Source organism: Dyella humi (assembly GCF_044904605.1).
In the GTDB taxonomy this organism is placed as follows: domain Bacteria; phylum Pseudomonadota; class Gammaproteobacteria; order Xanthomonadales; family Rhodanobacteraceae; genus Dyella_B; species Dyella_B humi.
Genome location: NZ_JADIKI010000023.1, coordinates 282919 through 339071, shown reverse-complemented (window position 1 = coordinate 339071; position 56153 = coordinate 282919). Strand labels below are relative to the sequence as shown.

Annotated in this window: 57 protein-coding genes and 1 tRNA gene (1 of these 58 running past the window's edge); 40 read left to right on the top strand and 18 right to left on the bottom strand. The window is 58.3% G+C overall.

Features of this window, described 5'->3' with window-relative positions; all coding sequences use genetic code 11:
* The 8 genes from ISP18_RS12790 to ISP18_RS12755 all read left to right on the top strand — a co-directional run.
* Window positions 1-759: the 3' portion of a DUF2066 domain-containing protein gene (locus ISP18_RS12790; RefSeq protein WP_380012334.1), read on the top strand. 234 nt of this gene lie to the left of the window's left edge; the window shows 759 of its 993 coding nt (coding positions 235-993); the start codon falls outside the window, past its left edge; it ends in the stop codon at window positions 757-759.
* A 16-nt stretch (window positions 760-775) separates the two neighbouring features.
* The gene (locus ISP18_RS12785; RefSeq protein ID WP_380012331.1) at window positions 776-1372 is read left to right on the top strand and encodes a CDP-alcohol phosphatidyltransferase family protein; all 597 of its coding nucleotides are present in this window, start codon (window positions 776-778) and stop codon (window positions 1370-1372) included.
* Between the two features lie 92 nt (window positions 1373-1464).
* On the top strand, window positions 1465-2619 hold the full coding sequence (locus ISP18_RS12780) for an AI-2E family transporter (RefSeq protein WP_380012328.1): 1155 nt from the start codon (window positions 1465-1467) through the stop codon (window positions 2617-2619).
* Window positions 2616-3311: a DnaA regulatory inactivator Hda gene (gene hda / locus ISP18_RS12775; protein ID WP_380012326.1), complete on the top strand. Its 696-nt coding sequence runs from the start codon at window positions 2616-2618 to the stop codon at window positions 3309-3311. Before ISP18_RS12780 ends, hda begins: the two co-directional genes overlap by 4 nt.
* Before the next feature lie 36 nt (window positions 3312-3347).
* Window positions 3348-3608: a DUF2164 domain-containing protein gene (locus ISP18_RS12770; RefSeq protein WP_380012323.1), complete on the top strand. Its 261-nt coding sequence runs from the start codon at window positions 3348-3350 to the stop codon at window positions 3606-3608.
* Window positions 3609-3620: 12 nt separating this feature from the next.
* Window positions 3621-4040 carry a GFA family protein gene (locus ISP18_RS12765; RefSeq protein WP_380012320.1) on the top strand — a complete coding sequence of 140 codons (420 nt, stop codon included), beginning with the start codon at window positions 3621-3623 and terminating at the stop codon, window positions 4038-4040.
* Window positions 4040-4438: a VOC family protein gene (locus ISP18_RS12760; RefSeq protein WP_380012317.1), complete on the top strand. Its 399-nt coding sequence runs from the start codon at window positions 4040-4042 to the stop codon at window positions 4436-4438. Before ISP18_RS12765 ends, ISP18_RS12760 begins: the two co-directional genes overlap by 1 nt.
* A gap of 22 nt (window positions 4439-4460) precedes the next feature.
* A complete protein-coding gene (locus tag ISP18_RS12755; RefSeq protein ID WP_380012314.1) occupies window positions 4461-4847 on the top strand; it encodes a VOC family protein in 387 nt (128 codons plus the stop codon).
* Window positions 4848-4894: 47 nt separating this feature from the next.
* Here ISP18_RS12755 and ISP18_RS12750 read toward each other — a convergent pair whose 3' ends face one another.
* Window positions 4895-5698, bottom strand: coding sequence for an inositol monophosphatase family protein (locus ISP18_RS12750; RefSeq protein ID WP_380012311.1), 804 nt, complete (start codon window positions 5696-5698; stop codon window positions 4895-4897).
* Between the two features lie 145 nt (window positions 5699-5843).
* Between ISP18_RS12750 and ISP18_RS12745 the strand changes: the two genes are divergently transcribed.
* Window positions 5844-6602 carry an RNA methyltransferase gene (locus ISP18_RS12745; protein ID WP_380012308.1) on the top strand — a complete coding sequence of 253 codons (759 nt, stop codon included), beginning with the start codon at window positions 5844-5846 and terminating at the stop codon, window positions 6600-6602.
* 112 nt (window positions 6603-6714) lie between these two features.
* Here the strand turns inward: ISP18_RS12745 and ISP18_RS12740 are convergent, their stop codons facing one another.
* Complete coding sequence (locus ISP18_RS12740; protein WP_380012305.1) at window positions 6715-8043, bottom strand: hemolysin family protein; 1329 nt, start codon at window positions 8041-8043, stop codon at window positions 6715-6717.
* A gap of 150 nt (window positions 8044-8193) precedes the next feature.
* On the opposite strand from ISP18_RS12740, the gene ISP18_RS12735 reads away from it, so the two are divergent.
* Together ISP18_RS12735 and ISP18_RS12730 are read left to right on the top strand one after the other, a co-directional pair.
* A complete protein-coding gene (locus ISP18_RS12735; RefSeq protein ID WP_380012302.1) occupies window positions 8194-8823 on the top strand; it encodes a DUF47 domain-containing protein in 630 nt (209 codons plus the stop codon).
* 18 nt (window positions 8824-8841) lie between these two features.
* On the top strand, window positions 8842-9966 hold the full coding sequence (locus tag ISP18_RS12730) for an inorganic phosphate transporter (RefSeq protein WP_380012299.1): 1125 nt from the start codon (window positions 8842-8844) through the stop codon (window positions 9964-9966).
* A gap of 70 nt (window positions 9967-10036) precedes the next feature.
* Here ISP18_RS12730 and ISP18_RS12725 read toward each other — a convergent pair whose 3' ends face one another.
* Window positions 10037-10441: a hypothetical protein gene (locus ISP18_RS12725; RefSeq protein ID WP_380012296.1), complete on the bottom strand. Its 405-nt coding sequence runs from the start codon at window positions 10439-10441 to the stop codon at window positions 10037-10039.
* A gap of 86 nt (window positions 10442-10527) precedes the next feature.
* Here ISP18_RS12725 and ISP18_RS12720 point away from each other — a divergent pair, with 86 nt between their 5' ends.
* Both ISP18_RS12720 and recQ read left to right on the top strand, forming a co-directional pair.
* On the top strand, window positions 10528-10863 hold the full coding sequence (locus ISP18_RS12720; protein WP_380012293.1) for an MGMT family protein: 336 nt from the start codon (window positions 10528-10530) through the stop codon (window positions 10861-10863).
* Between the two features lie 213 nt (window positions 10864-11076).
* A complete protein-coding gene (gene recQ / locus ISP18_RS12715) occupies window positions 11077-12891 on the top strand; it encodes a DNA helicase RecQ (protein ID WP_380012290.1) in 1815 nt (604 codons plus the stop codon).
* A gap of 54 nt (window positions 12892-12945) precedes the next feature.
* On the opposite strand, the gene ISP18_RS12710 is transcribed toward recQ, so the two are convergent.
* From ISP18_RS12710 to ISP18_RS12700, 3 genes are all read right to left on the bottom strand, one after another.
* Window positions 12946-13317, bottom strand: coding sequence for a hypothetical protein (locus ISP18_RS12710; protein ID WP_404559525.1), 372 nt, complete (start codon window positions 13315-13317; stop codon window positions 12946-12948).
* A 101-nt stretch (window positions 13318-13418) separates the two neighbouring features.
* Window positions 13419-13751, bottom strand: a complete 333-nt coding sequence (locus ISP18_RS12705) for an MliC family protein (protein WP_380012284.1) — start codon at window positions 13749-13751, stop codon at window positions 13419-13421.
* Between the two features lie 227 nt (window positions 13752-13978).
* Window positions 13979-14371 (bottom strand): thioredoxin family protein, encoded by a 393-nt coding sequence (locus ISP18_RS12700; RefSeq protein WP_380012281.1) that lies wholly within the window; start codon window positions 14369-14371, stop codon window positions 13979-13981.
* A gap of 159 nt (window positions 14372-14530) precedes the next feature.
* Here ISP18_RS12700 and ISP18_RS12695 point away from each other — a divergent pair, with 159 nt between their 5' ends.
* On the top strand, window positions 14531-15256 hold the full coding sequence (locus tag ISP18_RS12695; protein WP_380012278.1) for a cytochrome c biogenesis CcdA family protein: 726 nt from the start codon (window positions 14531-14533) through the stop codon (window positions 15254-15256).
* Window positions 15257-15376: 120 nt separating this feature from the next.
* Here the strand turns inward: ISP18_RS12695 and ISP18_RS12690 are convergent, their stop codons facing one another.
* The gene (locus ISP18_RS12690) at window positions 15377-15799 is read right to left on the bottom strand and encodes a PepSY domain-containing protein (protein ID WP_380012275.1); all 423 of its coding nucleotides are present in this window, start codon (window positions 15797-15799) and stop codon (window positions 15377-15379) included.
* A gap of 413 nt (window positions 15800-16212) precedes the next feature.
* Between ISP18_RS12690 and ISP18_RS12685 the strand changes: the two genes are divergently transcribed.
* Both ISP18_RS12685 and ISP18_RS12680 read left to right on the top strand, forming a co-directional pair.
* Window positions 16213-17340 (top strand): Cache 3/Cache 2 fusion domain-containing protein, encoded by a 1128-nt coding sequence (locus ISP18_RS12685; protein WP_380012272.1) that lies wholly within the window; start codon window positions 16213-16215, stop codon window positions 17338-17340.
* A gap of 46 nt (window positions 17341-17386) precedes the next feature.
* On the top strand, window positions 17387-17962 hold the full coding sequence (locus ISP18_RS12680; protein ID WP_380012269.1) for a hypothetical protein: 576 nt from the start codon (window positions 17387-17389) through the stop codon (window positions 17960-17962).
* Window positions 17963-18021: 59 nt separating this feature from the next.
* Here ISP18_RS12680 and ISP18_RS12675 read toward each other — a convergent pair.
* A tRNA-Phe gene (locus ISP18_RS12675) sits at window positions 18022-18097 on the bottom strand.
* 274 nt (window positions 18098-18371) lie between these two features.
* On the opposite strand from ISP18_RS12675, the gene ISP18_RS12670 reads away from it, so the two are divergent.
* From ISP18_RS12670 to ISP18_RS12605, 14 genes are all read left to right on the top strand, one after another.
* Window positions 18372-20027 carry a tyrosine-type recombinase/integrase gene (locus ISP18_RS12670; RefSeq protein WP_380012266.1) on the top strand — a complete coding sequence of 552 codons (1656 nt, stop codon included), beginning with the start codon at window positions 18372-18374 and terminating at the stop codon, window positions 20025-20027.
* A 131-nt stretch (window positions 20028-20158) separates the two neighbouring features.
* Complete coding sequence (locus ISP18_RS12665; RefSeq protein WP_380012263.1) at window positions 20159-21025, top strand: hypothetical protein; 867 nt, start codon at window positions 20159-20161, stop codon at window positions 21023-21025.
* Window positions 20976-21608, top strand: a complete 633-nt coding sequence (locus tag ISP18_RS12660; protein WP_380012260.1) for a hypothetical protein — start codon at window positions 20976-20978, stop codon at window positions 21606-21608. Before ISP18_RS12665 ends, ISP18_RS12660 begins: the two co-directional genes overlap by 50 nt.
* A gap of 9 nt (window positions 21609-21617) precedes the next feature.
* Complete coding sequence (locus ISP18_RS12655) at window positions 21618-21815, top strand: hypothetical protein (RefSeq protein ID WP_380012257.1); 198 nt, start codon at window positions 21618-21620, stop codon at window positions 21813-21815.
* Between the two features lie 40 nt (window positions 21816-21855).
* Window positions 21856-22341, top strand: coding sequence for a JAB domain-containing protein (locus ISP18_RS12650; protein WP_380012254.1), 486 nt, complete (start codon window positions 21856-21858; stop codon window positions 22339-22341).
* A gap of 818 nt (window positions 22342-23159) precedes the next feature.
* Window positions 23160-24722, top strand: a complete 1563-nt coding sequence (locus tag ISP18_RS12645) for a recombinase family protein (RefSeq protein ID WP_380012251.1) — start codon at window positions 23160-23162, stop codon at window positions 24720-24722.
* Complete coding sequence (locus tag ISP18_RS12640) at window positions 24719-25615, top strand: plasmid partitioning protein RepB C-terminal domain-containing protein (RefSeq protein ID WP_380012248.1); 897 nt, start codon at window positions 24719-24721, stop codon at window positions 25613-25615. Before ISP18_RS12645 ends, ISP18_RS12640 begins: the two co-directional genes overlap by 4 nt.
* 2 nt (window positions 25616-25617) lie before the next feature.
* On the top strand, window positions 25618-26535 hold the full coding sequence (locus tag ISP18_RS12635; protein WP_380015825.1) for a plasmid partitioning protein RepB C-terminal domain-containing protein: 918 nt from the start codon (window positions 25618-25620) through the stop codon (window positions 26533-26535).
* Window positions 26536-27375: 840 nt separating this feature from the next.
* On the top strand, window positions 27376-29814 hold the full coding sequence (locus tag ISP18_RS12630; RefSeq protein WP_380012245.1) for a sigma-70 family RNA polymerase sigma factor: 2439 nt from the start codon (window positions 27376-27378) through the stop codon (window positions 29812-29814).
* Between the two features lie 44 nt (window positions 29815-29858).
* The gene (locus ISP18_RS12625) at window positions 29859-31313 is read left to right on the top strand and encodes an ATP-binding protein (protein WP_380012242.1); all 1455 of its coding nucleotides are present in this window, start codon (window positions 29859-29861) and stop codon (window positions 31311-31313) included.
* Between the two features lie 30 nt (window positions 31314-31343).
* Entirely contained in the window at window positions 31344-34241 is a 2898-nt protein-coding gene (locus ISP18_RS12620; RefSeq protein WP_380012239.1) for a Z1 domain-containing protein, read from the top strand.
* On the top strand, window positions 34225-35226 hold the full coding sequence (locus tag ISP18_RS12615; protein ID WP_380012236.1) for a PD-(D/E)XK motif protein: 1002 nt from the start codon (window positions 34225-34227) through the stop codon (window positions 35224-35226). Before ISP18_RS12620 ends, ISP18_RS12615 begins: the two co-directional genes overlap by 17 nt.
* Before the next feature lie 2 nt (window positions 35227-35228).
* A complete protein-coding gene (locus tag ISP18_RS12610) occupies window positions 35229-36998 on the top strand; it encodes an AIPR family protein (protein ID WP_380012233.1) in 1770 nt (589 codons plus the stop codon).
* Window positions 36999-37007: 9 nt separating this feature from the next.
* Window positions 37008-37472, top strand: a complete 465-nt coding sequence (locus ISP18_RS12605) for a very short patch repair endonuclease (RefSeq protein WP_380012230.1) — start codon at window positions 37008-37010, stop codon at window positions 37470-37472.
* On the opposite strand, the gene ISP18_RS12600 is transcribed toward ISP18_RS12605, so the two are convergent.
* The 4 genes from ISP18_RS12600 to ISP18_RS12585 all read right to left on the bottom strand — a co-directional run bounded on the left by ISP18_RS12600 (window position 37441) and on the right by ISP18_RS12585 (window position 41928).
* Window positions 37441-39072, bottom strand: coding sequence for a DNA cytosine methyltransferase (locus ISP18_RS12600; RefSeq protein WP_380012227.1), 1632 nt, complete (start codon window positions 39070-39072; stop codon window positions 37441-37443). The genes ISP18_RS12605 and ISP18_RS12600 overlap by 32 nt on opposite strands.
* A 378-nt stretch (window positions 39073-39450) precedes the next feature.
* Complete coding sequence (locus tag ISP18_RS12595) at window positions 39451-40059, bottom strand: hypothetical protein (RefSeq protein ID WP_380012224.1); 609 nt, start codon at window positions 40057-40059, stop codon at window positions 39451-39453.
* A gap of 261 nt (window positions 40060-40320) precedes the next feature.
* Complete coding sequence (locus ISP18_RS12590) at window positions 40321-40665, bottom strand: helix-turn-helix domain-containing protein (protein ID WP_380012221.1); 345 nt, start codon at window positions 40663-40665, stop codon at window positions 40321-40323.
* A gap of 105 nt (window positions 40666-40770) precedes the next feature.
* Window positions 40771-41928 carry a helix-turn-helix transcriptional regulator gene (locus ISP18_RS12585; protein WP_380012218.1) on the bottom strand — a complete coding sequence of 386 codons (1158 nt, stop codon included), beginning with the start codon at window positions 41926-41928 and terminating at the stop codon, window positions 40771-40773.
* Window positions 41929-42200: 272 nt separating this feature from the next.
* On the opposite strand from ISP18_RS12585, the gene ISP18_RS12580 reads away from it, so the two are divergent.
* Together ISP18_RS12580 and ISP18_RS12575 are read left to right on the top strand one after the other, a co-directional pair.
* Window positions 42201-42611: a hypothetical protein gene (locus ISP18_RS12580; protein WP_380012215.1), complete on the top strand. Its 411-nt coding sequence runs from the start codon at window positions 42201-42203 to the stop codon at window positions 42609-42611.
* Between the two features lie 12 nt (window positions 42612-42623).
* Window positions 42624-43349, top strand: a complete 726-nt coding sequence (locus tag ISP18_RS12575) for a hypothetical protein (protein ID WP_380012212.1) — start codon at window positions 42624-42626, stop codon at window positions 43347-43349.
* Window positions 43350-43500: 151 nt separating this feature from the next.
* On the opposite strand, the gene ISP18_RS12570 is transcribed toward ISP18_RS12575, so the two are convergent.
* The 4 genes from ISP18_RS12570 to ISP18_RS12555 all read right to left on the bottom strand — a co-directional run bounded on the left by ISP18_RS12570 (window position 43501) and on the right by ISP18_RS12555 (window position 45984).
* Window positions 43501-44370 carry a hypothetical protein gene (locus ISP18_RS12570; RefSeq protein ID WP_380012209.1) on the bottom strand — a complete coding sequence of 290 codons (870 nt, stop codon included), beginning with the start codon at window positions 44368-44370 and terminating at the stop codon, window positions 43501-43503.
* Window positions 44371-44468: 98 nt separating this feature from the next.
* Entirely contained in the window at window positions 44469-44651 is a 183-nt protein-coding gene (locus ISP18_RS12565) for a hypothetical protein (RefSeq protein ID WP_380012206.1), read from the bottom strand.
* A 22-nt stretch (window positions 44652-44673) separates the two neighbouring features.
* On the bottom strand, window positions 44674-45060 hold the full coding sequence (locus ISP18_RS12560) for a hypothetical protein (RefSeq protein ID WP_380012203.1): 387 nt from the start codon (window positions 45058-45060) through the stop codon (window positions 44674-44676).
* 3 nt (window positions 45061-45063) lie between these two features.
* Window positions 45064-45984 carry an RHS repeat-associated core domain-containing protein gene (locus ISP18_RS12555; RefSeq protein ID WP_380012200.1) on the bottom strand — a complete coding sequence of 307 codons (921 nt, stop codon included), beginning with the start codon at window positions 45982-45984 and terminating at the stop codon, window positions 45064-45066.
* Between the two features lie 162 nt (window positions 45985-46146).
* Between ISP18_RS12555 and ISP18_RS12550 the strand changes: the two genes are divergently transcribed.
* From ISP18_RS12550 to ISP18_RS12515, 8 genes are all read left to right on the top strand, one after another.
* Window positions 46147-46392, top strand: a complete 246-nt coding sequence (locus tag ISP18_RS12550; RefSeq protein WP_380012197.1) for a hypothetical protein — start codon at window positions 46147-46149, stop codon at window positions 46390-46392.
* An 88-nt stretch (window positions 46393-46480) separates the two neighbouring features.
* Window positions 46481-47137, top strand: coding sequence for a hypothetical protein (locus ISP18_RS12545; RefSeq protein WP_380012194.1), 657 nt, complete (start codon window positions 46481-46483; stop codon window positions 47135-47137).
* A gap of 192 nt (window positions 47138-47329) precedes the next feature.
* A complete protein-coding gene (locus ISP18_RS12540; protein ID WP_380012191.1) occupies window positions 47330-47677 on the top strand; it encodes a GNAT family N-acetyltransferase in 348 nt (115 codons plus the stop codon).
* 52 nt (window positions 47678-47729) lie between these two features.
* Window positions 47730-48602, top strand: a complete 873-nt coding sequence (locus ISP18_RS12535; protein WP_380012188.1) for a HEPN domain-containing protein — start codon at window positions 47730-47732, stop codon at window positions 48600-48602.
* Window positions 48603-48623: 21 nt separating this feature from the next.
* Window positions 48624-49244 carry a hypothetical protein gene (locus ISP18_RS12530; RefSeq protein ID WP_380012185.1) on the top strand — a complete coding sequence of 207 codons (621 nt, stop codon included), beginning with the start codon at window positions 48624-48626 and terminating at the stop codon, window positions 49242-49244.
* 144 nt (window positions 49245-49388) lie between these two features.
* The gene (locus ISP18_RS12525; protein ID WP_380012182.1) at window positions 49389-50378 is read left to right on the top strand and encodes a hypothetical protein; all 990 of its coding nucleotides are present in this window, start codon (window positions 49389-49391) and stop codon (window positions 50376-50378) included.
* Between the two features lie 646 nt (window positions 50379-51024).
* Window positions 51025-51198, top strand: coding sequence for a hypothetical protein (locus ISP18_RS12520; RefSeq protein ID WP_380012179.1), 174 nt, complete (start codon window positions 51025-51027; stop codon window positions 51196-51198).
* Window positions 51199-51257: 59 nt separating this feature from the next.
* Window positions 51258-53360, top strand: coding sequence for a hypothetical protein (locus ISP18_RS12515; protein WP_380012176.1), 2103 nt, complete (start codon window positions 51258-51260; stop codon window positions 53358-53360).
* Between the two features lie 9 nt (window positions 53361-53369).
* On the opposite strand, the gene ISP18_RS12510 is transcribed toward ISP18_RS12515, so the two are convergent.
* The gene (locus ISP18_RS12510) at window positions 53370-54161 is read right to left on the bottom strand and encodes an ATP-binding protein (RefSeq protein WP_380012173.1); all 792 of its coding nucleotides are present in this window, start codon (window positions 54159-54161) and stop codon (window positions 53370-53372) included.
* Entirely contained in the window at window positions 54100-55752 is a 1653-nt protein-coding gene (gene istA / locus ISP18_RS12505) for an IS21 family transposase (protein WP_380012170.1), read from the bottom strand. Before istA ends, ISP18_RS12510 begins: the two co-directional genes overlap by 62 nt.
* Window positions 55753-56153: the final 401 nt, after the last annotated feature.

The window sequence follows — 56153 nt, the reverse complement described above, 5'->3', positions numbered from 1 at the left end:
GCAGCCGGCATCGTGAAGCAGTTCCAGTATCAGGCTGATGGCGGCAATCCGCCGACCTTCACGCTGGCGGTGAGTTTCGACCAGGGTGCGGTGCAGCGCCTGGTCACGCAGATGGGCGCCACCACAGCGGGCGTAAAGCCGCCGCTGCTGCTGATCGTGAAAGGCAGCGACGGTCAACTGCTCAACAAGAATGACTTGGGCGCGCTCAGCAGTGCGGTCAACAAGCGCGGCTATCAGGTGAGTTATGCCGATCCGGCCCAACTGCCCGATTTGGGCAAGCTGGCCGATGCCGATCCTGCCGCCTTGTCGGCGATCGGCCGGCTGTATCACACCGGCCTGGTGCTGATGGGTGATCTGCATGCAAACGCCGCCGACTGGACGCTGATCAGCGGTGGACAGGCCCAGCATTGGAACGCGCAAGGCGGCAACCAGGACAACCTGTTCGCCGATGCCGGCACCGCGGCTACCGGCCGCCTGGGGCAGGCGCTCAACGTGATTGCCACGGGTGACGTGAACGGCAAGCTGTGGGTCTCTGGCCTGCATTCGGCCATGGATTACGCCAACATGGTCGCCACGCTGCGCGCCGATCCTTCGGTGCGGAACATCTACACCGTGAGTGCCCAGGACGATGGCGTACTGCTGGCTGTGAAGGCCGGTATGCCGCTGGACAATCTGGTGACCAACCTCGCCGCCGGCGGACGCGTGATGGAAGGCAGTTCGCACGATGGCGCGGACGCGACCCTGCGCTGGCTACACTGAGAGCATGATCACTGCGATGCCATCCGCGTCGCATTCTCCTTGGCGGCATCTGCCCAACGCCATCTCCATGCTGCGAGTGTTGCTCGTGGCACCGATCGGCTGGCTGCTGTGGCATGAAAAGTGGCCTTCCGCGCTGGCGCTGGTCGCCATAGCCGGCGCATCGGACGGGTTGGACGGGTTTCTCGCGCGTCACTACGGCTGGCAGAGCCGGCTCGGCGGCATGCTCGATGCAATCGCCGATAAGCTGCTGTTGATCTGCTGTTTCGTGATCCTGGCCTGGCGGCAGGAAGCGCCGCTGTGGCTGGCGGTGATCGTATGCGGTCGGGATCTGGTGATCGCCGCAGGCGCGCTCGGCTGGCGCGTGCTGATTGGCCCGATCGAGCCGCAGCCAAGCTTGTTGTCGAAAGCGTGCACGCTGGCGCAAATCATTTATCTGCTCACGGTGCTGCTGGCGCTGGCGTGCTGGCCGGGGTTGCGTTCGTCTGCGCTGGCTTGGCTGGTGGCCGTGCTGTGCGTAGCGAGCGGCGTGGACTACGTGGTGCGGTGGTCGCGCCGCGCCTGGCGCGCGCTTCATGGCAACTCGCGCCTCCCGCCGGGGAAAGGGTTGGGGTGAAAGGCCCAGCCTGCGCAAGACATCAAGGCTTTGAACGGCCCTCCACATCAGCCACACTTGCTCCTCGTTCGTCCACGACCCACGAGCCCTTCGTGTCCATAAGCCAAGAGACATCCCGCCGCTGGCAGATGCTGGCGATCATCGTAGCCATCGGATTGCTGATCTGGCTGCTTGCGCCCGTGCTGATGCCGTTTGCGATCGCCGCCATGCTGGCTTATCTCAGCGATCCGCTGGCCGACCGGCTGGAGCGTTTGGGATTGGGGCGCACGCTGGCGGTGAGCATCGTCTTCGTGCTGCTGATCTTGCTGATCGTCGCGGCCCTCCTGTTGCTGGTACCGCTGATCGCGCGGCAGGTCGAGAACCTTGTGCAGAACTTTCCGCGCTACGTGGAATGGAGCAGGGACACGGCCGTGCCGTGGCTGCAGGCCAAGTTGCACTTGGATCCCAAGGCGTTCGACACCGATCGCCTGGTCGACCAGATCAAGGAACACATCGGTTCCATCGGCACCGTGATCGGCACGATCTCGCGCTCCGGCCTCGGCGTGGTGGCGTGGCTCACCAACGTGGTGCTGATTCCGGTGGTGTGGTTCTACCTGCTGCGCGATTGGGATCGCCTGGTGGCATGGATCGATCGCATGCTGCCACGCTCGGTCGAGCCCACCGTCGCGCATCTGGCGCGCGAATCCGATATGGTGCTCGGCGCCTTCGTGCGCGGACAGTTGCTGGTGATGCTGGCGCTGGCCATCTACTACGGCGTGGCGCTCACGCTGGTGGGCATTTCGGTGGGACCGCTGATCGGCATGGTTGCCGGCTTACTGAGCTTCGTACCGTACCTGGGTTTCATCACCGGTTTCGTCGCGGCGATCATCGCTTCGCTGGTACAGCACGGTGACTGGATGCATCTACTGATGGTGGTAGGTGTGTTCGTCATCGGGCAGTTGCTGGAAGGCTACGTGCTGGTGCCGCGATTGGTTGGTGAGAAGATCGGCCTTCATCCGGTGGCGGTAATCTTCGCCGTGCTGGCCGGTGGTTATCTGTTCGGCTTCCTCGGTGTCCTGCTTGCCCTGCCGGCGGCGTCGGTAATCCTAGTGCTGCTGCGTTATCTCGCGCAGCGCTACAAACAAAGCGATCTGTACACCGAGGGAGGCGAACCCGACAGTGTGATCGCCGAAATCGACGTAACGGTTCATGAGAACGAAGGCGGCGATGCATCGGCGCACGTGATCGGCAACAGCGATCCATCATGACCACGCAACTTCCGCTGGACCTGCGCTGGCCCCGTCGGCAGCGCTTTGAGCATTTCCATGCCGGCGCCAACGCCGCGGCCTTGGCCGCGGTGCAGGCGCTTGCTACGCAACCCGATGCGCCGTGGGTATATCTGAGCGGCGTTGCGGGTAGCGGCAAGAGCCACCTGCTGATGGCGGCCTGCCACGCGGCGCACGAAGCCGGGCGCACGGTGCAATACCTGCCATTGCGGAAATTGCACGAACATTTCATGGCGTTGCGCGGCGTTGCCGGCAGCCAGTTCATCGCGCTCGACGACATCGATGCGCTGGCCGGCGAACGCGAAGCCGAACATGCTTTGTTCGATCTCTACAACCGTGCCCGCGCCGAAGGCACCGCGCTCATCTTCGCGGCTGAGACGGTGCCCGCGCAGCTCGCGCTTACGCTGCCGGACCTGCGCTCGCGGCTGGGTGCTTGCACACAGTTCACGCTCAAGGCGCTGGACGATGGCGAACGTCGCGAAGTGCTAAAGCGCCAGGCCGCGCTGCGCGGCATCGAACTGGACGACACCGTGCTCGATTGGTTGTTCGCTCGTTACGCGCGCGATCTGGGCGCGTTGCTCGATTTGCTCGATCGGCTGGATCAGGCGTCGCTGGCGGCGCAGCGGCGTATTACCGTTCCATTCCTGCGTACGTTTCTGCGCGAAGCAGGTTAGTCGGCGAAAAACATTCTTCAATATGAGGATGGTGTGATGAGTACGACGGAAATCGCATTCTCGCCGGCCGAAAAGGACGTGATCGTTCGTAAGATCAAGCTCTATTTCTCTGAAGAGTTGCATCAACAGATTGGCAGTTTCGATGCGGAATTTCTCCTCGATTTCTTTGCGAAGGAGATCGGCGCGTACTTCTACAACCGCGGCCTGTACGATGCGCAGGCGCTGCTATCCAAAAAGATCGACGACGTGCAGGATGCGATTTATCAGCTTGAGCGGCCTACGGAATTTCAACGGTGACCGGAGGGTGACATGAGCGCCAGCGATAACCCATCCAGCCGTATGCTTTCGGGCGAATGCATGTGCGGCGCGATCCATTATCGCGTCGAGGACGGATTTCTCTACGCGCTGAACTGCCATTGCTCGCAATGCCGCAGGACGACCGGTTCCGCGTTCAAACCTTTCGCTGGCATCGAACGGAGCCGGCTGAGTGTCGTCAAAGGTGCCGAGGATCTTATGATTTTCGGCGACGAAAATGGACATGATGCACATTGCGGACAGTGTGGTTCGCTGCTGTATTCAGTTGTGCGCGAAGGGCAGTATGTGCATGTCACCTTAGGAACCTTGATCGATGATCCGTCCATACGTCCGACTGCACACATTTTCGTCGGTTCGAAGGCACCGTGGTTCACGATTACCGATGAGTTGCCGCAGCACGAGGAATTTGACTAATGCTAAAGACCATCACGCCATTTCTGATGTTCGAAGGCGCCGCAGAAGAAGCGATGAAGTTCTACGTTTCTCTGTTCGATGATTCGAAGATCGTTTCGGTGGAACGCTATGCTGCCGGAGAAGTAGGTGTCGAAGGCAGCATAAAAATCGCGTGCTTCGTGCTATGTGGCCGGACTTTTCGCTGCTCGGATAGTCCGATAAAACATGCTTTCACGTTCACACCATCGATTTCGCTTTTTGTCGACCTTGACGACGAATCGGAAATCACGCGGGTTTTCTCCACGCTTGCGAATGATGGCAAAGTGCTGATGCCGCTGGATAGTTATGGGTTCAGCAAAAAGTTCGGCTGGGTGAACGATCGCTTCGGTGTATCGTGGCAACTCAATTTGCCTGGGTAATTTCTTCATCAAGGAACGTGACGTGATCGACCACACCGGCATTTCCGTCAGCAATTTCGAGCAAAGCAAGGCGTTCTACACCAAGGCGCTTTCGGCCATCGGCTATGCGTTGCTGATGGAGTTTCCCGCGTCGGTTACCGGCAGCACGGACGTGGCAGGTTTCGGCGAACCGCCCAAGCCAGATTTTTGGATTAGCAAGGGCGTGCCCAACCAGCCGCGGATGCATGTGGCATTTCGCGTTAACAGTCGTGCGACGGTCGATGCGTTCTATAAGGCAGCTATGGCTGCCGGCGGACGCGACAACGGCACGCCCGGCATTCGTCCGCATTATCACCAGCATTATTACGGTGCTTTCGTGCTTGATCCGGACGGGCATAATGTTGAAGCGGTGTGTCATTCGCCGGAATAACGGCCAGACAAGATTGGACGCCGCTTAAATTGATTGCCTGATGGCGCTCACGCCCTCAACAACGTCGGCGTCGCCTGCGCACCAATCATCTCCACCATCGCCTTCGCCACGTGCAAGTTGCCGGCGACGATGTTGCCACTTTCCGGAATGCCGTCGCGGCCGGCGAAATCGCAGTACGTGCCGCCTGCTTCGCGCACCAACAGCACGCCTGCAGCCATGTCCCACGGCTTCAAGCCGATTTCGAAGAAGCCGTCGTAGCGGCCGGCGGCGGTGTACGCCAGGTCGAGTGCGGCGGAACCGGAGCGACGGATGTCTTCGGCTTGCGATAGCAAGGAGCGAGTCATCGCCAATTGCGTATCCAGGTGTGCACGCTGGCGATAGGGGAAGCCGGTTGCGATCATTGCCCCGGCCAAGCCTTCGCGCTTGCTGACGCGGATGCGGCGATCGTTGAGATAAGCGCCGTCGCCCTTGCTGGCTGTGAACAGTTCGTCGCGCAGCGGATCGAATACCACCGCGTACACCGGCTCGCCCTTGTCGAGCAGGGCGATGGAGACGCTGAAATGCGGAATGCCGCGCAGGTAGTTGTGCGTGCCGTCCAGCGGATCGATCACCCACACTTGCGGGCTCTTGCCGATGGCGCCGCCTTCCTCGGCGAGGATGGCGTGAGTGGGGTAAGCGCGGCGCAGTTCCTTGACGATCTCCGCCTCAGCCAGCCGGTCGACCTCGGACGCGAAGTCCATGCGTTGTTTCTCAACGACGTTGAGGCCGTCGATGCGGTTCATGTAACGCAGGATCACGTTTCCGGCGGAGCGCGCGGCGCGTACCGCGACGTTGACGGCGGGTCTGGTCATGGCTTTGGCTTGGCAAAAGAACGGGTTAGCGGCCGGGAATGGTAACAGAGCAGGCGCGCAGCGGCGAGCGACGTTCGGCCGGACCCGCCCCCGACTCGTGCTCCTCCACTATCCTTGCCAGCCCGAAAACGCTTGATCCTGTTGCATGACTGACGCCGACCTTCCCAGCCGCTTCCGTTTCGTCCTCGTTCGCACCTCGCACCCCGGCAATATCGGCAGCGCGGCACGGGCGATGCGCACCATGGGCTTCAGCCGCATGGAACTGGTCTCACCGCATCGCTTTCCGGATCGCGATGCATCGGCCATGGCGGCGGGCGCGGACGATGTGTTGGAAGGGGCGGGCATCCATGCGGGGTTGGTGGACGCATTGGCCGGTACCAGCCTGATCCTGGGGCTCTCGGCCCGGCGTCGTGAAGTAAATCTGCCGGAGCTGACACCGCGCGAAGCCGTTGCGCAGGCGCTTGCCGCAGCGGAACGCGGGGAACAGGTGGCACTAGTGTTCGGCAACGAGCGCACGGGTCTGGAGAACGACGAACTGGCGCGTTGCCACGCGATGGTGCGCATTCCCAGCGTGGACGATTTCAGCTCGCTCAACCTCGCCCAGGCGGTGCAGGTGGTGGCTTATGAGTTACGCGTAGCGCTGCTGGGCGAAAAGCTACCCGCGCCGCCGCCTGTGCACGATGAGCCGCCTGCGGATGCAGCGCAGTTGGAGCGTTTCTTCGAGCATTTGGCGCAAACGCTGGACGATATCGAATTCCATAAAGGCCGCTCGCCGAACATGATCATGCGGCGGTTGCGCAAGTTGTTTTTGCGCGCGCAGATGGATGAGCGCGAGTTGCGCGTGTTGCATGGGATTCTGGCGGATGCGCAGCGGATGGCACAGTTGGCGCGGGAGAGAAAGTAGCCGCCATTTCTGTGCTAGCGGTAACGTAGGCTGGCATGACAATCCCAGCTATTTCCACATCCGTTGCCGGGATTGGTATCCCAGCCTACCAACATTCAGCCTACACGCAGCATCACTGCTCGTCGTCCGCTAACTCAATCCGCGGCGCAGGCGTAACCAATAGCTTGTCGATGCGCGCGCCATCCAGATCCACCACTTCAAAACGTATCCCGCGCCACGCAAACACCTCGCCTGTTTGCGGAATGTGGCCGAGCGCGGTCATCACCATGCCGGCGGCGGTGCGGAAATCGTGTTCGTCTTCGCCTGGTAGGTGATCCAGATGTAGCAGTTCGCGCAAGTCGTCGGTGGAGAGCGCGCCGTCTACCAGCCAGCTGCCATCTTCGCGCTGCACGATCGGTGAGTTATCTTCCCCACCGCCGCCGTGGCCGAGCTGGCTGGCGCCGACCACTGCGGCAAGCAGATCGTTGAGGGTGACGATGCCGTCGATGTCGCCGTATTCGTCCACTACCAGCGCCATCGGCGTTTCGGCGTCGCGGAATTCTTCCAGAAGATCCAGCGCGCGTGCGGTGGCGGGCACGTACAGCGGCTTGGCCAGCGTGCGGAACAGATCCGGACGTCCGAGGGTGATACAGCCCAGGAGGCTCTTCACTTCCAGCACGCCGACCACATCGCTTTCGTCGTCGCGGTAGACCGGGTAGCGCGAATAAGAAGAGGTTTGCCGCAGCACTTCGAGGTTTTCTTCCAGCGGCGCGTTCATGTCTAGCCAGGCGATGCGCATGCGCGGTGTCATCACGCTGTCCACGGTGCGATCGCCCAGTCGCAGCACGCGATTGACCATCGCCTGCTCGTCAACGTCGAGCACGCCTTGCTCGGTGCTTTCGGCCACCAGCAGGCGGATTTCTTCTTCCGTGGCGGCACTATTGCCGCGATCTTTTACACGTAGCAGCTTAAGCAGCACGCCACTGGAGCGGTTGAGCATCCACACGAAAGGAGCGGTGGCTCGCGCGAGCACCAGCATCGGCATGCCGACGATACTCGACACCTCCTCCGGCGCCGACAGCGCCAAGCGCTTGGGCACCAATTCGCCGACCACGATCTGGATGAAGGAGATCACCACGAATCCCAGCACGATGCCAATGATTCGGGTGTAGGGCACCAGCCAGGCGATGCTGCCGTCGTGCAGTAACTTGGCGATTTCGGTGCCCATGGCATCACCGGCCACCGCGCCGGTAATCAACATCACCAGGGTGATGCCTACCTGCACGGTGGAAAGAAAGTGCTCCGGCGCCTCGGCATGCCTGAGGGCAACCTGGGCGCGGCGACTGGTACGGGCCATCTGCTTGAGCCGGCTCTTGCGCGAGGCGACCAGCGCCATTTCGGACAGCGCGAAAAAACCGTTGCAGAGGGCGAGAAGAAGGACGAGCGCGATTGTGGTCAGCATCGCGACAGGGCATCGGGTGCGGGCATATGGTGCAGTGTAAGGCACGCCGCCGGCCCTCGGGAGGGTCTGGGCAGGCCCAGGTGGTGCGGTGCGGCAGGGTGGTCCTGTAACATTCGTGAAATATTTGCCCCTTCCGGTCCTGCATCCCACATGTTTTCACTCCAGACGATCTTCGGCAAAGGCGACAAGTTTTACGGCCTGCTGGAACAGAGCGCCGAGGCTGCCCGCGAAAGCGCCAAGGCCCTGCATGAATTGGTCACTCGGAGCGACCACGCCCCGGTCATGGCCGCTTTCGCCTCCGCCCGTTCGCGCGAGAAGGCGCTGGCCGCAAAGATCAGCGAAGAACTGGTCAACACCTTCGTCACCGCGTTGGACCGCGAGGACATCGAGGCGCTCAACACCGCGCTGTACAAAATTCCCAAGAGCGTAGAGAAGTTCGCCGAACGCTACGAGATCGTCGCCGGCCGCCTGCACGGGGTGGACTTCGCCCAGCGCACTCTGGTGCTGACGCGCTCCACCGAAGTGGTGGTGGAGATGATCGGCGAACTGCGCCGCGGTCTGCGCATCGATCCGGTGAAGAAGCTGCAGGACCGCCTGCAGACGCTGGAATCGGAGGGCGACCGCATGCTGCTGGCGCCCTATCGCACGCTCTACCTCGAAAGCGACGACGCCATGCGCGCGATGCTGGCCAAGGATCTGTTCGAATTGATCGAGAAGGCCATCGACCGCTGCCGCGACGTGGGCAACATCGTCTATTCCATCGTGCTGAAGAACTCCTAAGGGATCGGGAGTGCATCCATGAGTCTTGGCCTCGTCGTCGCGGTCGTGCTGATCGCGCTTGTTTTCACCTACATCAACGGCTTTCACGACACCGCCAACTCGATCGCCACGGTCGTGGCCACCAAGGTGCTTTCGCCCGGGCAGGCGGTGTTGCTGGCGGCGGTCACCAACCTGATCGGCGCGATGTGGGGCACGGCGGTTGCCGCCACCATCGCGGCGGGCATCGTCAATACCGGCGTGGTGCACGCGGGGCCGGAACTGCTGATCTGCGCGCTGTTGGCGGCGATCGTGTGGAACTTGATTACCTGGTGGTTGGGCTTGCCGTCCAGTTCCAGTCATGCGCTGGTGGGGGCGCTAGTGGGTGCGGCGATCGCCGAAGCGGGCGGGCGCTTCGCCGCCGTGATCTGGGCGCAGGGCGGTGCGCACTGGTGGGAGGGCAAGGGCGTGTTGCCGAAGGTGGTGATGCCGATGGTGGTGTCGCCGGTGATGGGCTTCGTGCTGGGCTTTGTGCTGATGGGCGGTCTGTATGCCTTGCTGGCCTGGTTCGCTTCCCGCAAAGGTTTTCTGCGCCATCTGGGGCGCACGCCGTTCGTGAACAGTTTCTTCGGCAAGGTGCAGATTCTTTCCGCCAGCGCGATGGGCTTGGCGCACGGCATGAACGATGCGCAAAAGAGCATGGGCATCATCGCGTTGGCGCTGGCCAGCGCCACGGCGGCCGGACGCTTCGACCATCTGCCGGAATGGTTGTCCTTCCTGCGTATCCACGAATCCACGGTGGGCGGCTTCGCTGTGCCGCATTGGGTGGCGGCGGTGTGTGCGCTCACGATGGCCGGCGGCACCGCAGGCGGCGGCTGGCGCATCATCAAGACGCTTGGCCACAAGATGGTGAAGCTGCATCCCATCAACGGCTTTGCGGCGGAAGGCAGTTCCGCACTCGTGATCCTGTGCGCTTCCACCTTCGGCCTGCCGGTGTCGACCACGCACGTTGTGTCGTCCTCGATCATGGGTGTGGGCTCAGCCAAGCGCTTCAATGCCATCCGCTGGTCGGTGGTGGAGCGCATGGTGTGGGCGTGGATACTCACGCTGCCGGTGACGGCGTTGATTGCGTATGGGTTTGTCTGTCTGGCGCGGCAGTTTGTTTGAGCCATCGCCGTCCCGGCCTTCGCCGGGATGGTGGATATGAGCTTTTTGTAAGCGCTTCGCGAGAGGGCTTCTAGAAGCTATCGCCGCTGTCGACAATCAACTGTTCAAGCTGATCGCCCAGCGCACCCAGCTCCGTAATCAACCGCATCAGCTCCTGCCCGTTGACCAGTTCATACGGCCGGTTCTCGCACAGGTGCAGGTACGGCGAACCGTCCAGGTCCGTGACGGCAAGGAAGCCGATGCGCTGCTCCCAATTGAAACGCAGGCAGCGCTTGGGATCGGCGCCGGCTAGGGGGCCGATCGGGGTGGAGATACGCAGGTAGCGGCGGCTGTTCTCGTCTTCCAGTTCGGCCAGGTAGATGCCCTGGTGGCGACCATGCGGCAGCGTCAGGTCGAAGCTGATCACATACGGATCGTTGCGCCGCAAGGTATGCAGGCTGCTGATCATGGAGCGTACGGCTTCGAAGTGATGCATGCGGAATCCGATTCCTGGACTGACCGCTGCTACTCTGCCACGAGTTGAGGATGCTCGGATCAATTCTTCGTAAAGTGCGTGCTGTCATGAAGCCTGAATACCTCAAGGTCTTTGAAGCCATTGCAGCCATTCCGCCGGGACGCGTCGCCAGCTACGGCGCCATCGCAGCGCGCGCCGGCCTGCCGGGCCGCGCGCGGCTGGTGGGCCGCCTGCTGGGCGAGGTGCCCGATGGCATGACGCTGCCGTGGTTCCGCGTGCTGCGCTCCAGCGGCCAGATCGCTATGTCGCCCGGCAGCCGCGGCTTTCGCGAGCAGTGCCGTTTGCTGCGTGCGGAGGGCGTGGAAGTGAAGAATGGCCGTGTGCCGCTGGCGCGCTTCGGGTTGGATGCGGATGTGGATAGGGAGTTGTGGGGATTGAAATGAGGGCGGGGAACAAGGAACGGGGAACAGGGAACATGTAGCTTGCTAGGTCGAAGAAGGTATTGGCTTGCGCCATGTCGCTCGCGGAAGCGACAGCGGACATCATGCGGGAAGACTTGACCCGCAGCATTCAGGCCGCAACGCTCTCCCCGTTCCCCGTTCCCCGTTCCCCGTTCCCCGTTCCCCGTTCCCCGTTCCCCGTTCCTTGGTTCGATGATGCCTGCTACGCCTCTTCACATCCTCCAAAGCGTCTTCGGCTACGCCCACTTCCGCGGTCACCAGCAGGCCATCGTCGAGCACCTGGCCGAAGGTGGCGATGCGCTGGTGCTGATGCCCACCGGTGGCGGGAAGTCGCTGTGTTACCAGATTCCCGCGCTGCTGCGGCAGGGCACCGGCATCGTGGTGTCGCCGCTGATCGCGCTGATGCACGATCAGGTGGACGCGCTGCGCGAGGCTGGCGTGGCGGCGGCGTATCTCAACTCCAGTCTCGACGCGCAGGCGCAGCGCGAGGTGGAGCGCAAGCTGTCGGCTGGCGAGCTGGATCTCCTGTACGTGGCGCCCGAGCGCCTGCTTACCACGCGCTTTCTCGAACAGCTCGACCGCACAGAAGTAGCGTTGTTCGCCATCGACGAAGCGCACTGCGTGTCGCAATGGGGCCACGATTTCCGCCCTGAATACCGCGAACTGACGCTGCTGCATCAGCGCTATCCGCAGGTGCCGCGCATCGCGCTCACGGCAACCGCCGATCCGCGCACACGCGAGGAAATCGTCGAACGCCTGGCGCTGCAGGATGCACGCCAGTTCGTTTCCAGCTTCGATCGTCCGAACATCCGCTACGCCGTGACGCAGCGGCATAACCCGCGCAGCCAGCTGTTGGGTTTTCTCGATGGACATCGCGGCGACGCCGGCATCATCTATTGCCTGAGTCGCCGCAAAGTCGACGAAACCGCTGCTTGGCTTTCCGAAGCGGGCATCGAAACGCTGCCGTATCACGCTGGGCTCGATGCGGCGACGCGCATGGCGAATCAGCAACGCTTTCTGCGCGAGGACGGCATCGTGATGGTGGCGACCGTCGCCTTCGGCATGGGCATCGACAAGCCCGATGTGCGCTTCGTCGCGCATTTGGATCTGCCGCGCAGCATGGAAGGCTATTACCAGGAAACCGGCCGCGCGGGCCGCGACAGCCTGCCGGCCGAGGCGTGGATGATCTACGGCCTGTCTGACGTGGTGACGATGAGCCAGATGATTGCGCAGTCCGAATCGGGCGACGAGCGCAAGCGCGTCGAGCGTTCGAAGCTGGATCTGCTGCTGAGCTACGCCGAGGCCACGCAATGCCGGCGCGAACTGTTGCTGACCGCGTTCGGCGAAACTTTTCCTGGCCCCTGCGGAAACTGCGACAACTGCCTGCAGCCACCGAAGACGTGGGACGCCACCGTGCCCGCGCAAAAGGCGCTATCGGCGGTGTACCGCAGCGGTCAGCGCTTCGGTGCGGGTCACGTGGTCGACATCCTGCGCGGCATCGACAACGAGCGCATGAACCAGCTCGGGCATGACAAGCTCAGCACCTTCGGCATTGGTGCCGACATGGACGAAAAACAGTGGCGATCGGTGTTCCGCCAACTGCTTGCAGCCGGTTTGTTGTCCACGGATGCCGAAGGCTTCGGCACCTTGCGTCTTACCACGGCAAGCCGCGACGTGCTCACCGGTAAGCGCGATGTGCACATGCGCGAGGAAACGCGTCCCGCGCGCCGCGCATCGCGTCGTCGCGACAGCCAACTGGTCACCGGCGCGAGCCTGGGGATCGAATCCTACGAGCAACCGATGTGGGATTCGCTGCGCGCCTTGCGTGCGCGTCTGGCCAAGCAGCACGGCGTGCCCGCTTACGTGATTTTCCACGACGCCACGTTGCTGGCGATGCTGCGCGCGCTGCCGGCGAACGAAGATGAGCTCGCCTCGATTAGCGGCGTGGGCGAAGCGAAGCTCAAGCGTTACGGGCGCGATTTTCTGGAAGTGATCAACGCGCAGGAGTGAGCGCGTCTGAAATTTTCAGCGCGGGATTAAAAATGGGCAAAGGACTGTGACCGATCATCCATGATCAGTCACGTCACGGCTTGGCCGACCCGGCCCGCGGCGCGAGCGGCGCACGCGCGGCTGCGAGGGATCGATGCCAGTAATCCTGAAACCATTGGTAGTGCGCGCCAGCCGAGCATGCGGCAGATAGGCGGCATCGGCGACGTAGCGCCACTCGCTCAATACCTGCGGCAAGCGTGCGTGCGGCCAAGCCTGGCGCAGCGCATCCAGCGCCGCTTCGGCCGAATCGTGCCGGGCCACTTCGCGTGCTTCGACCAGCGAACGCCAGCGATGCCCGTGCTTGACGATACGGAACAGGCCTCGGCTGGAAGGAAAAACGTACTGCGACACCATCGGGAAAAATTCCGAATCCGATAGTGAAAGCATGGCGCACAGTGATGACGCGAGGATTATTTCTATGCGTCACTAAGATGGCGAAGCGTGGTGCGTTCATGACGAACGCGTTGAGTCGTTAGGAAGATGTGAGATCAGTCGGCATGGCACTGAACGCCAGGCGCGCTGGCGATGCTTTCGCCCGTCGCGAGCGGGGCGAGCATGCCGTCGTGCATGCCCTTGGTCCACCATTGCCAGCCTTCACCGGTATAGCGTGCGCCGCTGCCGGAAATCGCAATGTGCAAGGTGTGCGTTTCATCCTGGATCCGAATCACCGCAGTGTTCGGATCGGGATACCTCGCTTGTAGCGTGCGTTCATCGCTGCATGTGTAGTTCATCCATGCAGCAGCTTCATGATCGGAAGGTGCCGACGCGCAGCCACCAAGAACGAGCAGCCATGCAGCCGTTAAGCTGTACTTGATGACCATGGCTAGGCTTCCTCTTTCCTGATTAACCTCGAGATTCAATCTCGCGTTTTATACCTCTTCTCTGCTGCAGGGAGAGGGACAATCTCGCTGTACATAGGGTTCATTACACCATCGTCATCCTGGCGAAAGCCGGGACCCAGCGACTTGTAGATCCTTAACGTCACTGTGCCCCGGCTTTCGCCGAGGTGACGAGCAAAAAAACATGGCCAGATGCTGAGCGTAGGCGTTCAGTGCAAAGCCGACTGCGCCAGCGCCTTGATCTGATCCGGATCGGTCACGCCGACGAGGCGGCCGGTTTCCTTGCTGCCGTCAAAGGCGATCAGCGTGCTCTGCTGGACGATGCCTAGCTCGCGCTTTTCGGCATTCTGCGTGTCGTAGTCGAGCCGCAGGATCAGCAGTTTTTCGAACGCAGGATCCTTGGTCAGCGCGTTGATGGTGGGTTCCTGCTTGCGGCAGGTCGGGCACCAGCTTGCATAGGCGTCCACCAGCACGGCTTGGCCCTTGGCCTGGGCGGCCTTCAATGCCGCGATGCTGAAGGGCTGGATGGGCTGAGCCATTGCCGGCGCGGCGAAAGTCAGGCCAAGCAGTAACACTGCGGAAAGCTTGCGAAGAAAAGACATGGGCAGCTCCTTCTTGAGTGGATTCTGATGGTTATTCGCTGCCAATTACGAGCGGTTACAGCCGTAACCTTCTGAATCATCGGAACGAAAGATCATGAGTTCAAAGGAGTTCAACATGCTCGTTCGTCAGTTTGTATTGTCTGCTTCCGGAGTGTGGTCATGAGTGTCGGCCTCAATCCCGTCGTTGCCTACGCGGCAGGCGTTTTGACCATTCTTTCGCCGTGCGTGATTCCGCTGGTTCCCATCGTGCTTGGCAGCGCGGCGCAGCGTCATCGCTGGGGCCCGCTTGCGCTGGCGTTGGGATTGGTCGCGTCGTTCACGCTCACCGGCTTCGTCATCGCCACGCTCGGCGCATCCATCGGCTTGAACACAGAAACGATCCGGTTGTGGAGCGCCGTGTTGTTGTTGATCGTGGGTGTCGTGCTGATCGTTCCTGCCTTGCAAGGCTTGTTCGAGCATGCCGCTGGGCCGCTCTCTAATTGGGCGGGCGAACGCCAGGCGCGGCTGGAGCGATTCGGTCTGGCCGGGCAGGCGGGCATCGGTGTGCTGCTGGGCCTGGTGTGGAGTCCGTGTGTGGGCCCGACGCTGGGTGCGGCCACCGTGCTGGCTGCGCAAGGCAAGAATCTGGGCCAAGTGGCGTTGGTGATGGGGGCGTTTGCACTTGGCATTGCCAGCGTGCTGTTCGTGATGGCGCTGTTCGCGCAAAGCCTGCTCGCCAGCTGGCGCGGCAGGTTAATGGCGGCAGGTACGCGCGGCCGACGAGTGCTGGGCGTGCTCATCGTGCTGGTGGGTGTGCTGATCGTGACGGGCACCGATCGCAGCTTGGAAGCGGCCATCATCGGTGTGCTGCCGGATTGGGTGACGAATCTCACAACATCGCTGTGATGGCTAGGCTCGTGGCTGGCCACTTCCTTCATTGGCCAGCCACGAGCGATTCGCGATGGGTTGCTGCACGTCTGCAATCCCAAGTTAGAAAACTGGGTTTCTGAGCTGCTGACTCGAGCCTCAGTTCGTACCGATGATGCGTCCTGAATCCGCATCGATCTGCAGCGAGACGCGCGCGCCGGCGTCGTTCCTGGCCTTGGCGGTCCACACGCCGTGATGGAAGTCCACGTCATGCACGTGCGTATAGCCCTGCGTGGAAAGCATGGCGCGAATATCCTTTTCGTTGATGCGTGACACCTGTTTGTCCGGATAGGCCACACCGGTGGTCGGATCCACGCGCAGTTTCACATGAGTGCCATCGCCGCTACGCGCGCGTGCCGTCCACACACCATCCCTGAAGTCGACGTCATGGACATCCGTATATCCTTGCTGCGTAAGCTGCGCGACGACTTGCTGTTGGGTCAGCGCATGTTCCTCCTGCGCCATGGCCACGCCGGCACAACCCAACGCCACAGCAATGGTCAAGGTAGCAATTTTCTTCACAGACTTACCCTCGTTACCGATGAGTGTCTGCGAGTCTTGGTCGCCTGCGATCAACCTGCGGTGAAAGAAAGATTAGCGGGGTAGGGAATGGTTCATGCATGCGCTACGGATGGCAGCGAATCGCGCTCGAATGGTTCGATCTGCGGCATGTGTGGATTCCAGCCAATGCCGCTCGTTCGCGAACCGGGATCCTGTCTCGACGGCCAGCGGGTGGGCTACTCGGGATATGTATGACTGACCTATCAAGTATTAAAAAACATGTCACGGTTGGCAGTTCTTGACAGTCAGTACGATGGATATTTGTCCTCATCGGCCAATCGACAGATCATCGCGATCATTTCGTAACCAATGGATGTCACAATGGGGCCAGGTAGGCCCAGCCGGCATATGTCGAACGTTTTAGGGGGAATTCAATGCTAAGACACTCATTGAGAGTGCGCCTTTTGTTGCCTGTATTGGCACTGGCGCTTGCGACCGTCATCGCGACCGCGATTGGGTTGGCCGTGGTACAGGCACATCAGGTAAAAGCCGATGCCGACGCCTCGATCAAGGGCCAGTCCGTCGCATTGCAAAGTCTTTTTTCCGTGACCCGGTCGATCATGCTGGAGCGGGTGCACAATTCGATGCGGCTGCTTCGCCAGGAAACCGACGCGCTGGGACTGCCCAGCTCGGGTCCAGAGGTAACGGTCTCGGGACGCCAGGCCAACGAATTGCTCTTCGGCAACAAGCCTCAAGCCAATACCTTTCAGGTTGTCGACAGCGTCACCTCGATCATGGATGGCACGGCTACCCTCTTTTCGGCATCGGGCGACGATTTTGTGCGTGTGTCGACCAACGTAAAGAAGGACGACGGATCGCGCGCCATCGGAACGCAGTTGGATCCCCACGGGCCGGCAATCGCGGAAATCCGCAAAGGGCTGGCCTTCTACGGCGTCGTAGATATCCTCGGCAATCCCTATGTCACCGGTTATGAGCCGATTTACGACGGCAGAAATCCGAAACCCATCGGTATCTGGTACGTGGGCTACAAGACCGACCTGGAATCCCTCGATAGCGTTATCGGCGACAGCCACGTACTCGACTCCGGTTTCGTGGCCCTGTTCGACAGCAAGGGCAAACTGCGTTTCCATTCGAAAACCGGCGCTACCACCGACCCCGCCCAGATCGAAAAAGTCAGCCAGGAGCAGCCGCTGGATTGGAGCGTGGACAAGCAGGAGGTTCCGGGATGGGGCTTTACGCTCGTTTCCGCCTACCCGAAGAGCGACATCAACCGGATAATCACGCGTCAAACCCTGTGGATCGGCGGTCTTGGCCTGCTGGTCTGCTTGCTTCTGCTCGGGCTGCAATCCGTGCTGATCTGGAACCGCGTGCTTCAGCCTGTTCAGCGTCTGACCGCGGTGGCCGATCAGCTGAGTTTGGGCAAGTGGGACAACACCATTGAAGAGGTCAAACTCAAGGATGAAATAGGCACCCTGGCCCGGGCCATCGCACGGCTGTCAAACAGCGTACGATTGGCCATGGAACGGCTCAGTAAACGTTGAGGCGTTTGGCTTCGGCCTAGCGCCATAGCTGCCGAGAGTAACGAGGATGGTTAGTGAATTTCGACCGCTTTTCGAGGTTTTGCGCGAGCTGAAAGCGCTGGTGCAGAAGAAGGCTTCGGGCTTCTTCTTTATCGCCACGGAAAGCAACAACTCGTCCACGATCCGGCTGCGGAATGGCCAGATCGAGGACGTTGTTTTCAGCCGATACCGTAGCGACGAAGCTGTGCAACGCTTGTCCGAGGTGTCCACCGCACGCGCGCGCTTTCAGCCCGGAGCGCTCGGCAACGCAGGCACTAGCACGCCGCTGAGTCAGGTCGCATTGCAATGGTTGCTCGGCGGTTTTGAGAACGATGCCTTGGCGCGACAGCCGCCGAAATCGGATGCCAAGCCAAGCGCACCTGCCGCGGCCATTGCGAAGGCGGCACCGAGCCAGCGCGAAATCGTGGAAAAGCTTGCGCTGGACTACTTCGGCCCCATCGCGACCTTGCTATGCGATGAAGCGTTCTCCGGCTCAGGTGATATCGAGCAAGTGCTTGCCCAACTCGCATCGAACATGCCGACGCATGAGGAGTCCGAGCGCTTCATGGCGGAAGCCAGGGCTACGCTGGCGAGAGAGAGCTGAGCGGCCGAATGCCAGAAACGAAAAAGCTCACCAAAAGGCGAGCTTTTTCGCTGAATTCATGGTGGCCGGGGACGGAATCGAACCGCCGACACGGGGATTTTCAATCCCCTGCTCTACCAACTGAGCTACCCGGCCAGGGTATTGCGTTGAGCCGACAATTAAAGCGGAGCCGGCCTCTTTCGTCAAGGGCTTTCTGTGGCCCAAGCCGCGCCGCGCCTGGGGTTGCAGCTTAGCCCCTGAAACCAAGATAGATCATCTTGGTCGGCATGGAAGGGCGTCACCGCCTCGGGAAGAATTTGGCTGAATGACCGCTCTCCAACCGTCCAAAACCGCCCGATCAGGGGCCACAAGGGCGCCATAGACAGGGGTATCATCGATTCCACGGCGTTCGCCAGGACGGGGATCGAACATGGCAGTTCAGCTCGAACTTTCGCAGATGTTGGTCGACAGTTTGACGTTCGAAAACCAGATCGTTGGACTCAACAAAGCCGGTCGCCCTATCTTCGAACCGACCCCACCAGGCACCGTCGAATGGATCGTCCGCGATGGCGGCAAACGCGGGCAGTCAGGCTTGCTCTTGCGCATCACCTCGGGCGCGGTGACGTGGTGCGTAAGACGAAAGATGGGCGGCAAGTCCACCCGGCGCGCCATGGGTCGTGCACGCAAGGCCGATGACTTCACCGGTCGCGTGCTCACCTTGGACGAGGCCCGCAAGCGGGCACGTGCCTGGCTGGTATCGATGGAAGAAAACATCGATCCCTTGCTCGTTCGCGAAGATCACTTGAAGCAAACCAAGCTGGCGACCGAGCACCGGCGCCTGACCATGGCCGTGGCGTTTGCCGACTTCATCGAAGCAAAGCGCAAACACAAGGCCAAGCTGGGCGAAGAAGGGCGCTTGGAAGTGGGTGTCGGCAAACGTCGAACCGCGGATCCCAAGTTGCGTGACAGCAGCACGGCCGACCGCATCAAGGTCCAACGGTGGCTCGACGGCTCGCCGATGTGGCAGGTGCCCGTTGGCCACCTCAACGAGGAGGTGGTCAGCGACAGCCTCACTCCGCTGCTGAAACGGGCATCTGGCGGCCAGCCCAAGATCACGTGGGGCCCTAAGTCGGTCTCGAAAGGAACCCTGGACAAGATCTATCGGCATCTCGATGGCGCTTGGTGGCGCGCGGCCAAGATTTTGAAGCTGGGTGTGGGAAGGGATGAGGGCCCGTTGCGCCTTTGGCGGCAGAACCACGAGAGCGATTGGCCGGCGGATCGTCTTGTCCACAAGGCGCTGGATACCTCGTCGCCCGATCACATCCAATGGCTGAAAGCATTGCTGGATATGCAGCGTGCGGCACACGATCCGGCGGTGTTCACTGCCCGCATCAGTCCGCGGAGCAGGGCCATCAAACCCCATCTCTCTGTGCTCGTGGATTTCTACCTGTTGCTGATCTTGTGGGGAACCCGGGCCACGGAAACCCAACTGTTGGAATGGTCGCAGGTGGACCTGGCCAAGCGGCTGATCTGGCTATCCGAAGACACCACCAAGAACGCGGCGTTGGACGTGGTGCCCCTGACCCCCTGGGCTGCCGAGATCTTGCAGGAGCGCAAACGCCTCAACGAGCTGTGGCGGCCGGATGCGCCGGGGCGGTATGTTTTTCCGTCCCGGGAGCACGGCCATCCGATCAGCAGTCCCCGCGGTGTGTTGGTGGCCCTCGCTGAGAAAACGGGCATCGCGTTGACCGCGCACGACCTGCGCCGGTCCCTGGCCCGCGAGATTGGCAGCGACGACGACTTGATGCACACCGCCCGACTTTTGGTCAGCGGAGCGGCCCTTCACCACGGGGCAGGGAAAGGCGGCAGCCGGGTCGCCGGCGCCACTCATCGCTATTTGGAAGAGAAGGCCAACATCCTGCGTCCTCTTTACCAAAAGCGAGAGAACCGGCTCCGGGAGCTGGTGGGCTTACAGGTGGAAAAGCCGAAAGCCGAGCTGGATGTAGAGGCTGTGCTGGATCGGATGCGGGGCGATCCAAATTTCTTCCAGCAAGTTATGCAGACCGTATTGCGGTCAAAATCCTGATCACAGGATTGCACGGTTTGGGGTATAGCTTGGATTACTCCAACCTTGCGAGGTGGACTGGATATCCGCTTTCGCGAACTTCTGATTGATCAGCGGGCGCAAAATATTGCAACTCATGCTCAGGGGATATCATGGCAAAGGGGAAAACCGCTAAACAGCGACGACTTTACTACTCAGTCCGCACCGGCAAGGTTCCGCCCTACGTCAGAAGGCTCCATATTGTCGAAGTGATGCAGGCCTTCGAGAAGATATACAGCGACTTTCAGCATCAAGGTTATTTTCTGGAAGCCTTCGGCTCGCCAGGGGAGCATGAGTTCGCGGGTAAGCTTGGCAACGTCTACGAGCACATCAAAATTCACTTGAATAAAGATCGTCTCTGGCCGTTATTGGAGAATTTAGCCTTCTACTCGGAAGACGAACTCTTCGACATGTTTGAGTTGCTGGCCGACCATGTGTCAAAGCCAGTGGGCGACGTCATACGTGAGAAGGGGGCCGTTGATCGCTATGAGTTCTACGACAAGAGGGAAGGTCTTAAAGACTTTCGAAAGGCGATCAATCCATTGTTGGCGGACTATGGCAGAGGCTACGAATTGACGGTCAAACGCCACATTTGTGCGTTACCGGATCGGGGCATGGAGCCTCTGATGGCTGAAAAAATTGTCCACCCCGATCACACCAACATCGTCATCCGCGTTGAACTGGCCAAAAACAAATTTTTGAGGCGCGGATCCACCGTTGCGGATCATCGAGACGCTGTGCGGGACCTCGCAGACGTGCTTGAATTTCTCCGCGATGAAGTGAAGCTGGTTCTCAATAGGAACGACGAGAAAGACCTATTCAAGTTGGCCAATGAATTTGGAGTCCGCCACCACCGTCAAACTCAGAAGACCGACTACGACGAAGAAATTTGGTTGAGTTGGATGTTCCACTACTACTTGGGAACCCTCCATGCTTGCACGCGTCTGTTTGAAAAGCACAAATCCCAAGGCAAAGGTTGACGCGCCCATGCCTAAGTCTCTGCCAAGAGCGTTCTCCGACCAATTTCTTCGAAGCAATGGCATCCTTGATCTTGATCCGGAGACATTGCTTCAACCAGAAGAAGCCGCGGTGCTGTTGGGTATAACCACGACTTCATTGGAGCGTCGCCGAAAAGCCGGAGATCCTCCCCCGTTCCGACAAACCAAGCCACGTGCCGCGGTGCGCTATGCGCTCGGCGATGTGCTGGCGACCCGAAGGCTGCATCGCCATACCAGCATCGCGGAGGTGGCGAAGGCCCATGACGACAACCTCGTCAGCCACCTGACATTCAATCACTTCCTACCGGCAGCTGCGGCAGACGAAGAATGGCCGTTCGTGTCCACAGGACATGTGGATCGACCGGTGGACCTCTTCTTTGCGCTCACACTGCCGATCAATAAACGGAAGGGGCTTCGGTGGCTGACGCTGATGGAATATCTGGTTGCTCTGCAAGGGGCCTTGGAGGCAGAGCCCAGAGCCGAGCTTGCGGAAGAGCGACAGAACACGGCCATCCCATATGGAGCTGACTTGCCATCAAACGATAGGGTCCGGTCGCGCACATAACTTCAACATTTGAACAATGCCGAGCTCACCAGTGACCTAATCGGTCGGCCGGTCACGGCACTCCCTCGGCAGGGTTTGCACCTGTTTGTGGGCCAGGATGGCTCCGCGATCGGTGCGCGCAAGGATGCCCTCGTCCACATTGTTCCCGCCTCCACGCCACCGCTCGGCGGCGGCATTCCGGTGCTGCCACCTTCCTCGCTTCGCTGACCGGGGCCCACGGCGCAATCCAGCGCCGTGGGAGAACACCATGGGCCTCATCCAAGATCGTCACGGCAACTACCAACGTCGTGGCACCATCACCGAACAAGACATCCTGGCCACGGCTGAAACCCTCCTGCGCGCCAAGCTTGAACGGCAGGGCAGCATCAGCAACCCCGAAGACGCCGGCGCCTTCCTTCGGATGCGCCTTGGCGCGCTCCTTCATGAGGAATTTCACATCGTCTGGCTGGATCAGCGGCATCGTATCCTCGATTGCCAGCGGCTCTTCATCGGCACCATCGGCGGCGCCAACGTCCACCCGCGGGAAGTCGTCCGAGCAGCTCTTAGCCACAATGCGGCAGCGGTCATCCTGGCGCATAACCACCCGAGCGGTGAACCCGAACCCAGCGCAGCCGATCGTGCCATCACCCAAGAGCTGATCAAGGCGCTGCGCCTCATCGACGTGCGGGTGCTGGATCACTTGGTGATCGGTGCCGGCCACGTCGTCAGCATGGCGTCACGCGGGCTCTTGTAGCCCGCGACCGTGCATGACTGAACGGCTCGTAACGAACTCGTCAGAAAGGGCGATTTTTAGAGCGCACTTTTTCGTTCTCTCCCCGCAGGACGCCGGCATCGTGCCGGACCTGCGTAAGGAGTCACGCATATGTCCAGTCATCAGAACCGAGATTTCATCTTGCAGTTGTATCGCCGGCGCAGCGTCCGGCCGGGCGACATTTATCCGCCTAAGGAACTTTGGTTGGCTTGCTTAAAAGCCGGGATGAGCACGCCCGATTTCAAGGAGGCGACGGATGCTCTGATTGAGGGGGAGGTCATCAATCAGGATTGTAGGTTGCTCCGAAGCCTTGACTAAGGGTCAACCTGGGGCGACGACTTTGTCGTCGCCCTCTTTCTTTGGGAGATGGGCGGCGAAAACGAGCAGTTGAAGGGCGCCGTCTCATTGCGCGAGCGAGACATCGTAGACGCCAAGAGTCGAGAGCAGACGCTTCGGCAACACTTGGAAAACGCGAACAGGAGCATGACGAGTCAAGACAAGACCCTGAAATGGATGACATGCGGTTTGGTTGGGTTGTCTGTAGCTGCGCTGTTGCTGTTGGGGATCATGTTCCTCCGATAGCCAGTTTCATTAGAGCTGCCGCGATAGCGCTGTCGAAGCCATCTTGCCCCGTCGTTGATGTCATGTTGAACGAGATCGGGACCGCTGGAAGGCAAGGATCGTCAGCGTGTCCAGATTCCACATAAACGATTTTGTTAACTCCATCACGGAAGCGGTAGCTGTAGCGAGTAGCGTGCAGGCCCTGAGGCCGCTTGTCCCCTTGATCGTCGAGGTGCCCCATGGCACCGACTTCTGTTCACGATGTCTTTCCCACTTCACCGCGGTTCAAGGTCGCGGAATACGTGAGGATGTCGACCGATCACCAGAAATACTCTACGGCCAATCAGGCGGCCGCCATTCGGGATTACGCTGAATCCCATCACATGGACATCGTCCGGACCTATGAGGACGACGGCAAGAGCGGCTTGGAGATCGGTCAACGACACGGCCTTAAGAAGTTACTTGCCGATGTGGAGACCGGGCATGCCGGCTTCGAGGCTATTCTGGTTTACGACGTCAGCCGGTGGGGCCGCTTTCAGAATTCCGACGAAGCAGCTCATTACGAATACCTATGCACGCGAGTGGGAATTCGCGTTATTTACTGCGCAGAGCCATTTGAGAACGATGGATCACCGCTGGCCACCATCGTCAAGGGCGTAAAGCGATCGATGGCTGCTGAATACAGCCGAGAACTGTCGGCCAAAGTATTCGCTGGTCAGTGCCGGTTGGTGCGCTTGGGGTTTCACCAGGGAGGCAGCCCAGGGTTTGGATTGCGTCGTGCGCTCATCGATGAACAGCGATCCTTCAAGGATCTTCTCACCCGTGGGCAACAAAAGAGCATTCAGACCGACCGCGTCATATTGGTTGCTGGTCCTCCTGAGGAGGTATCGGTGGTTCATCGCATCTACGACATGTTCCTTGGCCGGCACATGGGAGAGCAATCGATCGCGGACCAACTTAACGATGAGAGGATCTTGACCGATTTTGATCGACCCTGGACGCGAGGCACGATTCACCAAGTGTTGACCAACGAAAAATACATCGGCAATAACGTTTACAACCACAGATCCGGGAAACTCAAACAACCAATTGTCTGCAATCCGCCAGAGCGGTGGGTGCGCTGCGATGGTGCTTTCGACGGGATCGTCTCGGCGAATGTTTTCCTGCAAGTTCGAGAGATCATCGCACAGCGCTCGGTGCGACTCGAAGACCACCAAATGCTGGAAATGCTGCGCAGGCTTGCTGAGAAAGTTGGAATGCTGTCTGGCCTTATCATTGATGAGCAAGAGGATATGCCTTCGAGCACGTCCTACCGGCAGCGCTTTGATGGCCTTGTGCGCGCTTACGCACTCATTGGTTACGACAACGGTCGTGACTACGCCTACTTGGACGTGAATCGCCGCCTGAGGACATGGCGCCCGTCGATTGTGACGGCCGTGGTTGATGCCTTAAAAAAGCGGGCTTTCGATGTATTCAGAGATATGGACACGGACTTGGTCACGATCAACGGGGAATGGACTGTGTCGGTCGTGATCGCTCGCAGCATTGAGCAATCAAGTGGCTCGTTACGTTGGAGCGTGCGCTTCGACATGAGCCTCCAGCCTGATATTACTGTCGCTGTCCGCATGGATGCCGCGAACGAATTGGCAAAAGATTATTACCTCATTCCTCGGCTGGACATGGCGGCATGGCCGCGTCATCTAGGGTTCGACAACAGTCCTTTCATTGATGGCTACCGTTTTCAGGACCTCGACATCCTGAGTGCGCTGGCAGCACGTATGCGCCTCAGGGAGGCAGCATGAGCATGTCTGAGAACGTCAACGCGGAGGTTCAGAACATCTCCATTCAAGATATTCATGTCCTAAATCCGCGTTCTCGGGGAAGACGCTCTCGCGCGGAACTGGTCGAGAATATCCGCGCAGTGGGCCTCAAGCGGCCGATCACTGTGAGCAGGCGTGTTGATGGTGACCGGCAGCCTTATGACTTGGTATGTGGACAGGGTCGCCTTGAGGCACTCACGATACTCGGCTACACCATGGTGCCCGCGATGGTGATCGACGTGACGGAGGAAGATTGTCTGGTCATGAGTCTCGTCGAGAACGTCGCTCGGCGGTCCCATAGGGGCATCGACTTCATGCGGGAAGTGGGTCGTCTCCGTGAGCGTGGGCACCCAGATCAGGAAATTGCCGAAATCATCGGAGTGAGCTCTTCGTGGGTTGCAATGATTGGCAATCTGCTTGAACGCGGAGAAGAAACGCTGCTGGCGGCCGTCGAGAGAGAGCTCATTCCCTTGAGCATGGCCACCGACATTGCCAGGGGCACTTCCACTGAAATTCAAGCCATGTTGACCGATGCATATGAAAAAGGATTTCGAGGCAAAAAGCTTTCGCACCTTCGTCGATTGCTCGAAGTCCGCGCCAAGCGAAGTCCGAAGATGCACGATCATGAGAAATCCAGTCCCCGTGAACGAAAACCGATGTCAGCAGCTGATATTCGGCGCATTTTCGAAAAGGAGGCCGAGCGTCAGCGACTGGTGATTAAGAAAGCATCGTTTGTCCACGATCGTCTCGTTTTTTCAACGCAGGCCATCAAGGAGTTACTCGATAACATCGATTTCTTCGGTCTGCTTCAGGCAGAGAGACTGGATTCCTTGCCCAAACTCATCCATGAGCGGATTCGTGGAGTGCAATCGTGAGCATGAACATCGAAGCGCGTTCGACTGGTCTGTCAGCGCAGGGTGTTAAGGTCGCTTTTGCACCAAAATGCATTCGCCTCAGCCTAAACAGCATTCTGCCGCTGAAGGCCATTCGTGCGAACGTTAAAGCGAGCATCAAATACCAACAAATTCTCGCCTCCATTGAAGAAGTTGGACTGGTCGAGTCGCTAGTCGTCACTGCCGCAGCTAAGTCGCCTGGGCAATATTTTTTGGTCGATGGACATCTTCGGATGGTTGCCATCCGAGATCTAGGTTGGTCGGAGGTGCAGTGCTTGGTGACGCGTGACGATGATACCTATACCTACAACAAACGCGTCAGCCGGCTTTCGGCGGTTCAGGACCACAAGATGATCGTGAGGGCTATGGAGCGAGGTGTGTCTGCTGAGCGACTTGCCAAGTCTTTGGCTATTTCGCCTGAAACGATTCGGCACAAATTCCGTCTCCTCAACGGCATCTGCGAAGACGCCGTAGGATTGCTTGCCGATGCGCCGTGTCCCGGAAAGGTTTTTGACATTTTGCGCCAGATGAAGTCATTGCGTCAGATCGAAGCGGCAGAGCTGATGGTCGGCAACAAGAACTATTCGGTGCAGTTCGCCAATGCGATGTTGGCGGCGACTCCGCCTCCCATGTTGGCGTTCGAGAGTAAGGCAACTGGATCGAATGCGATAACGGTAGGTTCCATTGCCCGGATGGAACGAGAGCTGGCCGCGCTCCAGATGCAAACCTCGGCAGTGGAGGACTCCTATGGCCCTGATGTGCTCCATCTAACTGTCATTAAAGGGCACCTAAAAAAATGGCTTGAAAATGCCGCCGTTCTACGCTGGCTCGCGAAGCATCGCCCGGAGTATCTCAAGGAATTTCAGCGGATCACTGAAACCGAGGATGTAAGCGTGGGCTAGGCATTTGCTCGCCGATCATTTCAGCAAGTAGATTCTGCTACGGCACTGAGGCCACGAAATCCAGAAACGCCCATTAAACGCCACTGCGATCATGCCCAACAGGCGCGAGGTCAGTCAGCAGGGGAGAGCTATGTGGAAGTGGTTGTTTAGAACCAAGCCAAAGAAGGGAACCGCAATGCGGGTCGGGCCGAAGATACCCCGCGACGAGGGGCGATCCGGCAGCCCCAAGCATCCCCTGCCCATGCCGGCCGGGTTGGCATTCGGTGACCTGGACTCCCATCTCCGCAACGACCTTGCCGAGACCCCGGAGATCTGGGGCGCCGACTAGGCGCCGATCTATGAGGTCGCCCGAACGGCGGCCAGCCAGGGGGCGATCAGCACCAGGTGTATGTCGCCGTGCGGAGCTAATTTATTCGCCTAAAGCGCCCTCTAAAGCGAAGGAACGGGCGAGGCTGCAACCGCGGCACGATCCGAAGCACGTAGCCGACCGACTCTCAGCGCTCAATTCTTACCAATTTCGTCGGTTGTTGGTCTGCGAATCCCGGTAAACCCGTGAACGTTCGGCAGGTTTCGTCGTGGCGCATTTTGTGCTTCAGTTCGCAATGCGAGGGACTGTATTCGCCTGTCTTAATTCCGACCTCGGGCGGTCGATATATCCCGTCGTGGGTAAGGCCAGACCGGCGCATTGCAGGGCTTGGGCAGTCTCTAGGGACGAGACAGGGGGATGGATAATCAATGATGGGTCAATTGGACCGAATGGCTAGGACGTCACGTGAACTCAATGGATGAGCCAGTCCACCATGGCGATGCAGTATGCATCGCCATGATGAGGCCCTATTCGTGAGCGCTGTGGTCTTGCCTGAGCCGGCCACCTTGAACCGGCTTTTTAAATTGGCTGCGCTGGCTGGCGCCGATGCGGCAGTGCGTGTGCACCTCGAACGAGGCGACCATGTCGATGGGCGGGACGTGTCGGGCCAGACGCCGCTCATGCTTGCTGCCCGGCAGAACCGCGCTTCAACATGTTCACTTCTGTTGGCTTCCGGCGCCGACGTCGATCTCGTTGATGGCGAAGGAAAGAGCGCGCTGGTCATCGCCCAACTCGCCAACGCCACCCAAGCAATCGACGTCATCCAGACCTTCCTGGATGAGCGAGCGCAGACGAGGACCTTGGAAGAGCCACCCGCCGACCGTGAGCGTTCAAATGCCGACGGTTGTCAGGACCCGAATGTTACGGCGTCCGCAGAGGACGATTCGGCGTGGGTGGCAGAAGAAGAACCCATCGCTCCCAAAGGGGACTCATCAATTGCGGCCGCCGCCAAGGCGATCCAGGTTGTCCTTTCCCAGCACAGCTTCATCGATGACTACACCGACTGGAGTGATGTCGCCGCCTTTCTTCCAGAAAGAAGCGTTCGACCTGCTCGTCCCGTCGACCCCGATGTTCGATGGCCACTTAAGAGCCTCCTGCTCAAGGCGATGCGTGAAGGTGGTGTCCCTGACGTTGATATCCAATCCTTTTGTGAGAATGAGGATGGGGAACGAGAACTGGATGCGGAAAACCTCATCCGCCTGACACTTGGCGAGCTGAACATACTTGCCGATGAACGACAGGTGCTTCGCACGGAGGCGTTACAGGACGTTCCCGATGAGCGGGAGGAGCAGGCACTGGAAGACGCGCTGGCTTTCCATGACAGCGTGAGCGCGTCGGCCGACTTTTGCTTTCGTGTCTACCAACGGGACATGGGGAAAACTGGGCTTCTCACAAGAGAAGAAGAAATTGCTGTGGCTAAGGCGATCGAAGATGGCCTTTACCAAGTGCAGCTGGCGCTATCGAAATTTCCACTTGCGATTGGGGCATTGCTCGAAACGTTTGACGCATTTCTCAACGACAAGCTCCGACTAAGCGAGTTCCTTGCCGGCTTCCGCGATGCGCGCGAGACGGTCAGCACGGTAGAGATCGAGGCCGCGCTCAAAGGTCAGGTGGCACCTCCGGCGGACGATGATGGCGATGACACCCTCCTGGACGAGGACACCGAGGACGCTGGCGAGTTACGCGAAGAGGCCATCGAGCAGTTCGAACGGCTGCGCGCTTGTTACCTGTCTTTTTGCGGCGCGGTTGAACGCAATGGCTTCGATCACAATGCCCACACCGCGCGTGAACAGGTGGCTCGTGAATTCATGAAGGTCGCTCTGTCTGCGGCCGCCATTGATGGTCTCGCGAACAAGCTACGCAGCGTTTTGGACAACCTCGATCGGCATGAGCGCGCACTGTTCGATGTCATGACCCGCCAGGTTCGCATGCCGCGAAATGAGTTCGTCGCCGCATATGCCGGCCATGAGGGGGATGTAACCTGGTCCGATGGGCTGATCGGCAAACACGCGAAGTGGTCGCCCGAGGTCGCCATCTATAAGGCGGCCATCGATGCCGAGCAGGAACACCTTGCTTCAATCTCGCGAAAGCTCTTCATGCCGTTGTCCGAAGTCAAGATTATGGCCTTGACCATCAAAAGCGGGGTTGCCAAGGCACGACGCGCACGCAACGCGATGGTAGAAGCAAATTTACGTTTGGTTCTGTCGATCGCTCGTCGATACACGCATCGCGGTGAGCAATTTATGGACCTCGTTCAGGACGGCAATATCGGACTGATGAAAGCGGTCGACAAGTTTCAATACCGTCGGGGATACAAGTTCTCTACCTATGCCACTTGGTGGATCCGACAGTCGATCACGCGGGGCCTTGCCGACCGTGGTCGAACCGTTCGACTTCCCGTTCACATGATCGAGTCCATCAATAAGTTGGGGCGGCTTTCACGTGAGGAGTGGCAGCGATTGGGGCGCGAGCCGCGTGCGTGGGAGCTGGCCGTGAAGATGGGTCTGGAGGTTGACAACATTCGTAAGCTGGTGCGGCGGTCGGGTGACGTGATTTCCCTGGACGAACATGTTGGGGAGCATGAGCAGCACCCTCGCATTGAGTTTCTGCAGGACATCAACACACCATCGCCCCTCGATCTCGCGCTCGATCATGGGTTGGTCGAAACCGTCCGTGTTGCCCTCGGCAACCTGAAGCCAAGGGAAGCTAAAATTTTGCGCTTGCGGTTTGGGATTGGTGAAAACACGGACCACACACTTGAGGAGGTCGGCAAAAAGTTCGACTTGACTCGCGAACGTATCCGCCAGATCGAAGCAAAGACACTAAGGAAGCTTCGGCATCCCACTCGTCGTGGTGCGCTCATTACCTTCATGGACGATCGACAGTCCGTTAAATCGGACGAAGACGAATGAGCACCATACCAGGGACTCGAAATCTTCCACCGCGAGCTGAGGCCATGCTCGAGGCCCTTCGCGGGGTGGGTTATTCCGTCGAAGCAGCGCTCGCTGACATCATCGATAACAGCATCTCGGCGCATGCCACCGAGGTGCGCGTGGAGTTTGACTGGGACGAAGAGCACAGCCGAATTTCCGTTCTCGATGATGGCTGCGGGATGTCTGACCGGGAACTGGAGCGCGCTATGCAGCTTGGCGCGAAGAGCCCACTCGATGCGCGCGATGCGTCCGACCTTGGGCGGTTCGGGATGGGGCTCAAGACTGCTTCCTTTTCGCATTGCCGTAGGTTGACCGTTGCGACGGTCAAAGAGAAGGTGTCCTCGTGTCTGCGCTGGGACCTTGATGAACTTGGTCGTAGCGAAGAGAGTGGTTGGCTGATTTTCGAAGGCCCATCCGACGGTTCTGAGGCTTTCATCGGCTCACTCGCCGAGCACACGCATGGAACGCTTGTGCTGTGGGAAGCGCTGGATCGCATCGTAACGCCTGGGTATAAGTCTTCGGATTTCAGCGATCTGATTGATCGGGTTGAGGCCCACCTGGCGATGGTCTTTCATCGTTTGCTCGATGGTGCGCGACCACGCCTGAAAATCTTCTTGAATGGAAATCCAATCGCACCGTGGGACCCTTTCATGATGGGACATCCTGCAAAGCCGTGGGTTTCGCCTGTGGCGAAGCTGACCACGACGGGCGGTCAGATCGAAGTGCAATGCCATGTGTTGCCACACAAGGACAAGCTGACCGAGCGTGAGATGGAGCACGCCGCTGGAGTCGCAGGCTGGACATCCCAACAAGGGTTTTACGTCTATCGCAACGAGCGATTACTCGTTGCGGGCGGTTGGCTGGGGTTGGGGCAGCGACGTGCGTGGAATCGTGAAGAAGCTCACCGCTTGGCCCGCATTCGTCTGGACATCACGAATACGGCCGACGCCGAGTGGAAGATAGACATCCGAAAGGCGACAGCGCGACCACCCACTTCGTTGCGCGGTTGGTTGACAAAGTTGGCCGAAGAAACACGAGATCGCGCGCGGAAAGTGTATGCATCGCGCGGCGGGCCCATCAACCGAAGTGGTGGTCAACCGATCGAACAGGCGTGGCGAGCGGATCATACCAAGACTGGTGTGAGGTATCGGATCGATGATCACCATCCCGCAATTGCTGCCGTGCTCGAAACTTGCGGTGAAAACTTGGCCCTGGTCAAAGCGATGCTTCGTGTCATCGAGGAAACAGTGCCCATTCAGAAAATTTGGCTGGATACCGCAGAGGGTAAAGAAGCATCGCGGATTGGCTTCGCCTCAGAACCGCCTGATGCCGTCCTTGAAGTGCTTGACACTCTCTTCCTGGATCTAACCGGTAGGCGCGGTCTGAGCGATGAAACCGCCAGACGCATGCTGCTCACGATGGATCCTTTTCAGAACTACCCCGGTCTCGTCAACGCCATGTCTTCGGACGCCCCATAACACGATTCGAGAATCTACTTAGGCCCTCCTATGCTCGATACCAGCTCATCCCTGACCCCCGTTCTCAACATCGCGCAGACGCTGCTTGAAGTTGAAAAGGGGAAACAGCAGGCCATCACTCCCCTAATCATTGCGGAAAAGGTTGATCACGCGACTGCCGTGGTGAGTGCGTCGCTTTCAGACGCAGACCGTGAATTCATCATCGCGGAACTGATTCGTCGTTTCAGTCACTGGATTGGTCGCGATTCTGCGCTGGAGGACACCCATGATCACATCGCATGGCTGGTGTCGGAGCGGAAGAAGGATTGGCGCTACTGGCAGCGCTATCAGACGATGCTGGAACGTAAACTTTCAGTGAGCGTGGTCGAGGCATTGGATAAGTCCACCGATGGCATCCTGTCCAAGCTGGAAGACCCGACCCGAGAAGGGAATTGGGATCGGCGCGGATTGGTGGTTGGGCACGTGCAATCGGGAAAGACCGGCAACTATTCCGGGCTTGTGTGCAAGGCCGCTGACGCTGGTTACAAGGTCATCATCGTGCTGGCGGGTCTTCATAACAACCTCCGCTCACAAACTCAGATCCGCCTGGAAGAAAGCTTCCTAGGGTATGAAACGTCAGAGAACCGTGACCGTGGAACTCCCGTGGGCGTCGGGTTGATCGATAGCGATCCTCGCATTCATCCGAACTGCGCAACCACTCGGGCGGACAATGGAGATTTCAACGCGGGGGTGGCACGTCAATTCGCCATCTCGCCAGAGCAGCGGCCGTGGCTGTTTGTGGTGAAGAAGCAGAAGACGGTGTTGACGCAATTGCTGAAATGGATACGAGGCCATGTAGCGGACAGCACCGACGCTGCAACAGGTCGAAAGATCGTCACCAATCTTCCGTTGCTGGTGATCGATGATGAAGCAGACAATGCTTCCGTGGATACCGGCGAGCAGGTCTTTGACAGCGACGGTGTGCCGGACGACGAGCACCAGCCCACGGCGATCAACAGCCTCATTCGAAAGATCATTCATTCGTTCGCGAAATCTGCCTACGTCGGCTACACGGCAACTCCCTTTGCCAATATTTTCATTCATCGGCGCGGAGCGACGAATGAGGAAGGACTGGACCTTTTCCCACAGTCTTTCATCATCAACCTCGCAGCGCCGTCGAACTATGTAGGCCCCGCGCGCGTGTTCGGGTTGAGTTCACCAGAAGGTCGGTCTGAAGGGCTGCCGTTGACGTCCTTCATTACGGATCATGTGAAGCAAGAAGCGCCCGATCATCCCGATGGCTGGATGCCTGGAAAGCACAAAAAGGACCACGTTCCGCTTTTTGATGGGCAGGCGGTTCCTCCCCCTTCGCTCATTAAAGCCATCCATTCCTTCGTTCTGGCTTGCGCCGCGCGCAAGTGTCGCGGTCAGGGCAGGGAGCACTCTTCCATGCTCATTCACGTGACACGTTTCACCAGCGTGCAGGGTGAGGTTCGTGAGCAGGTCGAAGCAGTGGTGAACAGCATGCGCCAGAAGCTGACGCATAAAGTGGATCATCAAGGTTTACTGAGTGGTCTGCGCCAGCTGTGGGAGGAGGACTTCGTTCCGACCAGTCAGGTGCTTCAAAAGCCATTGGAGTCACACGGTGAGCGGTTACTGATTCCAGAGTGGGCGGCGATTGCCGAGGTTCTGCCTGATGTGGTCCGTGACATCATAGTGCGTGTGGTCAATGGCACTGCAAAGGATGCGTTGGATTACTCGGACCAGAGTGAAGTCGGTTTGAAGGTGATCGCCATTGGTGGGGATAAGCTCGCTCGCGGGCTGACACTTGAAGGCCTATGCACGAGTTACTTTGTTCGCACTACGAAGATGTATGACACGTTGATGCAGATGGGGCGATGGTTCGGTTACCGGCCGGGGTATCTGGATCTTTGCCGGCTCTATACGTCGGAGGATCTGGTCGAGTGGTTTAAACACATTGCCGATGCGTCTGAGGAGCTTCGCGAAGAATTTGATGCGATGGCAGAGCGCGGAGACACCCCCGAAAATTACGGACTGCGCGTTCAGTCGCACTCGGTGTTGCTGGTCACCTCGCCGCTCAAGATGCGGACATCGAAAGAGTTACAGTTGTCGTTCAGTGGTGAATTGCTGGAAACAGTTTCGCTCTTCAAGACAGATGTGCGCCTGACCAGGAATCTCACTGCGACGGAAGATCTGATTCGCGGAATGGGGCAACCCAACGAACGTAATCCCACACGGATGCGAGCTGGCAATGAGAGCAAATGGACCGGAAGTTACCTGTGGAAGGGCGTGTCAGCGGACTTGATTGCAGATTTCTTTGGCAACTATCTCACTCATCCCGACGCACACAAGGTCAAGAGCAACCTTCTCGCAGACTTCGTCCGTCAGATGGCAAGATCCAATGAGCTCACGTCATGGACAGTGGTGATGATCGGTGGCGGAGAGGGGCGGCCGCACAGGTTTGGGAACGACATTTACATCGACATGCTCAAGCGCAAGGACGAGACGTCTGGGCCTGAGAAGTATTCGATTGGCCGCCTTCTATCTCCGCGCGACGAGGCTATCGACCTCGACGATGACGCATGGCAGGCCGCGCTTTCTTTAACAATTCGCACGTGGGAAGCGACTGGTGGGAAGAGGTCGTCGCGGCCATCGCAACCAGAAGTTCCCAATGGGCCTGCGGTGCGGCGCATTCGCGGCAAGGGAGCAGCCGGTGTCACAGCGGCTCCCGAACGCGGGCTGCTTCTGTTGTATGCGCTGGATCCGTGTGAGGCGCGACCGAGCGATGCACTCAATCATGGTTTCGAAAACGATGATCTTCCGGTCATCGCATTCGGTGTGAGTTTCCCCAGTAGCGATAACGGAGTGAAAGTGACCTATCAGGTAGATCATCTACGCTGGGAGCAGGAATATGGCGCGGGCGAATGAGGAGTTTTCGCTTGCCTGGAACGCGCTTGCAGGCGGAACGGGGACCAAGGGATGGCAAACCATCCGTGTGACGGCGGCGGGTCATTGTCCCGTCGCTGCAGGGCGTTGTTTTCCCGATGGGGAAGAAGCATTGCTGGTGGGGTTTCCGGGCGCAGCACTCCCTGCCGGTGAAGCATTGCCGGACGGCACCGGGTTTCGCGTGCAGCGCGTGGATCCCTACCGGGATGGCATGCTGTGGCTGGCGTTGACGCGTAACTCAGATGGTGCGTCCGATGTATTCCTCACCATGGTAAGTGACGTAGTGGGGGAGCTCGACCGCGCTGCAAACGCGCAGCGGTTTGCTCATCATCAATTTCTCGCTCGCGTTCGGGCGTGGCAGGCATTCATGCGAACCCCGCGAGGGCCGCTCTCGCCGGAGGCTGAGTTGGGGTTGGTTGGTGAGCTCAATGTGTTGGCGTTGATGCTGAGCTCCGGTGTGAGCATTTCCACCGCGTTGGACAGCTGGAAAGGTCCATTGGATGCGTCCCAGGACTTTCAGCTTGGCACCGGGGCACTCGAAGTGAAGTCGACGTTGTCCATCGCAGGATTTCTCGCCCGGATCGGAACACTGGAACAGCTCGATGATTCGGTTCTACAGCCGCTGTTCGTTGTGGGTGTGCGATTCCAGATGGCCGAGAATGGAGTGAATTTGCCTGGGACGGTGGAGATGGTGCGCCAGTTACTGAGTGGCGATCCGGATGCTGATCGACGCTACAACGAACTTCTTTTTGCCGTGGGTTACCTGCCCATGCATGCCGATCGCTACACGCGTCAATTTAGAGCCGTTGATATACGGGTCGCGCTCGTGGGTGCGAACTTTCCACGGTTGACCTTCGGGAGCGTGCCGCAGGGCGTGCTCAAGGCAGCTTACGACATCGACCTGGACTGCGTGAGCGGTGCGCGTCTTGACCTTGCCCATGCGTTGAAACAGTTGGGAGTGATTTGATTATGGAACTACAGGAGTTTTTGACGCAGATCCAGTCAGAGGTGCGGGAACAGATGTCCGGCGGTTTGCCATTCGCCGAAAAGTTCTTTGCGGAAATCGTCATGCAGCACATGGCCGAGGCCGGTATGACGTCAGAGCCTGCTTCGTGTGATTTTGACGGCAAGGTCGGAAACGCCAATCTGCGCTTGAGTGGCTTCGCACTCTCTGATGATGGAGACCAACTCGACCTGTTTGTTAGCCTCTATGAAGGCGTCAACGAGATCACACCCATCACCGACGCCGAGTGTAAGACCGCAGCCGACCAATGCCTTCGTTTTCTTCAGCTTTGCGTGGAAGGGAAGATGGCGGCACGCCTGGACCCAACGCACGATGCTCGTTCTTTGGCGGAAACCATACACGCGGGCTACAACGAACTGGATCAAATCCGCATCTTTGTTCTGACAGACAAAAAGTCCAAGTCCAAGAACTTTAAGGCGCGGGAAATTTCCGGGAAGACCGTGCGCCTTGAGGTTATGGATATTGAGCGGCTTTATCGGCACATATCCGAGGGCAAGCCGCGTGACGAATTGATTGTCGATTTCAATCAGATTGCAGGCTCGCCGTTGCCATGTGTCTTTGTCCCTGGGCAGGAGGATTACGAATACGCGCTGGCCGCCATTCCCGGCGAGGCGCTGCGCCATCTTTATGACCGCTTCGGCGCAAGGCTTCTCGAAGCCAATGTTCGATCGTTTCTGAGTGCGCGATCCAAGGGCGTGAACGCAGGGATCCAGAAAACGTTGCGGGAATCTCCGGACCACTTCATGGCGTATAACAACGGCATCGTTCTGGTTGCGGACGAGGCCATCATGGCGCAAGGCCAGGATGGTGTCCCCGGCATCGCGTGGTTGAAGGGCATGCAGATCGTCAATGGGGGTCAAACGACCGCATCGCTTTACTTCACCAAGAAGAAATACCCGGAAACCGATCTGTCCCGCGTGCGTGTGCCGGCGAAGATCATCATTCTCAAAAGAAACGACGCAGCAAAGGAAGAGGCGCTCGTTTCGGATATCTCACGCTTTGCCAACAGTCAAAATGCAGTTCGTCAATCGGACCTTTCTGCCAACAAGCCATATCATATTGAAGTGGAGCGTCTTTCGTTGTCCGTCTACTGCCCCGATGGGATAGGGCGTTGGTTCTACGAGCGTGCGGCAGGCAGTTATGCCACGATGCTCGCGCGCGAAACTTCGCCCGCGAAGATGAAAGCTTTGAAGGAGAGCATTCCACCAGCCCGGAAGATCACGAAGACAGATCTGGCTCAATACTCGATGGCATGGAGTGGTTTGCCGGATGTCGTGAGCCTTGGTGCTCAGAAGTGTTTTGACCGTTTTATGGCATCCATGCCGACGCCGGAAGAAGGCGAAGTTATCGTTCCGCTAGACGCTGCGGGCTACAAGGCGATCGTGGCGAAGGCCATCATATACAGGGCGGTGCAGAAGCTGATTCGACCGATGTTTCCTGCATTCAAGAGCAACGTTGCTTCGTATGTGGTGTCGCTGGTGGCGCGAACCTACGCAGACGAGTTTCGCCTGGAACGGGTCTGGAACAACCAGGGGTTATCGTCTGAGCTTCTGGTGCAGATTTCCACATGGGCACGGGAAGTGAATGATCAACTTCACAACACGTCGAATGGGCGCATGATTTCTGAGTGGGCCAAGAAGCCCGAATGCCGCGACGAGGTTCTGAATGCACAGTATTCACCTTCGGCCTACGGCATCCCGGAGGTCGTAAGCTAAGATCAGACCATGGATATTGTCGACCGCAATACGCGCAGTCGAATGATGGCGGGAATCCGGGGCAAAAACACCAAGCCGGAGCTGCTCGTTCGCAAGGCATTGTTCGCGGCAGGCTTTCGATATCGATTGCACCGCCGCGGACTGCCTGGGTCTCCGGATATCGTATTGCCGGGGCGACATATTGCGGTTTTCGTTCATGGCTGTTTTTGGCACCAGCACGAACAGTGCAGGTTCGCCAAGATTCCCGCGAGCCGCTCCGATTTTTGGACTCGGAAACTTGTGGGCAATGCTGATCGTGATCGAAAGGCAGTCGAATCGTTGAAAGTCGACGGTTGGCGGATCTTGGTCGTGTGGGAGTGCGCAACGCGTGACCCGCTGATCCTCAACTCGCTGGGGCAATTACTGTCGTCCTGGATCTCCAGTGACGGCAGCACGGGTGAGATCAGAGGATTTGCGCATCCTCAAGGAAATTGACGACCACTTGGGCAATTTGTCGAGCCAGCCAGGGGGGAACTGCGTTGCCGACCTGTATGTATTGTGCGGTTCGATTGCCTTCAAAGAAATAGTTGTCAGGGAAGGTTTGAAGTCGAGCGGCCTCGCGAACCGTCAGGCTGCGCACCTGGGACGGATCATGATGAATGTAGTAGTGGCCATCTTTAGCGATATGAGAGACCACGGTGGTGGACGGTGCACCCGCGATCTGCACGCGGAAGCGATCTGCAAACGGGATCGTTTTGTCGTCTACGTTTGAATGCTCGGGCAATAGACGCGGCGGAAAAAGAAACAGCTTGGGGGAGATTCCCAGCTTCCTGGCGTAGCACGAAGCAAACAGATAACGGTGCAGATCCGATTGCATGTGAAACCGTGTTTCGTGCTGGAGCACGCCGCCCAGGCGCGGATCGTGATACCAGCGGCGAAGCGCTTTGGGAAGCGCCGCATCCATGGATACAGTCTCTTCGATAAATCTTGCCCCAAAGCTGACATGCGACTGGGCACGACGAAGCGCTTTGGTCATCGCCGCCTCGACATCAGGGCGGTCCTCACTGCGCCACGAAATGAGCCCGTCAGTTGCGGTGGATAAGGCTTCGAGCCAACTTTGATGGTTGTCCTGGCCGCGGGACAACCTGCTGCGCAGCGCGGGAAGCCCCGAGAGTGCCAGAACAGCGCCAACCTGTTCTTTGGCTGGTTCCAGCACGTGACGTTCGCGGCGCACCCTTCGTTTCGCAACACGCTCCGCGATGTCAGATCGAACCCCAAACAGGATGACCCGGTGGCGACTCTGTGGGACACCGTAGCGTTCCGAGAGGATGAGGAAATCAGCGGGGTTCAGTTCGCCCGACTCTCCATCAGTGGCGAACGATCGGATGTGATATTCAGCGCCGTTGCCGGGCTTGGCCAAGTCCGACAAGATTCGCTCAAAGATGTAGTTGCCTTGGTGTGTGGACGTCAGGATCCCCTTGACGTTTTCCATCACGAACACCGTGGGGGAGAACTTTCGGATGACGCGCAAATACTCCTTGTAGAGGAAATGCTTTTCGTCATTTTCGAAGCCTGTTGGATCCACCGTGCGGCGCCTGGAGCGCCCAGCCATCGAGTAAGCCTGACAGGGTGGGCCGCCGATCAGGGCCCATTCGGTGGCGCCGTTGAGGGCAGACTTGATCCATCCATCCACTTCTTTGGCGGGTGTCTTGCCGAGCTCAGCATGCCTGGCTTCGGAAGCGGCATGGCGCACAGCCTCCGCTATGGACCGATGGGAGAGGAATGCCTCCCGAGACAGGTCCCCGCGGACATAGTCGTAGTAGCTGTCCGGCGCCTGACCTTTCCCGAAGGCTCGGAAAAGAGCCCGCAGCGACAGCGTGCGGTGGGCTATTTCGTCCTTTTCGATGGAGACCCGAACCGAGAATCGGCTGTGATCATCTGCGTCCACCAACGAGGAGAACCCTTCGCCGAGTCCGCCCGGCCCAGCGAACAGGTCGATCACTGGAAAGGATTTCTTCTTCACCTCATCCCTTTCTTCTATGCGGGCTTTTTTGTTGCTACCCGTCGTTTCGGCTTGTGCCGAATGGTCCTTCAAGGACAGCCCCTTATCGAAGACTCATCTTATTCGATTCGAGGGTGCTCCAGCGACCGGTCCGGGACGCAAATCTCCAACCTCCGGATCGCACGGGCTGCGACGCTCACCGTTTCCACCTGATTGATGTGCAGGTGGTCAACCACTTGGTGATCGGCGCCGGACACGTAGTCAGTATGTCGGGACGCGAGCTCTTCTTTCCGCTCGTTACTTGGCTGGAGGCATCGAGCTGCTTCATGAGCAAGGTTCCCAGTTGCCAGCGAAGGAGAGGGTGAGCTCGCGTCATGTGGGGGCGCTCATTTCGCAACGCTGCGATGTCATGTGGAGATTGTTAGGCAAGCCGCTTCTGGGCGACAGATGCCGCCCAGAAGTCAGCGAACTTCAATGAAACTTGCGACGGAAATCGCGCGCAGCTTGAAGTGTTTCGAGTGCGAGGGATTTACCCCAACCCAAATCAATGAGATCAGCAACCGCGATGTAGTCTGCCTGAGCGCCGAGGAGCACCAGAAAGAACAGGAAGTCGGTTTCCGAGCGCCAGCGACTGCTTGTGCTAGTTTCTGCAAGCGCCTTGAAGTATTCGCGTGCCCAAGGCTTTGCCTTGACGAAAATGCGCTTCAGCTCGTCGATCGATTCGATACCGAGCATGCCGGCTAACGCAATGATGCTCGCCTGACTTTCAGCCCGCAGGGCTGGATCTGCCTCTCGGAAGAAAAAGCCCGTCGCATTTGCATCTCCGGCGAAAAGAAACTCACCGCCGTCAACCAGTTTGGCCACTTCTGCGGCCGACAAACTCTTGCCATGCTGAGGCGTGGCACGTGCTTCCTCAGTTTGCTTCAACGACAACATCACGTGGTGCCAATGGTGAAAGCCTGCACGCTGTGCGGACTGTTCGAGCAACACCTGATAACCACCTGCTCCCTTGCGGGAAAGGTGTTTTGCGTCGGATTTGAGCTCTTTGACCCGCGAATAGGTAATCGGAACGAGGTTCATGTGATTTCCTTCTTGCGGCTACTACCAAGTGCCCACGGCCCGGATTCGCCTTGAAGGGAATCACCAGGTCTTGCTTCGCGGTCTTCCTGTCACAGTTCGCCATTGGTGGGCAGCGTCGCCTTTTGGGCCGGAAGCGTAGACCGCGCTCCCGGCCTCATCATGCGACGAGCGATGGCAGAAAGTCCAGGGGCGACTGGCGTAGCCGTGCAAGTGCGGGTCTGAATGATTCGCGACGTCACTAGGGTCACGTGCCGACATCTTTTATTTTTTGTTCCGGCCTGTTTCTTTCTTTCTTGTTGGTCTGGCAGCCGGCCGCTTTACACCGGCTTCCTTGGCCAACCGCGCCTCCACGTCCTTGGCCCAGGTGACCAAATCGGATCCGCAGGCTTCCAACCAATCGCGGATTTGGAGTCCATCAAGCCGGACCGTCGCGCGCTCTGCCCCGGTAATGAACGCCTGGGGTCGGCCCAGGCGTTCCCCAAGCTCAACCTGCGTCAGTCCGGCCTTCTCGCGGGCAGCGCGCAGGGCTTCGATAAAATGGGAGTTTTCACGCCGGTAAATCGACTTGATCCCGCGAAGTTGGGCTTTCTTCCGCGCAGTGGCCATTGCCCGCTCCAATCGAACAGGGCAATAACCATATACGCGAACATCTGTTACGCAGATACAAGAAGTTTATGTATCCATCCAAAGGGTTGGCGGGCCACTTGTTCCTCATGGTGATGTTCTCGGCAGGCTGGCCAGCAGGACGACCAGCGCCCTGAGACTGGCAGCCCCTGTTTTGGCCAGAAGCGCTCGGATCTGGGTGCGAACCGTGGCGATGCTGAGCCCCGCCGTGTCGGCATAACCCTGGGGACTGGCGCCATGGGCCAACGCGACCGCCAGGCGTGCTTCGGCGGGGGTCAGTCCAAAGGCTCGCTGGTAGCGCCCAGGTCCGGGCGGCGAGACCGCCACCTGCTCCCGAATCAGCACGACCAGCGATGCGGAGGGGATCACCCCGATGCCGCCGGGCAGGGCGGGGTCCAGCACCCGGGACACCACCTCCATCCCGCTGGGCATCCGAACACCCATTCCCCGGTCCCGGGGAAGCGGGAGGAGGGACAAGACCAGTGGGGTGGGTCGGCCACCAATGGGGTGCACCAGAGTCCGGGTCCGGGCCTGGCGATCCCGGATCGTCGCTTTGAACTGTGCTTTGAGCTGAGCGCCCGGGGCCCAGGAGGTTCGGAAACCACGGGTGGTCAGGACATTCCCCAGGAGTCGCTGTGAGGCTTGGTTGGCGAACAGCACCGCCGATCGCTCGTCGAGGATCAGGATGCCTTGGCCTAGCGTTTCGAGGGCAAAGAACCCGGAGCTGGCCGCCCCGCGTAACTCGTCGGCCAAGAACAAATGCTTGGCCCAGCGAGAAAGGTGAAACATATAGGCGCCCACCTCTTTCCGTTTCTCTTCTGAGAATTCAGGGCGACCGATGAGATGGTTGAGCGCCACGTGGATGTTTTTGCCACCCGTTCTGTAAATATTGCCGCCGATCACATAGCGGGGACCCGCCGGGATCAAGAAGTCCTGGTAGAACTCCGAGCCGCTGACGAAATGATCATCAAGCACATCGTGGCAGGCGACGACCATACCCGTTGGCGTGTTCAACCCGATTTGAAGTCGCGGGTCGATGCGATGGTAATGCGCCAGATAATCCCGCTCCGCCGCCGCAATGCGCTCACCGATCACCACACTGGCGAACACCGAACTCGTCTCCTCGTCCTTACCGATCAGGTGCAGGCCATCGCAATCCAATGCCCGGTTGATGCGCGCTAAAACGTCTGGGATTTGCTCAGGAAGAAGGGCGGACTCATAGAGATCCGCTACCAAAGTTTCCAAGATCAACGTCTTCCCCCTCATTCCCTCGACCCTACAATGCTTGGCCGTCCAAGACATCATCAACATTGATGATGTAGGCCTGTTCTGTCCTTCGTAGTCTGCGCCGAACCTCACGCTTGCGGTCTGGCGTGCTGAGAAATAATACAAGAACTTTGTGTATTCATTTATTCAGCGTTACGCATCAAGGGCTTAGGGTCGATCTGGCCGGAGCTGATGCAGGTGTGCTCCGGATGATCCCGCGCACACCTGTCTTCTTTGTTTCAGGGGCATCTATGGAAAACATGATTGCAACCCAACCACATCCGCTGCCAAGGACGTTGCGTCCGCGCTGGCGAATCAGCTTGAAGTTGATGGTGTTGGTGATCCCGGTGGTGCTGGCCGGCTGTGCGACGACAGTGGGCCGCGACTACGACCAGACCAAAGTCGGCCAGTTCGTGCCGGGACAAACGACGATGAGCCAAGTGGTGGCGGCGCTCGGTCAGCCCCAGGAGCAGGAGACAGAGAGTGACGGTGGCACTCGGTTGCACTACCAATACATTTCAAGCCAATCGTCCGTCGGCAGCTACATCCCCGGAGTAAGTCTGATTGACCACAGTGTTTCGACGAAGGGCAAGGACACGTTCCTCTTCTTCGATGCGCACGGCAAATACGTGCGGGCTGAAAACAATCAATCGAACATGTGAGGGGAGGTCATCATGTTTCAGCTTCTTCGTGGGGTCATCGCCGTTGTCGGTGGCTTCGTTCTTGGCTGGTGTCTCTTCTTCGTGTTGCACGTTCGACTGATCTCGCCAAGTCTCCTTGTGCCCCTCTGCATGCTTGGCGTGTGGTTGACGCTTCCCCGTCTCGTGCCAGGCTTCAAAAGCGCTTCCCGTCACCGCGGGCCGCCGCTTTCGGTCACAACGGAGGCGGACTGGACGGTCATTGCGGCACGCCCGTCACCGCTTCCCAAACGTGGTCCGGTGCTGTGTGTCCTGTTCCCCGTTCCCGCCGTCATCGCTCTTGCTTCCTTCGGCATCATCGTTGCTGCTGTTGGTGTCTGGGTCGTGGGAACGGTGTTGATGTTCGCCCTGATGAACCGGGGCAATCGGAACAAACGCCGTGCGACGCTGGGACCGTTTGCGGTGAAGCCCGATGCTGTCCGTCTTCCGGATGGCCAAGTGATCGCGCGGCAGCGGATCTACCGGTTCGGCATCCGCAACACGGAAGACGGCCAGGTGTTTTTCTACGGTGGCAACACCATCCAGCGTGCCGGCCAGGCAGGGGCCGCGATGACCCACGCGCGCATGGTGCCGATCAGCCATGCGGTCGTGGTCGAACACGATGGCGCGATGTCGTATCTCGCGGGTGGCCTGACTCAGGAACTGGCGTATGCGGTGCTGGATGAAATCAGCCGGCATGTTCGAGGCTTTGCCATCACATGAATCCCTAAGGCGCTCGGCCCTCAGAGGCGGGGGCGGCCTCTTGCTTCATGACGCCCCAGCCGCCCGAAAGGGCGGCTTTTCTTTCTACGCGATAGGTGAGTCCGCCGGTCGGTTTGAGCGAGCAAGCCCCTCAACTCTACAAGGGCGCGGTTTAAGTCAGTGGCATGCCGGCAAGCATCCGCTCACCACCGCAGATTCGGGTGGCGTCCATCAACACCTTTGCCAGGCCATCGAGTAGGGCGAAGTCGAAATCAGGATCAAATTGCTGCCACAGCCGTTGCAGTTCCTGGTGCAGACCAGGCCAGCAGGTGGCCAACGGCGTGGTCCGCACGGTCGGGCACAAGTCCAACACGTTGACTGGCACAGCCAGTCCGTCGATGTGTCCCATGATGTAAGAGGCGCTGCGAAGCGGCTCTGCTGCGGAGCTGACCGCTTTCAGGAAGGTCTTTGCGGCACGGCGCGTTTGCCAATGCTTTCGGTTGTGGAGCCTCAACCTTGGGAGCTGCACCGTATGATGAAAGAGGCACTCAATAAAGTTGCGGGCAACCAGCTTGGGATCACCGAACCGTGCGCTGAGCCTGCATGCGGCGTATTCGTCCCAGAAGTGCAACGTGCAATAGCTCAGGGCTTCATACCGCCAATCCCGGCGGAGCGTTGGAGAGACATAGTCCCAGGTTGGTTGGGTTTGCCAATGGTTGAGCGCGACGTGGGCCAGTTCATGCGCCACGATGTTGGCCGCGTAGCTTTCTTTTTGTGGGTCGTCCACCAGGTCAACGAGATGAGTGGCATCGAGAAAAACCTGGCTCAGATACCGGCCGTCGCGCATCACTCCTGCGACGCAGCCGGCAGCCCCGACGCGGTTCCTGTTACTTCGAGAACGCTGTAAGGCTGAGGATACTTGCAATGAGGCGTAGTGGGCACGGAGCATGGCATCGAGACCGAAGCCCACAGTGATGCTGTGCAGCTTGCGGAGATTGAGATCGCGCCTTCGCTCGACAACAATGGCTTTGATCGCCGCCAAGAGTTGACTGTTCCATGTTTTCCCGCGACCGGGGCCATGAAACGTCAATGATCGTCGGAGCTGCACGAAATCAGATCAGTGAAAATCCGCTGAGCCCATCAACGCAGATCCTTCGGCTGATCCACCGGTTGTGCGCTGTCCATCAGAAACACCTTGCCGCACCTCGGGCATCTGATTTCCTTCTTGCGCAGGATGTCTTCCACCGCCAGCCTCACGAAGAACTGGCAAACCGGGCAAGTGATTCCTGGCGTCTTGCCAGACGCTTTCTCATTCGTCGTCATGAGTATCTCCGACTGGCCCTAGTCAGTTCGTCTGATAGATGCCGTAAGGGCCATTGGCCGACACGTAATAGCCGGCCTTTGCACGCTTCAAGAAGAACAGGTAAGTCACCCCTGTCTTACAACACAGTGGGTTTTCTTCGGCGATCGGGCCATCAAATAGAACGACAACCTTTGACGTCTCGCCACCTTTGAGCTGTTTGACGATCTTGATGGTTGCGCAATTGAATGAAGCCAAGCAATCAGACGGGGAAGTGGAGGTGACTTGACCGATGAGCACCACATCCGAGCTGGCAACCTTTTGCCCGAGCGTGGCTTCCCTGTATTGATTTGCCCAGGCCGCCGGGGAACACAAACCGAGTGCAACGATCATCGCTGCCGCGGCTTTTATGTGTGAGATCCGATTTTTCATGGCTCATTCCACATGATCGGGTTCGGGTGCGCGTTGACCACTTCCGGGCACCTCACTTCGAATCTTGTTTTCATCCGTCACCGCATTGCCCGACTGCGCCCCGGTCACATGGGGGATGGCATGACCGCCAAGTTCATGAGCAAGAATATCTGCGGGCGCATCACGAAGCGGGGCGCCGTTGACATCTTTGATATTGGTGTTCGAGTTTCCTGAGATCACCACGGCTTGATTGCCACCCTTCGTAGCGCCAGTGGTGACGCCGCCTCCCATCACCGTATCAACGCTTTCCATTTTTCCGGTTGCCGAGCTTTCAAAAGTAGGGCTGATGGACACGGAAATGGTCTCTTTGGCGTTGATCGCCCCTTTCAGGTCGTTGCTATACGTGCTTGAAAATTTAGATGTGTCGCCCTTGGAGCTCACGACCATCAGATTTCCGCTCTTGTCCACGCCAAACGTGCCAACGGCTCGTGAATTGATGAGAGCGACGATCGTCTCGGGGTGATCGGATAAATGCACCACCTTGCCCGTCGGATCGGTATATCGGATGGGGTTGTTGTTGGCGTAGTCATACCGGTTGAAGTTGAAGGCATTACCCGCCTTCGGGTTATCGGGATCAACACTTAGAAAATGACCGGTTACAGGGTCGTAGTAGCGAGCCTGCATGTAGACGAGGTTCGTCTCCGGGTCATTGACGTGACCGGTATAGCCCGGCCCATTGGGCGCCGTGTCTGTCGCAACACTGCCATAGGGTGTGTAATCAAACGTCTTGGTGATGTTGCCTTGGGCATCCGATTCCGCCAAGGGTGTGCCCTGGGGATCCGTGTAAACGTAAGTGACCGTGCCTTGCTGCTGGCCGTAGGCCAGGCCAACCATTCCCATGCCAAGCGCGCAGACCAGGCGCGCCGCGATCCGATGATCCATCATCTTGTTCCCCTTGTGTCGTGTCCCACCACGAAACCGGCGGTTAGCCGCCAGCGCAGCCATCACAGCAGGGGAGGGAGCAGCCCGTCAAGGAGGTGGGCTGGACCAGAGCAACGGCTGACGTAACCCGCTTGACAGAACACCGGTGTCGGCTAAAAGCGTGGGATGGACATCGCTGCTTCCCTTGACCACCTTTCCAAACACGGTTTCGTCGTGGAAGAGCACGCGCGCCCCGATGGATCTCGACACTGGTTTGTCTTCAATCCAAAGAGTCCCTTCTTTTTCGAGAACGACGGTTCCCCGGACATCTTTGACGATAGAGGTCTGGTCTTCTGGGTCCAGCATGTGATGTTGCCGGTTTGGGAGGCAGGGGAAGAGACGAACCTGCTGCCGGACGCTACCCAGATCTGAGGCGCTTGCTGTTCCAAGCGGTCTTGCCATCCGACCATCAGCCCCCGTAGGCTCGATCTCGTCGAACAGAAACGGAGGCAAGTGCCACATGTATGAGGCGATTGTGCATGGAGATCAGGCCAAAAGGCTGATCCACATCAAGGACTGGTTGATCACCAAACGACAACAAACGGCCGGCTGTCCTGTTTGCGAACAAGTGCTTTTGGTCAAAGCTCCGAACTCTCCCACTGTCAACACTCATTTTTCTCATGAGAAGAACAGTGGGTGCCCCTTGACCGCCGAAGCCGGTAAAGCGTTCGAGCGATTCACCAAGACCGAGCGTGTGTCGGCTGCCGAGGCGGCCCGAGTCAAGCAATACGCATTGGAAAACATCGAGAGCATTTATTACCGGGCGAAAGATGTTTGTCCGGAACTCATGTGGACTGAATTTTTATCGCTCTTGGAGAAAGCGTCGCAACACAACATTTGGGCATTCAAGGATTTCAATACTGGATACCTACCTTATGTATTACTGTGTTGTGCGGAGCTGTTTCTAGGCAAGCGCGGATCAAATCGACCGCACTCTGTCTTTTTTGTCCTTGAACCCGAAGCAAGTAAGTCCGAGTTTTGGCATCTCCCGGCGGGAGTAAAGCAACGTGTGTGGCGAGTGGATGTCAGCACGGGAATTTGCGATGTCATTTTGATGAAGTTGGACGAGGCGGACCCATGGTATCGAACGAAGGCAAAGGCGATCTTGAAGATCTAGGTGGCGATTTTCGCATCGGCAAATTGTTTTAGAGAGTTCTGCTGGAACAGTGTCGATGCCTGGATGATCATTCGGCACCACAAATGCAATCCTCGGAGAATGACAATGCCTCATCAAGTATCTCTACGTCCCCTCACGGACCAAGACCTCGCTAATTCCAAGGTGATGCCTCCTGGGTTTCCACCCGTTGACATGGCCAAAACCCGATTTCCAGACTTGATCGCGATTGAATATGACCATGAACTTGTTGGCGTTCTATCTCTCGACATCGACAATGAGTTAGCTGTCCATGTGTTGTCGCCTTTCCAAGGCAGGGGCATTGCGAAAGAAGCGTGTAGGCAATTCTTCGAAATTTGCGTTGATCGTGGCATTCGGCAACTGACGGCCAAGGCCATACAAGGTAACGCTGGCCAGTCTCTGCTCAAATCATTAGGCGCTGAGCCAATAAGTCAAAGAACCAATGGCGCCGACAAGACTGAGGAAACGTATTTCATCCATCTTGACGCGCCGAAGACCTCGGCCTTGACGGATCCAGCGTAGGTAGTTCGATCCGCGCTACCCTCTGGCCTGTCGTGTTTGGGGCGTTGCACCAATGATCGTGAAGTGGACAGAAGCGGACCTCCGTGCCCTCGATCTGAAACTGGCTGAGGCGGGCGTTCGACCCCATGCACGACCCTATTGGGCCGCGCGGGAAATTTTGGGCCCTGAGTATTCGATGTCGCCGTTCGGCAATCCCGAAGCAGACCGGATCACGGCGACCTATCACGCGTTGTTCCCTCATGTCGCCAACACCTGGCCGGGTGCCGGCGTCGGCCTAGCGGCATCCGGGGACGACGTCAGGCGGCTCGTTTTGGGCGTGGCGTTCGGGAGCCCAAGTCCGATCGAGACATGGCAAGCCCTTGGGTTCCGCGATGCTCAGGTTTGGTGGGCCTGGTGTCGTGACGACCCTGCGATCGCCGCACAGACGGCACTGGCACTCGCGGACCTTTACGATTTCGCCTCGGGCCTCAACGCTTTGGGGAGGACCAACAAGGCCGCGGAAGATCGGTGGCACATGGCGGGATCCAATCTTGCCGACGTTGCCAACAACCTCCCGACCGCCACCGGCGTGGACAGCATTGTTCAACCGGTCTGCCTGACAGCCGAGTTGTCATTGAAAGCCGCGCTCCATTGCGCCGGCCTTGAACCGAAAAAGAAGCACGATCTGCCTGACTTGGCATCCAAGCTGGCTGATGCACGACCTCATCGCGACGACACGTTGATCGCTGATCTGGTGCAGCGTTTCCCCGATTATGTTGAGAGTCGATACACGGCAGTGGGTCTGTCGCGGTTAGCCGTGGTGAGGCTCGCGCTCGCGGCCCAGTTCGTGGCGGCATCGTCGGTGCGTCGCTTCTCACCGGTGGACCTCGCACTCGTCATGGAGAACGACAGCTGGCCAGGTCCGCGCCGACCTTTTCTTCCATGAGGTTAAATCTTTGAAGGAGCAATGATGATGCGTAAGGCGGTCTTCGAACGGAACGACATGCACTGGATGTATTTTCTCTCCCTCGAACAGGATTTGATCGCTTTGGCACGTTCGATTGAGTTTGCAGAACCAAACTTCAACGTGTTCTCGATCGAATGCACCCGTCTGTTATTGGCTGCATGTTCCGAAGTAGACGTTGTGATGAAGCTGTTGGCGACACCGCACAGCATGAAAGAGCCAAAGAAAGTGGCCAACTTGGGTGAATGTCGAGAGTTGCTTGCCGGCCGTTATTCCATCATCTCGGAAGCTTCGGTTTCGATCCCACGCCATGGCTTGCGGCTGACGCCTTGGGCAAGTTGGAAAGACGGGAAGCAACCCGCTTGGTGGGGCGGCTACAACGAGGTGAAACATCGCCGGGCAGAACACTACGCTCAGGCCACTTTGTTCAACGTCCTCAATGCCATCGCAGGGTTGCTCGTTGCTCTGATGCTCTACCTTCGGCAGATCAAGTCGGTCGACATCATCATGCCGGCGACATTGTTGCTTCGTCCTTACTACCTACAAGGCAGTTATTGCATCAGCCCGGATGGTCACCTCATTGATCTCAGGCCAGAGCATTTTAGAAACGAGGATGAGATATGAGGTCCGCATGGGTTATACATGGATGGCAAATGGAGGCGATCACGGATGGCAAGAAGCTAAGCAGGTAAGTGGACTGACTTGTATCCTGGCGGTCGTGACAGTCTCTTAATGGTTTCACATAGGCTGTGTCTGGCGGGAGATCCCATGACCGATTCAACGAACGAAGTTAACGGCGGCAACTGGTTTCACCAGGCCTATCACCCCATCGGATTCTGGTCCATCGGGCTTGGACACCGAACTTATCTCGGCGACGAGACTCATATTCGGGACAAGAGCCGTCGAGTGTGTCGATTTTGCGGTCAAACAACACCTGCCGTGACCTTCAATAAAGAAGCCCATGTTGCGCCACAGTTACTGGCTGCCCGAAACCTTTTGAGCGTTTACGAATGCGATGTCTGCAATGAGAACTTTGGCATCGGCATCGAAAATGATTTGGGCATCTGGACGAAGCCGCATCGAGCGGTGTTGCGTGTTCCTGGTCAAAAAGGTGTTCCGACCATCATAGGCATGGGACCAGACCCTTGGCGGATAGAGGGGTCCGGAACGACTCTTAAAGTGAACGCACGCCGGGATGCTATGCCCTACGAGGTCGATGAGGAAAATCATCTCATCATCATGGAAATACTCAGGGATCCTTACACGCCGGCTGGTGTGATGAAGGCCTTCGTTCGGATCGGCCTCACACTGATGCCCGATGACGAGCTCGTAAATTTCTCGAAACTGATGGCCTGGATCCAGAACCCCAATCACAAGGCCGCGCACATTGGAACTTGGAGTTGGATATACGAGACCACGTTTCCAGGGCCAATGCCTAACGATCGTGTTCGTGCGGGTCTGTTTCGACGTAAGAGCGAAGAGGGACTTTACCCCTATATGTTTCTGATGCTGGCGTATGGCAATCACGCCTATCAGGTTCCACTGTTTTCGGTTGAGCGTGATGCACATCTTGATGAAAAGCGATTTGAAGTTCCCCTTTATCCCCTTACAAGTTCAGCGGATCGTGCCGCGTTCGGTCATCCGACCGAGACCCTCATCGATCTCACGGGAACAGAGGTCATCCAAGGGGAGACGGTGAAAATCAAGTTGAGCTATGACGCTCGCGAGGAAGTCACCGACGTCAATCCGGTTGTCTAGCGAGGGGATGTATGGCAACGATGCGAGGCGATGATAGAGGAGCCGCGCACATCATGATGTGCGCGGCGTGATGATGGCCAGGAGATCCATTTACCAGCCTCACCCCAACGCAGTCATCCATGGCCGCGCTGTTCTTTCATTCAAACGAATGTTTGGATCGTGTCAATACCGATTTGGCGGGCTGGGTGTCAAACCGAGACTGCCATCACGCGTGAGTAACAACCTGTGATGATGCGGGCGGAACGTTCGCGCCGTGGCCAGCGCAGAGCAATAGAGTGGCCACACTCCAACAAGACTGGGTGGTCAGAGTGAACTGACTATTCAGTTGAGGAATAAAGTCTCCTCTGACCACCCAGTCAGGTCGCCCGTGACCACTGTTCTAGCTCGTCGCGGCCACGGGCCACTCCGGGGGCCCTGGATGGTATCCCTCAAGGAGGAGGGCGTGAAGATTGCGTGAAATAAGGGATTTAAGTTGGTCACGGAACCGCCGATAAATCGGGGTGTTGACACCCCAAAAAGCCTGTCACTAGACTAGGCGGTTAGTTTTTCCCGTCTTCCCCTTGTGGACAGGTGCTTGTGGACTCACTTTGGGTGAGTTAGCGTAGATGTGTGCCCCGTCCTGGTTCAGAGCCGATTGGAGCTCCTTATGACCGCCGCCGAGATGATCATTGCTGCCGCCGCCAAAAGAGGATCCGCCGTTAATGAGGAGCGGGTCAAGGCTGTGCTCAAGTTGGTCGAAGACGCGCAGCGCGAGTTTGAGGAGCAGGCTACCCTCATGGCCATGACAAGCCAGGGTCTGGAACGCGCCTACAGCTTGTAAGCATCCATAAAACTATCGATAAAAAGCAGCCTTCGGGCTGCTTTTTTTTGGAGGGAACCATGACACCTTTTCTTGTTAGCGAATTCGGTCGGTTGACGATCAGCAACCTGATCAAAGAGTGCTTTGGGTCAGAATTCCTGGATGTGAACCGCAAGGATCAGGTGGATTACATTTTTAGATATTTGAATGATCTAAAGGCAGAGACAGTTCTCCTGGAGTCCGAATATGTGGACAAGGACTATCTGGATGACTACGCCAAGTTCTATGTCAGGCGGTTCAGCAGTCGTGGCCATAAGTGTGCGCGACTGCACTTCTTCCGTGGCAAGTGGGAACACTTTCATATCGAGGCATGTCTGGGCAAAGGTGGTCCAGACTCCGAATTGCAAAAGCTTCAAAAGGACTATCTGGGTTTCGTCGTCATCAAGCCGCTGCCCAAGACGGTCATCGGGAAAACGTGTTTGAAGTTGTATGAGGGTCTAAATTCGGGCTCCAAGGTTGCGTTGAAGCGAACGTATACCGTCAACCTCTTTGGAATCGAATTGTCGGTTGATTCGATTGCTTTTCAAGAGCAGGACAAAGTCACTTCTGCGTGTGCAGCCACCTCGATCTGGTCAGCACTTCATGCCCTTCAATGGCGTTCGCTACGCGAAATTCCGTCATGCAGTGAAATCACCACCAATGCCATCAACTTCATTCCCGGATCGAGCAACAGCTTTCCCAGTCGAGAACTCACCAACAAGCAGATCTTGCGCGCACTGGATGTGGAGCGATTGAGGCATCACTCGCACAATTTGACAGATACTTCTCAAGACAAAGCAAAGGACCTCATCCAGTGCTACATCCGAAGCGCGCTTCCTTTGATTTTGGGTGTGGAGGTCTACACCATTGAAGGGAATGGTGAGCTGACGAAGCGGGCTGGTCATGCGTTAACCATCGTGGGCTTCGATTTTTCCGACAGCGATCCATCCATTTACGTGCATGATGATCGGCTTGGCCCGTTTGCGCGAGCGCGATTTGTGCGCCTCAACCCATCAGAAGGTGAAGTGGGTTACAAGGTTCGCGAACCTCAGCAATGGGGGTTGGTGCTCCAGAAGAAAGACGACCTAGGCCGTTGGATCAAGCCTCACGAACTGTTGGTTCCCGAAACATTATTTGCTATGACGGACAAGAAGGCGCGATTGTCGATTGATCTTATCTTAAACACTTGTCGTTTGATCCAGCGCGTATATCGCAATGGCATCAATGTTCTTGCCCCTGACAACATCAATTCGCCAGACTTTGCTTTGGATTTTGATGTGAGCCTGATGGAGCTTACTCAAATCAAGAAAGAGGTGTTGAAAGTCGAGCTTCCGGACGCGGCGACGATGCCCGACAGTTTGACCGACGCGCAGCACCGCCGGGTCGCACTTCTTACCAACGGCTTTGCTCGCTTCCAGTGGGTGGCTCGGTTCAAGCACGGGAATAAGCCTGCCTTTCTCATGCTTGTGGATGCCACGGATATTCCTCAAGGGCATGCAGTATCGGCGATCTACATTCAGGATCCACTCGCCATGCAAGCCGTGATTTCGGCCATTGAAGAGAGTGGTGTGGGGGTTGATGCTTTGGCCGATGTTGAACGCAGTTCGTTCTTGGCGTCCTTCCTCCGTCGCGCACGTCCTTCCGAAAGGACATTGCATCATCATTTGGATGAGTCATATGGGGAGCCGCGTGCGCCCAAGCGTTTGAAGGCTAAGGAAGTCAAGAATGATAACGTTGTTGCGAACAAACATCGGTGCGCGTATTACGAAGCCGTCGATGAGCGGCTGGATGAGTTGTTTCCCGATCTTGTAAGTGACCTGAACGCTTTCATGATCTGGGTTATCGATCACGAGGGAACTTTGATCATCGGTCAGGAAATTGACCAAGCAGGGCATCCAACACTTACGGACTTCAAACCGGCACGGATCGGTGGGGAGCTGCGGAAGGATGCTTCCGGTTGGATGATCAACTCAAAGTCCGGCCGATACAGCGGTAATTATCAGAACGCGAATGTGCTTCTCGACAATGCATTGAAACGGTTCAAGGCCATCTTTCATCGTTCGCGTGATGAGCTGAAGGCGAAGCACTGGTCACCGCCTTCTGCTCCGCCTGAGCATTCCTCGCCTTTGACGGACAAGGTTTAGACGGGCCAATCAACGAAGCTTGATCGGCGCACAAGGCCATGGCTTGTCCACGCTACGCCATTTACGGCCTGAGCGAGATTCGCTGCGCTTCGTCCGAGGTTTCTTCCTGGCCATCATTGCGGACTCCACTTTGGCTACCTTCTGGCGTGGCTTACACAGCTCGATCACCAAGGCGTGGTCCATCACCCGGGTGACGATGGCGTGTCCAGCGTCCGGGTTTTCAAACGCATGCACCCAGTCGTTCGGATGCCGGCTCGACACGAACACCGTGGCGCGTTGCCGATGATGCCGTTCGTTCACGAGGTCACGCAGGAACGCGCCACCTTCGGGTGAGATCACGTCTTCACCGACGTGATCGAGGACCAGCAAGCTGGCGCTGCACAGCGTCTTGCGCAAACGGGCCACTTTCTCGGCACTCGCGTTTTCCAATCCATGAAGCACCTGCGAGAGCACCTTGTAGCGAACCGCACGGCGGGTGAGAGCGGCTTCTCGGGCGAGGGCGGCCGCCAGGAAGGTTTTGCCCGAACCATGTTCACCGGTGATGACGACGGGCGCGCCGCCGTCCACCCAGGTGCAGGTTTTCAAGTTGGCCAGTGTGTTCGCGGACAATCCCCGCGCCGGATCGTCCCACACGTTCGCCATGGCGACGGTGGGGGCGAACCCAGCACGGAGAAGGAACCGGTCCGTTCGCCGAACCTGTTTGCCCTGGGCAAAGTCCAGGACAAGCGCGTGGATGCAATCAACGTTGGACTTGGTCAGGTTCTTGGGATTCTTGCACCACCGTTTCAGGAAGGTGGCCATGGTCGTGAGTCCGCAATCGCGGAGCAGTTTGAGCGTGTCTTTCAGGGGCATGTTCATTCACCGAGGTGGGGCGAGCGGTTCGCGTCCTGCTTCGGCTCGATGGAAGGCGCTTCTGTGTGGCTCCGTTGCTGATGAAGCGTTCAAGGGATGAAAGGGTGAGGCACCGCAAGTTGATGGCGCGCTGGCAGGCGTCTTGGACGGTTTCGATGCTGTGTTTACGCACCAGGCGTTTCACGTCTTCGGCCACCACGAGCGCTCGGAATGGTTGGACGGTGGCAAAGTGATGGGTGACGAAGGTTTGGACAGGGCCGCCCACTTCCGCCGCCCAGGCCTGGATGCCGTCGGGATTGCGGTCAGCCTGCGCACGATGATGCGGGGGCATGTGGTCGCGGTTGACCGTCTGGCCCCCGCGTTCATGGCTGCGGGGATGTGACGCGACGACCTGGCGTTCGTGTAGGACTTCCACGGTGGTGGCTGAGAGCCGTGCGTCGAGTGTCTTGCCAATCAAATCATGCGGCACGGAGTAGTCGTGGCCATTGATTTTGACCCGGTAGTTGGTGCCCACCGGCGGCAACTCGATGAATTCGCGGTAGGCATAGGTGTGATCGGGCAGGGGCCGAAGCGTGGCACGTTCCATGGACTCGAACCGCTCGCGGCGGGAACGATCGTCCTTGATCATGGGCCGGTCGTTCAACTCTGTGAGCATGTCCACGATCCCCTGGTTCAATTCATCCAGAGAACGGAAGGTGCGATCGCGCAGCCGCGCCAAAATGCGTGTCTTCACCTGTCGAACGCTGCACTCGACGGTGGGCTTGTCTTTGGGGTGACGGACGCGCGCCGGCAGCGGCTGGACATCGCAGTGGTTGCAGAAATCGCGAAAGCCTCGACTGAAATACGGGTGAGGACCGGGGGTGATCACAGCGGCCTTCAAGTTGTCAGGGACGATCGCGTAAGTCAGGCCGCCGAAGAACTCAAACATGCGGACGTGCGCTTCGATGAAGTCACTGACGCTTTCAGAGGGCGACGCCACGGCGAAGATCAGGCTGCTGGACGGGAGTGCTGCGACAAACAGCGAAACCTTCACACGCTTGTTGCCCACGTCGACGTAGGACGTGCCACCACCGCTGTAATCCACTTCAACCCGTTCCCCCGGAGGGTGGGTTTGTTTCATCACCGCGGGCAAGGTCCCCAGGTAACGCCGATAGTGCGCGGCGAAGCTTTGATAAGAGATCGTGTTGACGGGGTCGAGTGCCCGATACTCTTCCCACAGCAACTGACGCGTCACATTGGGCCGCTGCAACTCTGCGTGGATGTGGTCCCAATCCGGATGGCGCTTGCGAGGCGGCACACACGGGGGCTTGTTGAGCAGCCGATTGCGTTGCGCTTCGTTTAAAGGCGCAACATCGGCCCACGTCAAATGCTTCGCCTCGGCTTCTCGGCGCAACTTGCCCACGGTGGTCTTCGAGATGCACACGATGCCGGCGATTTCGCGATCGCTGTAAGGCGCGATGCGACCCGGGGGCAAGTGGTCGAGGATGAGTTTCAGGGCATGGTGGCGTTTGTCGGCATAACCGCGATGGGTCTTCTTCATGCAGGCACTCCATGTGTGCTCACGCCGTGGCGTCCTGCCATGGCGTTGCTGGCTGTTGAAAGGGAGGAGTCAAAGCACCGTTCGAATGCGCACACGGGGGTGTGGCTCGGCGCGCGGACATGAGTGCCCGCGGCCACCCGTCACAAGGGACGGCCAGTGCTTGACAGATGGGAAAACCCGAGTCATAACAAGCCAGCCGGAGATCCAAACTACTGGCACTTCGAGAGGTCGTGAGTTACAGCTCACGGCCTTTCTCTATTTATGGGCCTCGTAAAGCGTGTCGGATGGGGCACCTCTGACGATTGATAAGGGGGATGGATCCGCCACTGTGGTCACCCACAGGGGAGGCGGATAGCCACCACACCTACCAAAATTTTTGGCGCCGTCAAGCATGCCCTTGC

What these genes read in the sequence shown, in the direction of transcription:
- ISP18_RS12735 (WP_380012302.1), top strand. Translation starts at nt 8,194, where the DNA reads ATGTTTTCACTCCAGACGATCTTCGGCAAAGGCGACAAGTTTTACGGC.
- ISP18_RS12525 (WP_380012182.1), top strand. Translation starts at nt 49,389, where the DNA reads ATGACCGATTCAACGAACGAAGTTAACGGCGGCAACTGGTTTCACCAG.
- ISP18_RS12545 (WP_380012194.1), top strand. Translation starts at nt 46,481, where the DNA reads ATGTATGAGGCGATTGTGCATGGAGATCAGGCCAAAAGGCTGATCCAC.
- ISP18_RS12560 (WP_380012203.1), bottom strand. Translation starts at nt 45,060, where the DNA reads ATGAAAAATCGGATCTCACACATAAAAGCCGCGGCAGCGATGATCGTT.
- ISP18_RS12555 (WP_380012200.1), bottom strand. Translation starts at nt 45,984, where the DNA reads ATGATGGATCATCGGATCGCGGCGCGCCTGGTCTGCGCGCTTGGCATG.
- ISP18_RS12590 (WP_380012221.1), bottom strand. Translation starts at nt 40,665, where the DNA reads ATGGCCACTGCGCGGAAGAAAGCCCAACTTCGCGGGATCAAGTCGATT.
- hda (WP_380012326.1), top strand. Translation starts at nt 2,616, where the DNA reads ATGACCACGCAACTTCCGCTGGACCTGCGCTGGCCCCGTCGGCAGCGC.
- istA (WP_380012170.1), bottom strand. Translation starts at nt 55,752, where the DNA reads ATGAAGAAGACCCATCGCGGTTATGCCGACAAACGCCACCATGCCCTG.
- ISP18_RS12725 (WP_380012296.1), bottom strand. Translation starts at nt 10,441, where the DNA reads ATGCATCACTTCGAAGCCGTACGCTCCATGATCAGCAGCCTGCATACC.
- ISP18_RS12730 (WP_380012299.1), top strand. Translation starts at nt 8,842, where the DNA reads ATGAGTCTTGGCCTCGTCGTCGCGGTCGTGCTGATCGCGCTTGTTTTC.
- ISP18_RS12720 (WP_380012293.1), top strand. Translation starts at nt 10,528, where the DNA reads ATGAAGCCTGAATACCTCAAGGTCTTTGAAGCCATTGCAGCCATTCCG.
- ISP18_RS12665 (WP_380012263.1), top strand. Translation starts at nt 20,159, where the DNA reads ATGGCAAAGGGGAAAACCGCTAAACAGCGACGACTTTACTACTCAGTC.
- ISP18_RS12615 (WP_380012236.1), top strand. Translation starts at nt 34,225, where the DNA reads ATGGCGCGGGCGAATGAGGAGTTTTCGCTTGCCTGGAACGCGCTTGCA.
- ISP18_RS12760 (WP_380012317.1), top strand. Translation starts at nt 4,040, where the DNA reads ATGCTAAAGACCATCACGCCATTTCTGATGTTCGAAGGCGCCGCAGAA.
- ISP18_RS12685 (WP_380012272.1), top strand. Translation starts at nt 16,213, where the DNA reads ATGCTAAGACACTCATTGAGAGTGCGCCTTTTGTTGCCTGTATTGGCA.
- ISP18_RS12530 (WP_380012185.1), top strand. Translation starts at nt 48,624, where the DNA reads ATGATGATGCGTAAGGCGGTCTTCGAACGGAACGACATGCACTGGATG.
- recQ (WP_380012290.1), top strand. Translation starts at nt 11,077, where the DNA reads ATGCCTGCTACGCCTCTTCACATCCTCCAAAGCGTCTTCGGCTACGCC.
- ISP18_RS12700 (WP_380012281.1), bottom strand. Translation starts at nt 14,371, where the DNA reads ATGTCTTTTCTTCGCAAGCTTTCCGCAGTGTTACTGCTTGGCCTGACT.
- ISP18_RS12765 (WP_380012320.1), top strand. Translation starts at nt 3,621, where the DNA reads ATGAGCGCCAGCGATAACCCATCCAGCCGTATGCTTTCGGGCGAATGC.
- ISP18_RS12580 (WP_380012215.1), top strand. Translation starts at nt 42,201, where the DNA reads ATGGAAAACATGATTGCAACCCAACCACATCCGCTGCCAAGGACGTTG.
- ISP18_RS12670 (WP_380012266.1), top strand. Translation starts at nt 18,372, where the DNA reads ATGGCAGTTCAGCTCGAACTTTCGCAGATGTTGGTCGACAGTTTGACG.
- ISP18_RS12635 (WP_380015825.1), top strand. Translation starts at nt 25,618, where the DNA reads ATGAACATCGAAGCGCGTTCGACTGGTCTGTCAGCGCAGGGTGTTAAG.
- ISP18_RS12645 (WP_380012251.1), top strand. Translation starts at nt 23,160, where the DNA reads ATGGCACCGACTTCTGTTCACGATGTCTTTCCCACTTCACCGCGGTTC.
- ISP18_RS12625 (WP_380012242.1), top strand. Translation starts at nt 29,859, where the DNA reads ATGCTCGAGGCCCTTCGCGGGGTGGGTTATTCCGTCGAAGCAGCGCTC.
- ISP18_RS12510 (WP_380012173.1), bottom strand. Translation starts at nt 54,161, where the DNA reads ATGGCCACCTTCCTGAAACGGTGGTGCAAGAATCCCAAGAACCTGACC.
- ISP18_RS12610 (WP_380012233.1), top strand. Translation starts at nt 35,229, where the DNA reads ATGGAACTACAGGAGTTTTTGACGCAGATCCAGTCAGAGGTGCGGGAA.
- ISP18_RS12515 (WP_380012176.1), top strand. Translation starts at nt 51,258, where the DNA reads ATGACACCTTTTCTTGTTAGCGAATTCGGTCGGTTGACGATCAGCAAC.
- ISP18_RS12740 (WP_380012305.1), bottom strand. Translation starts at nt 8,043, where the DNA reads ATGCTGACCACAATCGCGCTCGTCCTTCTTCTCGCCCTCTGCAACGGT.
- ISP18_RS12660 (WP_380012260.1), top strand. Translation starts at nt 20,976, where the DNA reads ATGCTTGCACGCGTCTGTTTGAAAAGCACAAATCCCAAGGCAAAGGTT.
- ISP18_RS12595 (WP_380012224.1), bottom strand. Translation starts at nt 40,059, where the DNA reads ATGAACCTCGTTCCGATTACCTATTCGCGGGTCAAAGAGCTCAAATCC.
- ISP18_RS12620 (WP_380012239.1), top strand. Translation starts at nt 31,344, where the DNA reads ATGCTCGATACCAGCTCATCCCTGACCCCCGTTCTCAACATCGCGCAG.
- ISP18_RS12650 (WP_380012254.1), top strand. Translation starts at nt 21,856, where the DNA reads ATGGGCCTCATCCAAGATCGTCACGGCAACTACCAACGTCGTGGCACC.
- ISP18_RS12705 (WP_380012284.1), bottom strand. Translation starts at nt 13,751, where the DNA reads ATGGTCATCAAGTACAGCTTAACGGCTGCATGGCTGCTCGTTCTTGGT.
- ISP18_RS12640 (WP_380012248.1), top strand. Translation starts at nt 24,719, where the DNA reads ATGAGCATGTCTGAGAACGTCAACGCGGAGGTTCAGAACATCTCCATT.
- ISP18_RS12520 (WP_380012179.1), top strand. Translation starts at nt 51,025, where the DNA reads ATGACCGCCGCCGAGATGATCATTGCTGCCGCCGCCAAAAGAGGATCC.
- ISP18_RS12575 (WP_380012212.1), top strand. Translation starts at nt 42,624, where the DNA reads ATGTTTCAGCTTCTTCGTGGGGTCATCGCCGTTGTCGGTGGCTTCGTT.
- ISP18_RS12535 (WP_380012188.1), top strand. Translation starts at nt 47,730, where the DNA reads ATGATCGTGAAGTGGACAGAAGCGGACCTCCGTGCCCTCGATCTGAAA.
- ISP18_RS12605 (WP_380012230.1), top strand. Translation starts at nt 37,008, where the DNA reads ATGGATATTGTCGACCGCAATACGCGCAGTCGAATGATGGCGGGAATC.
- ISP18_RS12680 (WP_380012269.1), top strand. Translation starts at nt 17,387, where the DNA reads ATGGTTAGTGAATTTCGACCGCTTTTCGAGGTTTTGCGCGAGCTGAAA.
- ISP18_RS12785 (WP_380012331.1), top strand. Translation starts at nt 776, where the DNA reads ATGCCATCCGCGTCGCATTCTCCTTGGCGGCATCTGCCCAACGCCATC.
- ISP18_RS12540 (WP_380012191.1), top strand. Translation starts at nt 47,330, where the DNA reads ATGGCCAAAACCCGATTTCCAGACTTGATCGCGATTGAATATGACCAT.
- ISP18_RS12695 (WP_380012278.1), top strand. Translation starts at nt 14,531, where the DNA reads ATGAGTGTCGGCCTCAATCCCGTCGTTGCCTACGCGGCAGGCGTTTTG.
- ISP18_RS12770 (WP_380012323.1), top strand. Translation starts at nt 3,348, where the DNA reads ATGAGTACGACGGAAATCGCATTCTCGCCGGCCGAAAAGGACGTGATC.
- ISP18_RS12550 (WP_380012197.1), top strand. Translation starts at nt 46,147, where the DNA reads ATGGACATCGCTGCTTCCCTTGACCACCTTTCCAAACACGGTTTCGTC.
- ISP18_RS12565 (WP_380012206.1), bottom strand. Translation starts at nt 44,651, where the DNA reads ATGACGACGAATGAGAAAGCGTCTGGCAAGACGCCAGGAATCACTTGC.
- ISP18_RS12745 (WP_380012308.1), top strand. Translation starts at nt 5,844, where the DNA reads ATGACTGACGCCGACCTTCCCAGCCGCTTCCGTTTCGTCCTCGTTCGC.
- ISP18_RS12710 (WP_404559525.1), bottom strand. Translation starts at nt 13,317, where the DNA reads ATGCTTTCACTATCGGATTCGGAATTTTTCCCGATGGTGTCGCAGTAC.
- ISP18_RS12750 (WP_380012311.1), bottom strand. Translation starts at nt 5,698, where the DNA reads ATGACCAGACCCGCCGTCAACGTCGCGGTACGCGCCGCGCGCTCCGCC.